Raw genomic sequence first — 57,120 nt, forward strand, 5'->3', positions numbered from 1 at the left:
ACGAACTCCGTGGGTCCGAGGGAAACGTTTTATCTTCGTTTGAATTCTTCCCCGGCGAAAGATTGGAGCGGAGATTTGATTTATCCTCCGGCTTCGACGATTCTTCCGTGAAAGAATTTCAGCGAACCGGCTCTGCGTTTAAGGAATAAAATCCGGAACCGATTCGAAACAAAAATGGATAGCCTGCGGATTCCAAGATTCTAAATTGAATCCCGATGAAGCAGGTTTCCGTAATCATCCCAGTCTTACGATCTGACTCGGGTTGTGAAAAATTATTGGAAGAACTTCCCTCTTTGATCCCGAACGATTGGGAAATCGTCGTATCCGAATCGAACGGAAACGAAAACCGCGCCCAAACGTTAAACGAAGGAGTTCGAAAATCAAAGGGAGAATTTCTTTGGTTTCTTCACGGAGACAGCAGGATCGATTCTTACGGAATTGGAATATTACAAAAATCGATTCTTCATTATCCGGAGAAACTGCATTACTTTAAATTACGTTTTTATCCGAATCGTTTTCTGATGAGAATCAACGCAAACGGAGCCAATCTTCGATCCCGGCTTTTGAATTCTCCGTTCGGCGATCAAGGGCTTTGTATTCGAAGGGAGAATTTTTTCAAGTGCGGTTGCTTTGACGAAACCGCTCCGTACGGCGAGGATCTTTTATTCGTATGGACCGCGCAGGAAAACGGGATTCGATTAAACCGACTCGACGCGTATTTGGAAACGAGCGATCGCAAATATCAGAAGAACGGCTGGCTCAGGATCACTTTGCTTCATCAATATCTTTATTGGAAACTCGCCGTCTCGCATTTTTGGAAATAAATTCTAACCTTGAAATCCGTTTTTCTTATGCGTTCCGTCGCAAAAAGGTTTGTTTGCGGAGCCGCCGCATCGACACAAATAAGCCTCTTGAACCCGATCGATCGTCCTTCCCGTTCCCGAACAGATTTCCAAATTCCCGCTCACTTTCAAAGGTCCGTTGTGAGTCGGTTTGATCGTAACCTTACCGTTTCTGATTTCCAACGGAGAAGAATCCTTGGTCAAAGGTTCGCCCGAAGCGGAAAATTGAATTTCCTTGTGGGTCGAATCGCAAAAGGGTTTGTTTTTGGAAGCTCCGCAACGGCACAACGTTATGCGAAACCCTAAATCGTTTTGACCGGTCAGATCTAAATCCGCGTGAAACGCGAGAGGCCCGTTCTCCCTTATATGAACCGTGTTTACGACGGGAGCTTTTTCGTTTTCGAATTCGTTTTTACTCGTATATCGAATCGCGCCGGACGGACAATTCAACGCGAGATTTTGAATCTCACCGGCGGTCGCTCGATCGGGATAAATCCATTCTCCTTCCACGTTCGGAACAAAAACGTCCGGTCGATTGAGAACGCAATTTCTAGAATGAATGCACTTTTTACCGTCGAATTGAATCGTTATATTCTTACCGGAAACGGTTTCCATATTCTTACTCCTCGTTTGAGAATGAGAAGTATAACCGATATTTAAAATATTCCAATCTGAATGCACGGATTTTGATAGGTTTCTTCCCGACGGTTTTTCGATTTCGCATTATTATTTTATCTTTTTACGCTTCCGGTTTCATTCCGTGGGAAAAATCGTCCGTTAAGATTTCAAAGGCGGCTTTTCGGTTTGCGGTGAGTTTGAAAAAGTTTACATCCTCTTTTCTTTTTACGAACACTTCGGCGCTTGCGATCTTACTGTTCAAACAATGTTTCCAACCTCCGGGCGGATTCCAATACTGAAGACAAGCGAAGTCTTTCGGTTCGGCGAAAATTCTTCCCTGAATCTGAATCTCCGGCGAACGCGCGGAAAAATTCCAATCGAAGTAACCGTATTTCGCCCTTCCGAATCCGGATAAAGGATGATTGAGTTTGTAATCCTTTCCTCGAAAACGAAACACGATCGGAGTGATCGCGGGAGTCCAAAACGGTCCGATCTTCAACTTTGCGGTCGCGAGTTCCAAAAAAGAATCCGATTCTTCCTCGAAACCTACGACTTGTCCCCAAGCGTATCGATCGGTATGTTTGGATCCCCAGTTGTGATTGTGACTTCCGATCCAATTCTCGAGTTTGATTTCCTCCGATCCTACATTCAACTTTCCTGATATACGAACCCAAGGATTTCCCACCAAAACTTTCGCTTTCGGAAATCCGCCCTCGTATAAATTTTCAGGAAACAAAAAAAGCGGAGGACTTCCTCCGGAAATTTTCAGATCCCAGAAAAAATTCTCGGGTCCTTTTTTATTTCCGGCCTTTCCTTTCAGATGAGAATCGGAAAGTTCCGAATCGCCGATTCGAATCGACAAAGGACTCGCATCGAACTGACAGCGGGAAATCGGGAACTCCGATTTGGATACGAAGTGAACGTTCTTATCTCCGTCGAAATAAATCGCCCACAATTCTCCGATCGCTTTTTCCGGATTTCCTTTCGGAGAAAAAATCGTATAACGGATCCAGACCGCCTTACATTCGTTCGGATGATTGGCGCGCACGAACCAACTTTCGTAATGTCCGGTCGGATCGTTCGGTTTAAATCTTGGATGATTGAAATTGGATAGGATTGCGCTCATGGTTTCCTCAAATCGAAATGGTTCCGACTCTTATAAGAGAATCCATTTCCTCCTCAAGTAGAATTCTAACGTTTTTGAGGGATTTTTATAGCTTCGATTTCGATGTAGTTTTTTATCCAAACGTTTCAAGGGAGAATTTTCGCGCTTCAAAATTCCTTCCGAAACTCGATCCAATCCCGATTTGAGCTTGTTCCGAACCGACTCTTCGACTTGAAAGAACAAACCAATGCAAAAGTTCGGGGCGCAGACGTTGTCGTTTTAAAATTATATTCCATTTTTTGAATATAATTTGATTCGATTGAAACTTTTTACTTGATTTCAAATTCGATCGATATAAAATCGAGATCCAAAATGCGCTTTTAAAATTCCTTTTCCTTACTTCGATTATTCTCCACTTATATTCCGATTATATTATGAGTTTTTAAAGCGACGAACTCGTTCGAAAATACATTCCTTTTCGTTTCCTTTTTTATCGAACGCTTGAATTTTACGCCTAATTTTAATTTTTGTTTGACCTTCCTTGAATTTCGGATACGCCTCCAAGAGTTCGGGAGAAATAAAAATGAAAAAAGAGAATTGGAAAATCGCGCTTATAATTTCGGTTTGTTTTACGTTTGCGGATTGTTCCGAAAAGAAAAACGACAACGACGCAATCTTAACGTTGTTAAACGAAGGAGTCGCTTCCGCAAATCTAAACGATCGCAGACCGATCGACGGACAAACGCTGTTGACGTCGACCGCACCCGACGTATTCTTAGTGGGCGCGTCGAAATCAGATATCACGGGACCTTTCGTTCAATCGAGCACCGGTTACAACAGCCCGGGAGATCAAATGTCCGGCTTGGCGATGCGTCTTTTTTCAAGAGCCTTTGTCATCGAACGTCCGGGCGGCAAGGTCGTCGCGATTGTGACGAACGATATGCTTCATATGTATCAAAGCGTGAAGATGGGAGTCGTTCAAAAACTACAAACGGACGGTTACGGTTCCGTATTCAATCAAGAGAACGTGGTTCTTTTCGCGACACACACTCACTCGGCTCCGTCCAACACTTCTTGGTACACTCTATTCAATCTTTTCAACGGAGTCGTGGGCTTCGATAAGGTTCATTACAATATTCTTGTAAACGGAATCACCGATGCGATCAAAACCGCTTACAATCAAAGAAGGGAAGCGAGAATTCGTTTCGCATCCGGAATTCTCGTAGGCGCCGCGCACAACCGTTCTTCCGCCGCGTACGAATGGAACGGAGACAAATCGAATTATTCCAAAAACATAGAAGAGACGATGACTCTTTTGCGTTTCGAAACGACGGACGGGACTCCGATCGGGCTTATCAACTGGTTCGCCGTCCACGGAACTTCCTTGGGAATTTCCAATCGAAGAGCGCACGGCGACAACAAAGGATACGCTTCCCATCTTGTCGAAACGACGATGGGAAATAATTTCGTGGCCGCGTTTCCGCAAGGACCGATGGGAGATTCGAGTCCGAACCAACCCAATCCGACCGATATTACGAAACCCTTTCTCAGACCGAACGACTTGGATCCGAACTTGGACGCTCTGGAGAATCCGATCGTTCACGGAACTCTTCAAGGAAACAAAGCGCTCGAATTGTATAACTCGGCGACGACCGCGATTACGGGTAACGTAGGTTATAGACATTCTCACGTAACCTGGAATCAAAAGATCGGCGTCGATCCCGCGTATATCGGCGCAAACAGTATGCCTTGGGACGGCGCTTCCGGCGCGACAACGTGTGTCGCGACGATCGGAGGAGGTTTTCTCGCAGGCGACGAAGAAGGCGCGCCCGTCGAGTTCGCAAAGGAAGGAGAGATTCGAAACGATTTCGTTTTAGAAAACGGGGTCTGGGTAAAAAAGAATTACAGTCTCACCAACTTAAGCGGAGCCGCGCAGATTTTGGGAGTGCTCTGGCCTCTCGCACAACTCGCGTTAAACTCCACGAAGTATGAAGGTTGCGATAAGGAGAAGTTCACTCTTCTTCCCGTGGGAGAAGTGGATAGTTTTTGGTTTCCGAATCCTCAGGTTCCGTTTGTTCCCGTGATTCTTCCCTTACAAGTGATCACGATCGGTAACACCGCGATTCTTACTTCTCCGTTCGAAATCACGACACAAGCGGGAAGAAGATTGAAGAATAGAATCTCATCCACACTTTCCGGCGCCGGTTATTCGAACGTGATCGTCTCCGCGATGGCAAACGGTTACGCGCAGTATTTAACGACCAGGGAAGAATATTCCGCGCAGAATTTCGAAGGAGGTTTTACCGCATACGGACCTTGGTCGAACGCCGCGCTCCAACAGGAATTCGATCGGATCGCAAAGGACATCGTCGCGGGAAGAAACACAAATCCCGGACCGAATCCTCCCGATCTTTCCAATCAACAGTTCATTCAAACCTGGTTGTCTCAGAACGGAATCGTGAACGACGGCGGAGATTTCGGAAAGGTTTTGGCGGACGTAAAGACTTCGTATAACAAAACCAAGGACGTAGTCAGCGCGAAGTTTCAAGGAACTCATCCTCGAGTGGTTCAAGACAAAAAGTTGTACGGAACGCTTTCTTCCTTTTACGATCCAAGCCGTTATACGTATCTCGAGATCCAAAAGAAAAACGGAAGTCAGTGGACTACGATCGCGACGGACAACGATCCTTATACCGCCTTCGATTGGGTAAGAACCGGAGGGGATCTTTCTCCCACTTCGGAAGTTACGATCACCTGGCTTGTGCGGAATCAAACTCCGGGAACGTATAGAATCGTCTACAACGGACTCGCGAAACAATTCTGGTTGTTCCTTTGGACTTACAAAAAAGTGACCGGTATTTCGAAAGAATTCGTTTTGCAGTAGCGAACGAAAAATCGAAACGTCGACGAAGAACTTTATGATTTTCGAATATAAAATTCTCGTCGACGAAACGTTTCACTGCGGAAGTCGAAAGGTGGGAAGCGAAAGATTAAACCGAACCGCGACGATTCGGATCAAAACCACAAGACAAACGGAGAGACCGGTGTTCCAATCGGAATTCACATTCAAATATCCTAATAAAACGTAAAGGGTGGCTCCGGCCAAACAAGCCGTCGCGTAAATTTCCTTACGAAAGATCAAAGGAACCTCGTTGATCAAAGTATCGCGGATCACTCCGCCGAAAATCGCGGAGATCATCCCCAAGATCACGGATCCGAACGGATTGACTCCCGTTGCCAAAGAAATTTTCGTTCCGATCACCGTGTAAATTCCGATTCCGATCGAATCAAAAACGAAAAGTTCCCGTTTCAGTTTGGGCCAATAGTTCGCGAACAGAAGTGTGATTACGAAACCGATCAAGATCGCCCAAAGGACGTTTTCATCCCGAACCCAAGCGACCGGATAATTTCCGAGTGTGATGTCTCGAAGAGTTCCGCCGCCGATCGCCGTAATAAAACCCGTAAAAAACGCGCTGAAGATATCGTGATGATGACTTTTCTTTTCGGCGGCGGCCAAAGCACCCGAAAGAGCGAAAAATCCTACCCCGATCAATTCTATGTAATACGATAAGTCCATTCTTAAAGAAGACGAATCAACTCCGAAAGCGAATTCAAATCTCCTTCCTCTTTTTTTAGATACGATCTCCATCCGAGAGATTTGGGAACGGCCACGTCCAAGTCGTATTTATCTCCGCAGTACACCAAAGATTTTCCGGGAAGATCGACGAGACGCATCGCTTCTTCGAAAATTTTCGGAGAAGGTTTTTCATATCCGAACTCCGCGCTTACGATCACTGGATTCAAATGTTCTAATATACCTTTCGCTTCCAAAAGCGCACGCAGACGATGATCCCAATTGGAAATCACTCCGAGTCCCCAATTCTCCTTCTTACAAAAATCCTTGAGCTCCCAAAAGCCCGGATCCACGTTCCAAAGTTCCGGATCGGCAAATCTATGATAGATGATGGGAAAGGCCGTTTCAAGCGAAACACGATCGGGAATTCTTTCCAAAAAATCGGAAAGCAAATCCTTCCACCAACCCGGCGTTCCTCCGGGATGAAACTGATATTTGTCCCTGTGTTCCGGCGGCGAATTCTCGTGCATCTTATGCCAGGATTCGGAGAAAGCCTTTCTATAAATCTCTCCCGCGTTTTTCTCTTCTTTCAATCCCGCTTCCAAAAGAATTTCGAGATAGGTTTCGCCCGCGGATTTTTTTAAATGAAGAATCGTGTCGCCCACGTCGAGGAATAGATATTTATCATAACTCACGGACTTAGTTTTGAACGCCCCTTCGTTTTTGCATCAAGGTTTCGAAAAGAATTCGGATTCAAAAATGACTTGTAAGTCGCGTTTTAGAATTCATGCTCTGTTGTTATGCCAGGTTCAAATTTTTCGATCGGAATCTTTATCTTTCCCGGTGTGACTCAACTCGACTTCACCGGACCTTTCGAGGTGTTCTCGAGAATCCCGAACGCGAAGGTTTTTTTATTCGCCCAAACGAAAGGACCGATCACTACAGAATCGGGAATGAAATTTCTTCCCGATTACGATTTTGCTACTTGTCCCGATCTTGATATTCTTCTCGTTCCGGGCGGTTCGGGTACGACTCTTCTGATGGAAGAATTCGAAGTTTTGGATTTTCTAAAATCGAAAGCGGAGAATTCCAAATTCATCACTTCGGTTTGTACGGGTTCCTTGGTTCTTGCGGCCGCCGGTCTTTTGGACGGTTACAAGGCGACGACTCATTGGCTTTCTTTGGATGTCTTAAAATTATTTCCGGTTCAGATTTCGGGAGAACGTTTCGTGAGAGACCGCAACCGAATCACCGGCGGCGGAGTTACTGCGGGAATCGACTTTGCTCTTTTTCTCACCGCGGAATTTTTCGGTACGGAACTCGCCGAGGAAATCCAATTGATGATCGAATACAACCCCGCACCTCCGTTCACTTCGGGTCATCCCACGACCGCGACCTCTCATCTTGTGGAAAAGGTAAAGGTCAGTCGGGAAACCGCCCAGAATCGCAGAAAGGCCGCCGCCATCCGCGTTTTAGAAGCAAGAACTAAAAATTAAGGGAGAATGTAGGATCTCCTACGTTCTCTCCGCAAAGATCCCCGAGATTTCCGAGAAACCACCGACCTTCCGGAAATTTGTGGGAACTCTTACAAATTCCGCCCAGGCACACGGTCATTCCTCCCCCAATTGCTCAATCCCCGACTTTTCTCGTTGCGATTTTCTACTTGACTTTGGTTACAAATTTCATATTTTGTTACTTGTAACCAAAGGAGAATCAGATGAAGCAAAGAAAACTAGGAAATCAAGGTCCTCTCGTTTCGGAAATCGGACTGGGTTGTATGGGAATGTCGGACTTCTACGGGACCAAGGAAACCCGGGACAGGGCCGAAAGTCTCCGTACGATTCACGCCGCTCTCGACGCGGGAATCAATCTTCTCAACACCGGCGACTTTTACGGAATCGGTCACAACGAACTTTTGATCGCAGAAGCGTTAAAAACCGTTTCGAACAAACCTCTGATCAGCGTGAAGTTCGGCGCGATGAGAACTCCGCAAGGCGGATTCACCGGATACGACGCAAGACCGAACGCGGTGAAGAATTTTGCGGCGTATTCTTTGACAAGACTCGGAGTGGAAGCGATCGACATCTATCAACCCTCGCGCGTCGATCCAACCGTTCCGATCGAAGACACGGTGGGCGCGATCAAAGAACTTATCGAAGAAGGAAAGGTGCGTTATCTCGGTTTGTCCGAAGCGAATCCGGAGAACATAAGACGCGCGCATAAAATTCATCCTGTGACCGCTCTCGAAATCGAATACTCGCTCGCGACAAGATTGATCGAAAAGGAGATTCTTTCGACGGCGCGGGAACTCGGAATCGGAATCGTCGCTTACGGAGTTTTATCCAGAGGACTTCTTTCCGGAAAAATTTCGGGCGCGTTGGAAACGGGAGATTTTAGATCCCATTCTCCCCGCTTTATGGGAAAAAACCTTGAATCCAATTTGGAGCAAGTCAATGTGCTTCAAGAACTCGCAAAGGAAAAAAACTGCAGTCCCGCACAACTCGCCATCGCTTGGGTGCTTCGTCAAGGAAACGATATCGTTCCTTTGATCGGCTCCACAAGAACGAGTAGCTTGAAAGAAAACTTAGGAGCGATCTCCATCGAACTTTCCAAGGAAGAATTAAAAAGAATCTCCGATTCTTTTCCGGACGGTTCGTTTCAAGGAGAACGTTATCCGGCCTTTCAGATGCAGACCGTAGCCAAATGAATTATGCCCAGAACAGGCTTAACGCCGGAAGAACTTTATAACAAGGCGCTCGATTCTACGGAAGAAGAAATCCGAAAGAACGGAGTCGAGCGTCTTAAGCTGACGGACATCGCAAGGGAACTCAAGGTAAGTCACGCCGCTTTGTATAAATTCTTTTCGGACAAACAGTCCCTTCTGGACGAGGTTTCCAAAAGATGGTTGGATCGAATCGACCGCGAGCTGGAAAAAATTTCCAAGAAGGACGCGCCCGTCGAGGCGATTCTTTCCGAATGGTTCATGACCTTGCATTTGATGAAACGCGAAAAAGTCTTATCGGATCCGAGACTTTTCAACGCGTTCAATCTTTCCGCGGAAAAAACGAGACCCTTCGTGGTTTCCCATCTCACTCACATGGACGTGTTGCTTACCGAACTGGTCGATAAGGGAATTTCCTCGGGAATCTTTTTTTGTTCGAACGCAAAGGAAGGCGCGAGAATTCTTTTTGAAGGAACTGCTTCGTTCCACCATCCGCGTTTGGTTTTGGAATCGATCGACCAAGATCGCAGAGAAGCGTTAAACGCGCTTCTAAGAACACTGATCGCCGGATTGAAAACGAAAAACCCCTGAGCCTTTGCAGGCCCGACCTGATACTTACGTACTCCGGAATATTCTTATTTTCTAATGTTTCGAATGATGAATCAGGTGAGGTTCGTCCAAATCCTTCCAGAGCGCGGCGTTGCCGATCGTGATCGATGCCTCGTGGATTTCCTTTAGGAACTCCGCTTCCTTTTCCGGATTTTTTTTCTTATCCTTAGAATCCAAGGATTCCTTTACGCTCGCGAGAATCTTATCCAAAAGAAAACTGATCGGCTTGTCCCAGATCGCGGAAGTGGTTACGATCACCATTCTTCTGTGAGGAATCACATACACGAACTGACTTCCTTTTCCGTTCGCCATAAACGTTTTTTTACCTTCGAACTGATGCGTCCAAAGTTGATAACCGTAGTGCTGTCCGGCTCCGGGTTGGAGCGCTTGTTTGATCCATTCGGGTTTGAGAATTTTTTTGCCCCTATAATTTCCGTTGTCCAAGTATAAGATCCCGAGCTTCAACATATCCACGGGCTTGAGTCTCAAACCGAATCCGGCCGTTTGTCTTCCCGATGGAGAAGTGTACCATTCGTAACCCTTGAAGTCGAGCCAAGAGAACAAAGTCTTCTCCGCAAAATGAAGAAGGGTCGTACCCGCTTTGTTTTCCAAAACGGCCGCAGCCAGTTGAGAATCTCCGTTGCTATAATCGAACTTCGTTCCGGGTTTATCCTTCACTTCGGGTAACAACGCGATGACGAGCGGATCTTCGGCCGTTCTGATATCGTCTCTTTCGGGGAACTCGGACCAACGCATTCCCGACGCCATGTGGAGAACGTCTCTGAGCTTGAGGGATTCCTTACCTTCGATCAAAGGAAAGGGAAGATTGCCGAGAGAACGCAAAGAGTTCATTACGGGTTCGTCCACGTTTTTGAGAATTCCTTCGAAGTTTAAGATGCCGAGTAACGTGGACGTTACGGTTTTTGTAACCGAATAAACGCTGTGATTGTGATTGCGGGTCACACCTCCCGCATAACGTTCCATGACGAGTTTTCCGTCTTTAAAAATCAATAGGGAACGAACCTCGATTCCTTCTTCACGAATCGATTTTGATAAACGAAGTAAGGGCGCGGAATCCAAACCGGCTTCTTCGGGAAGTGCGATCGCAAATCCTTCGAACGGAGTACGATCGAGCTGTTTCGGTGCAAAAGAACGAACCGTACTTTTTAAAGCGACTTCTCCCTCGTGACCGACGGAGGCGCAGGAAAGAATCAATCCGATCCAAATTAGAAAAAGCCAAATTCTCATACTATCACTCACTCTTTTTTTCAACACGTTCTAATCGATTCTTTTTCTTTCGTGCCGCCATTTTTTGAAATTTATTGAACGATCAAGAAATTCAACAAATTGCACGTTTACTTAGCGATCTTCTAACCCGGAATTTGATTGGCTTTTTTCTCCGCATTTGAGAGAATTTAGAAAGACCTTCTTATGAACTCCAAGTTCGTTCTTCATTCTTTTTTGATCTGTCTTTTGACGATCTCGATCGTAAACGTAAACTGTTTGGTGCGAGTCGATTGGGACAATCCGAATCAGAAGCCCGTTAAAAAGGCCCCTTCTCCCGATGCGTTTCCCACGGCCGAAGACGCCAACCTAACGCAGGTCGAACGAGCGCGATTGATCCGAGAAGGAAAAAGAATCGGCCTTTCACCCGAAGGACTCGAACTCGTTCACGGTCAGAGCTCCGGTTATTCTTACGAGAACGCGTGCACGCAACTTTTAGCGAAGTGTCAGACGAATTGTATGGAAGAATGGTATCCGTTCACTTCGATCTTTCTTCCGGTGATCGGCTACAGAAGCGCCAAACAAAGACAGTGTATGGATCGTTGTAATCAATTCTGCAAACTTCCGAGCAGAATACTTTCCGGCGAAACGAGCACCACACCCACGACTCCCGGCCCGCAATCTCAATGAGAATTTTCTAATTTAGAATTCGGTTTCGGAACAAGACGCAAAAATCATTTCGCTTTAACGGTTAAAAACTTCTTGCCAATCCGTGGAAACCGCCGAATCTTTTCCTCCGGAGAAAATATGTCCAGTTCAAACGAGATTATCGTATTTACAACTCTGAGCGATCGGGATCTTGCTGAAATTCAGATTTCCGAGATGTTGCAGGAAGGAATCATCATTTCGGGAACGATTTTTCCCGAAGTTACCCTGATGTATCAATGGGATGGAAAGATCGCGATGGATACCGAAAACAAAATCATGATCAAAGCGAGATCCGATCAGTATCCGAAAATCGAGGAATACATCATGAAACATCATCCGTATCTCGCACCCGAGGTGATTAAGTTGGACGTAAGTTTCGGTTCGGATAACTACCGTAAGTTTATCAAGGCCAAAATCGAAAAGGCGGGATAAGTCCTTATTCCGCGTCCTTTCCAAGTCGGTTTAATACCGGAGAATTTTTCCTCAATCTCCGGCGCCGGAAATATTCTTCAGAACTCTTCCCAAAATTTCCGGGTCCATCAAAAGTGCAAACGCGATTCCGCATAACGCACCCCAAAGATGGGCGTCGTGATTGATTCCGTCCGCCGCTCCGCTTCTCGAGGAGAAATAGGTGTATGCGAGATACAAGACCGCGTAGATCGCGCCGGGAATCGGAATCGGTATAAACATCATATACAAGGACATATTCGGATAAAAAAGAATGGTCGCGAACAAAACGCCGCAGACTCCGCCGGAAGCGCCTAACGTGGCGTAGAGGGGATTGTCCAGATTCTTTCTCCAGGAAATGACGCTCGTGATCAGAATCGTTCCAAGATAAAAAAGAACGAATTTGATCGGACCCACGGTGATTTCCAAATTTCTGCCGAAAGAATAAAACGAAACCATATTGAAGATGAGATGCATCCAATCCGCGTGGATAAAACCGGACGTAAGAAGAGTGTAATAGTTCTTATTTCTTTCCAAACGATACGGGGTAAGAATGAACTTACCGAGTTTTTCTTCGGATGCGAAACACCAAACGCTCATACCGAACGTGACGAGACAGATGAGTATTGTGACCAAGATAAATTCCTTTCTTTTTAGTTTTCGGCCGACGCGTCGCCCGTTTGGATCGACATCATTTTATCCCGAAGGATGGCGGCCCTTTCAAAATCGAGATCTTTGGCGGCTTTGAGCATTTCTTCGCGGAGTTTGTCCTTCAATTCTTCCTTGTTCGGGAACTTCTTGGAATTGAATTTCTTTTCCACGTCTTCGAGGATCAGATCCTCCGAAGTCTGTTCCTTTTCCTCTCTTTCGATGATATCGGCGACTTCCTTTTTGATCGTAAGAGGAGTGATTCCGAATTTCAGGTTGTGTTCTTCCTGAATCTTTCTACGGCGCATCGTTTCGTCGATGGCCTTGGTCATGGAATCGGTCGTCTTATCCGCGTAAAGAATCGCGGTTCCGTTTACGTTACGAGCCGCGCGGCCTATCGTCTGTATGAGAGATTTATAATTTCTTAAAAACCCTTCTTTGTCCGCGTCGAGGATCGCGACCAAAGAAACCTCCGGAATATCAAGACCTTCCCGCAAAAGATTGATCCCGATCAAAACGTCGTAGATTCCCTTTCTCAAATCGCGGATGATCGCGACACGATCCAAGGTTTCCACCTCCGAATGAAGATACGCGACCTTCAATCCGATCTCTTCGTAGTAGTCGGTTAAATCTTCCGACATCTTTTTCGTAAGAGTCGTCACGAGCACGCGCTCACCGGCGTCGATTCTCTTGCGAATTTCAACGAGCAAATCTTCGATCTGATTTTTCGTAGGACGCACTTCCACGATCGGATCCAAAAGCCCCGTAGGACGGATGATCTGTTCCACGATCTTCGTGCTTTTTTCGAACTCGTATTCGGCGGGAGTAGCGGAAACATACAGAGTTTTCGGAGTCAAAGATTCGAACTCTTGAAAGTTGAGAGGTCTGTTGTCGAGCGCGCTCGGCAGACGAAAGCCGAAGTCGACTAACGTTTGTTTGCGGGCCTTGTCTCCCGCGAACATTCCTCCGATCTGAGGAATGGTAACGTGGGACTCGTCTACGATCAGTAAAAATTCTCCCTGAAAATAATCGATGAGACATGCGGGGCGTTCTCCGGCCTTTCTTCCCGTGAGATGTCTGGAATAGTTTTCGATTCCGTTGCAGTAACCCATCTCCTGAAGCATTTCCAGATCGTAATTCGTTCTGGAGGTGATTCTTTCGGCTTCGAGAAGTTTGTTGTTCTTTCTAAAAAAGTCAGCCTGCGCTTCGACTTCGGCGCGTATATTCTCCACCGCTTCCTTGACCTTCGGACCGGAAGTGATGAAGTGTTTGGCCGGATATATATAAGCTTTTTCTAATTTAAGAATCGTTTGTGCGGTCACGGGATTGATCCTGCTGATCGAATCGATCTCGTCCCCGAAAAATTCGATCCGGATTCCGTCGGTGTGATACGCGGGATAAATTTCGATCGAATCCCCGCGCACGCGGAAGTTTCCTCTCGAAAAATCTATGTCGTTCCGGTTGTATTGGATATGAAGAAGTTTGCGAATGACCGCGTCCCTTTCGACCGTGTCCCCTACTTTTAATGCGACAACGGAATTCGTATATTCTTCCGGAGAACCCAAACCGTAGATACAAGAAACGGAACTGACGATGACTACGTCCTCTCTTTCCAACAGGGAAGAAGTCGCGCGTAACCGAAGTTTGTCGATCTCCTCGTTGATGGAACTGTCCTTTTCGATAAACGTATCCGAGGAAGGAACGTAGGCTTCGGGTTGGTAATAATCGTAATAGGAAACGAAATACTCGACCGCGTTTTCGGGAAAGAATTCCTTAAATTCTCGGAAGAGCTGCGCCGCCAAAGTTTTGTTATGCGACAAGACCAGGGTGGGAAGCCCGAGATTCTGAATCACCTGGGCCATCGTAAAGGTTTTACCCGAGCCCGTGACTCCCACAAGAGTCACCTTGTCCTCTCCCTTTTGAAAGGAACCGGCGATGCTTTCGATCGCCTTAACCTGATCCCCTGCGGGTTGGTAAGCGGAATGAATTTTAAAAACGGATGCCATCTTAACTAAGACAGTTTTTTCTTGGCGTTGAACTGAGCCTGTTTTCTATCTTCGAGAATTTCAAGATCGAGTTCGTCAAAAAGTTTCTGCATGACCATCATACCGCGCATCAGCGTGGCTGTGGAGGAGAATTTTCCCCTCTCGATATCCTGTTCCAGATTCAGTTCCTTGAGATTGTTTACGATTTTGATAAAAAGAGTCTGATTGCGATCGATGGAATATTCGACTTCGACCTCGGTTCCGTCCCCGTATTTCACCGCGTTTTCCACGGCTTCGAGAGCGCCGATACAAAGATCGATCACGATCTCTTCGGGAGTTCCCTGACTTTTCAGAAAAAATTCGAGACGACTGCGGACATACTGCATCGGTTGATACGCGATCTTGCCGAGCAGAACATAACTGTCCTTAGCCGGAAATTTTTTTCCTTGGATTTGATCGGGATGAATGTGAAATTCTTTCGCGTTGAACTTGCTTCGTTTTACAAAACCGGACTCGACGAAGTTTTCCAGAATGTCCGCTACAATCGAATTCTCGACGTCGGGTTCGTCCTTGAACTTGCGGAGAGTTTCCATACGAATCCAAGCGAAAAAATCGTTCACCGTTCCGGTCAACCCCTGAGAAAGCATCGACTGAATCTGCTTTTCGATTTCTTCTCTGGAGAGGTGGAAGCTCATACTTTATCCATTTAGATGCAGAATTCTGAAAGTGTAAATCCGTTTTTACCAGGACCTGATTTGGCGCATCGCTTCGTAAGAAATCACGGCGACTGAATTGCTCAAATTCAAACAACGGGAAGAATCTTCCATCGGAATTTTTAATATCTTTTCCTCATTCCACGAAATTTTCATTTCCGCTGGAACTCCCGATGTTTCATTTCCGAACAAAAAAGCGTCTCCTTCCTTGTATTGCACGCCGGTATAAGAACGTTTGCCGTGAATCGAAACCAAATACAGATCCGTTCCTTCGGGAAGAACCGCTTTATAATCTTCTAAAGAAGAATGAAGTGAAATTTTAACCTTATCCCAATAATCCAATCCCGCTCTGCGTGCGGCCTTTTCCGAAAGATCGAATGACGCTTGTCCTACGATGTGAAGCTCCGCTCCCAGAGCCACACAAAGCCGCGCGATGTTTCCGGTGTTCGGAGGAATCTCGGGTCTGTAGAGTCCTATATGCAAAGACATGGAATCATTTTTTCTTGTTCTTGTTTAAGGAATTCTGAAGGATCGCTCCGAAAGAACTCGTGGAACCGCTCGTATCGGAACTCAAGTAACTGCTGTAGTCCATTCTCTCTTGAATCTCTTTCGCTTTTTGAATCGAAAGAGAAATCTGTTTTCTTTCCGGATTCACTTCCATTATAAAAACGTCAATTACGTCGCCCGTTTTAAAACTCTGATTGAGAGGAACTCGATTCGGAATTCCGGTTTCTCTTCCGGGAACAAGACCGTTGAAATGATCGTCTAACTTTACGAAAAGACCGAACGGTTTTAAGGAATCGATCGTTCCCTTAACGATGTCTCCTTCCTTAAACGGAACCGTCTGCGCCCAAGGATCCTTTAGAAAATCCTTAACCGTTAATGCGAACTTCTGATTTTCCCAATCGATACGAAGAACTCTCGCGCGAAGAGTTTGACCGACTTGAAATTCCTTGTCGAGCTCGGGATTCTTTTTGAAAGTCGCTTCGCTGATCGGAATGAGAGCGGAAAGGCCGCCGTCCATTTCCACGATTAAACCGAAGTTCTGAATCGTTTTGACCTTGCAGGTAACGAACATTCCTTCTTTGAGTTCTTGTTTGAGAACTCCGAGTTTCGCTTCCTTCGTTTTGTCCGAAATTTTCTTTTGGGAAACGATGAGTTTTCCTCTGCTTCCGATGTCTTGGATGAGAAACTTAAGACGTTTTCCCGCGAGACCCGATTTTTTAAGTTCGGGATCGATTTGAGAGAATGGACAAAACGCGGTAAATTCTCCGATCTTCACTTCGGCTCCGGATTCTCCTTCGCTGATAAACTGACCGAGAACGGGGATCTCCGCTTTTTTAGCGATTTCTAATAGATCTTTGTTTAGGGAATCTCCGCTCAAACAAGTCGTAAAGTGAATGTCTCCGTGATCTTCCTTGAGAAAATACGCTTCGATCTCGTCGCCGGGATTGGGAAGACCGGCTTCGACAAATTCGTCCGAAGAAATGATGCCCGGAGTTTTTGCTTCCTTAGTCGTAACGAAAACGAAATCCTTTTTAGCGGAGTTTACGATCGCAGTGACTCTGGTTCCCGCTTCCATCGCTTTTTTCTTTTTAAAGGAAGCATCCAACATTTTCTCGAAGAGTTCTTTTTCCGATTCTTTCATTTGTTTTTCCCTCTCTTTTTTTGACTGGAAGCCGGTTCTTTTTTTTCGGACGGATATGAAATTTCTCCCGCGATGACTTTGCGAAGAGATTTCAAATTCTTTAAATCGACGAGCGGATCTTCCGTATAAACATTTATGAACGCTGGTTTGCCTTCGCGGATCTTTCCTTCGTGAGGAGCTTCTATAAAACCGCAGGTGGATTCGGTCGCGATCAAAATCGTCTCCGCATTACCGAGAACCTTGGAAAGAATTTCCATTTCCTTCCATCCGCCGATTCCGGGATGAACGTGAAGATAACCCGTGCCCGAAGCGAGAAGCATTCCTTGACTCAGATTTTTTTGTCTGTTTAAAAACGCAAGATAGGATTTGTATTCCTTTTCCGCATTTGCGCGATCCTCTTCCTGAATCTGGGAAAGTTTACCGGCGAACTCGGGTTCGGGCGCGATGTTCTTCGCGAAGTAAGGACTCCATTCTTTCATCGCGTTTAAGTCGGTTTCCCATTCCGGAGTCGCGGCGATCTTTTGATAATAATAAACGGAGAACATAGGACCCCAGTTTAAATTGCGGAACACTCCGGAAGAAATTCTTCCCGCGATCGTATCGGGAACGGGATGATACAAAGTAGGAATTCCCGCGTTGATTCCTTCGAGAATGCTGAACTCGTCTCCAAAGGCGGATAACGCTAGTTTGATTCCTTCGGCGTCCGCGGTCTTTTTCAACTGATACAAGAACGGACCGTCGAACGCAAACGATTCTCCTTCTTGATAACGATAAAAAAGATGAACGGGAGAAGCCGGTCTTTTTTTGATTTGAGAAATCGCCTGTTGCGAAGAACGAATCACGTTATAACCGGGGAGGTTTCCTAAATTCTTCGTTTCGGAACTTTCCGCGATCCAAGGCGCGTCCGTCTTTTTTACCCAAGGAGAATTTTTGCCGGAACGTTGTGCGTCCTTTAAAAGTGTTTCGACCCAAGACGGATCTCCGACGGAAAGAATTCCGGTGAAACCGTGAGCCAAAAAGGATTGAAGAGAAAGATAAACTCCCGCGCGATCCTTTTGACCTCCGAGAGAATCCGTGGAAAGAGTTACGTTTGCGTCACAAAAACCCGGAAGCGCATACGAAACTTTTCCCGAGAAAGAATTTATTTTTTTGATCGAAACGATCCTGCCGTTTTCGATTCGGATCTCCGAAGGTTCGGAATATTCTTTTTTTCCGGGAAGAAGATAACGCACCGCGTTTAAGGTGATCGACTCGGAATGCGCCGACGCGGAACTAAACAATAACATCAGAGAAAAAACAGAAGGCTTAAAAAGAATGCGGACTCCGATTCTTTTCCGTTTCAAACCTGAAAGATGCTTCTTTTTTCCCGTTCTTAAAATGACTCTCTTGACAAACAAAACAGATTCCGAAATGTTCATGGATGATGGGGCAGGAAATCCGAGATATATCCGACAATATCCGGCTAACGATCGAGAACGGAAAAATCCTGTCTCTGAAAACCCACAGGATGACTCATTCTGTCGAAGAGCATATCCAAGAGGCAGTCGGACTGATTCTGGATAAGGTAACTCATCCTACTCTGGTTCCTACGGTTTATACTATAATAAAAGAGTTGGCAATCAACGCCTGCAAAGCAAACCAAAAAAGGATTTTTTTCGAAGAAAAAGGTCTGGATCTAAACAACGCTTCCGATTACGAAAAAGGAGTTCGAGAATATAAGAGTATTTTCAGCGAAGCGATGTCCGAACGTTACGGACAAAAAGCGAAGAAGGAAGGATACTATTGTCTGATCAGCTTTCATTATTCTTTTGACGGAATCAGAATCGAAGTCGTCAACAACGCGCCCGTCACTCAACAGGAAGAAAAATCTCTCCGCGAAAAATTGGAAAAAGGAATGCGCTACAACGACATCGCGCAATTCTATCTGGACAACGCGGACAATACGGAAGGCGCCGGAATCGGATTGGCTCTCATCTTAATCATGCTCAAGGGAGAAGGAATCGATCCTTCCTATTTCAGAATCATCATTCGAGAAGACGTAACCATCGCAAGACTCGAGATCCCGCTCACTCCGGACTTTCAAAGCATTCGAAAACTGAATCATAAGAATTAAATGCGACTTCCCCTCTCCGTTTGTATCATAACACTCAACGAAGAAGACAATTTAGAACGTTGTCTGAAACCTTTGGACTTCGTTTCCGAAATCATCGTGGTCGACTCCGGTTCGAAGGATAAAACCGTAGAGATCGCCAAAAAATACAAAGCAAAAGTTCACAAAAGAAAGTTCGACGACTACGTAAGCCAAAAGAACTTCGCGCTTTCCTTGGTGAAAAACGAATGGGTTCTTACGCTCGATGCCGACGAGGAAGTTTCACCCGATTTAAAAACGGAAATTCTTTCCCTTTTTCAAAACGGACTTCCGAGCGCGGACGGATATTCCACTCCCCGCTTGACTTGGTATTTGGGAAAATGGATTCGTCACGGAGGTTGGTATCCCAATCGACGCATCCGTCTTTTTCACCGTTCCAAAGGAAAGTTCGGCGGCGGGCTCGTTCACGAAACGATCCAGCTTCAAGGTATATGCAATAAGCTGAATTCTCCCGTTTATCATTATTCTTATAAGAACATAGGAGATCACATCCGTTATATCAACGCCTATTCCGAGTTAGGCGCCCAGGAAAAATTCCGCGCCGGCAAAACGAGCGGACTTTTCCACGCGTTTATGGAAGGTTTTTACAAAGCGTTTTGGATGTATTTTATCCGTTTCGGATTTTTGGACGGCAAACAGGGATTCGTTTTGGCGGTGTTCGGGTTCTATTATAATTTTCTAAAGTATATCAAGTTGTACGAGTTGAATTCGAAAGATAAAAAACACCGTTGAACGAAAGCAAAACGATCGTCAAACGAGGATTCTTACGTTATGCGGAGATTAGCGCGGACTCGAAGGTCCGCACGAAAACTCGATCGCGCTCCCTTATACGGGGAAACGCTTAATCTCTTCTTTCTTTGTTGTGATTGATGCGGTTCATGATGTAAAGAGCGAGTAAACCGCCCAATAAAACCGCGAGAAGATTCACGTTGGAGATCTGATAGATTCCGAACTTAGGCGAAATCAACCAAAGAACCACCGAACGGATAAAATCCTGAAGCAGAGAAAGGATAATCAAAGATCCGAGAAGCGCAACGATCAACGCTCCCCAAAAACCTCCGAGAAGATCCTTACGTTTGTAGTAGTAATAATACCAAGAAAGACCGCCGGAAATTCCCGCTACGAATAAAACATCGAGAATGGTGGTCCACCACGGTGAGCCTGAAAAAGAAGCAAGCGGCGTCAAAAAGAGTTGTGCGCTCAGTCCGTGTAAAAAAGAATCAGGTAAATTCAGTAGGCTCATTCCAATACAGCATTTTCGGGAATTGTCTTTTAGTCGACTCATTTTACGGTTCACTCCCTAACTTACAAGTTTTGGGGCCAAAAAGTCGAAGGTTTCGAGCCGCTTGCTCTCATTTATAAGAAACCAATTTGGAATTCTCAGTTTGAAAAACGAAACAAAACTGTCCTCTCAAACTTTTGGTATCACGGGATTTCCCCTTTCTCATTCTCTTTCGCCTCTCATACACAATTCGCTCTATAAGGACAAAGGTATAGACGCGGAGTATCTCGTGTTCGAAACGCCGGAACTGAACGCGGAAAAAATTAGGGAGTTACGAAATTCGGGAGTTCTCGGTCTTTCGGTGACCATTCCTCACAAGGAAAAAGCGTTTTCCCTCGCCGACCGATCCGACGAAGCCTCGAGAATCATGAAAGCCTCGAACACACTTTTGATCGGGACCGGCTCGATTAACGCGTATAATACGGACGGAGAAGGAGCCTATCGATCCATCTTAGAATGGTCTCCGACGTCGTTTAACAAAGGAAAAACCGTCATTCTCGGAAGCGGCGGAAGCGCGAGAGGAATCGCATACAGCCTTGCGGCCTCGGGAAAAATCCGCGAACTGATTCTCTGTTCCAGAAACGAAACCACCGGACGGGAAATCTGTTCCTTGATCTCGGAAAACTCGAACGTAATTACGAAACACGTAAGTCCCGATTCTCTTTTTGAAATCCGGGAAGAAATCTCCTTAGTCATCCACACGACTCCGCTCGGAATGAAAGGACAATCGCCGGGTCCGTTTTTAACGGAAGAATTTTTTAATCCGAACACGACCCTTTTCGATATCGTCTACAACCCGTTGGAAACCCCTCTCGTAAAGGCCGCGCGGAAAAAAGGAAGTACGATCATCCCCGGATCGGAAATGCTTTTGTATCAGGCGATGAAACAGTTCGAACTATTCACCGGTGTTTCGCCTAACGCGGAAGATATAATCAAAACGAGAGAACGTTTGTCACAAGCATTAGCCAATCGATGAACTCAACATCCGATTTTTTCGACTTCATATCCGGTCTTTCCAATTTGGAAAAAACCAGAAACTTCAACGTCTTTACCGGATATTCTTTGGAACCGTTCGCAAACGTTCTGAAAAAATACGGATTCGATTCAAGGAAAGAATCTTCCCTCTGCAGAATCTCCGTTGTGGGAACGAACGCAAAGGGTTCGATCACTCATTTTTTGGGAGAATACTTCCGCCTTTCCGGTTTTAAAACGGGACTTTATACTTCTCCGCATTTGATATCTCCTTTGGAAAGAATTCGAATCGGCGATCCGACAAACCCTTTCCGCAAAGCGACCGAGAAAGAATTGAACGAATTGTTAAACGAATGGAAAATTCTCGGCGCGGAAACCGACCTGAAAACGTTTTCCTTTTTCGAACTTTTCACCTGCGCTTCGTCCCGTTTTTTCGAAAGGGAATCCGTCGAAATCCAGATCTACGAAGCCGGACTCGGAGGAAGACTGGACGCGACCAAACTCTGCGATCCGGACATCGTCGTATTGGGAAGCATCGGACTCGATCACAAGGAAATATTAGGAAATACTAAAGAAGAAATATTAAAGGAAAAACTCGGAATCTGCACACCGAATACGAAAGCGGTTTTTGCGATCGAACAAACGGAACCGCATTTAAACGATCAAATCCGATCCTGGTGCGGACAAAAAGGAATCGCTTGTTTTATCTTTCCGCAAACTCCGAGCGACGCGAGCTATCTCGTCCGAAACAATGAATTTTCGTTTCGAGTGTTTCAGAATATTCTAAATTTAGAATGGACCTCGAAGATCCGCGCGCGTTTCGAAACGTTTTTGAAAAACGAAAACGTTTCCGATGATCCCGGCTCCGATGCTTCCGTTTTCGCATCCGATTCGTCCGATTCACCGAGCGACCGAAACGACTGGAAGAAATCCAAGGAACCGAAACGACCGGATTTTCGATTCTACGAAAAAGACATTTCTCTTCCTCCGGGAAGATTGAGCGTGTTACAAGATTCTCCCTTATTGGTTTTTGATCCGGCCCACAATCCCGACGCGTTTTCGGAAACTCTAAAAAGTCTGAATTCGATTTATCCGAAGGATCGTTTTTTTGTGTTAGCCGGAGTTTTAAAGGATAAGGACGGAAACGGAATTCTGGAAATTCTCAGAGCCGCGAAGAAAAATTCCAAGATTCTCGACTTTCGGTTTTTAAAGGACGACGGTTTTGCGCTTCCCTCCAATTGCCATGCGGAAGAATCGATGGATCACGAAGAACTATTTGCAAATCTTAGTATATTCAAAAAATCGAATCAGCCCAGCCTCGTGCTCGGAAGTTTTCGTTTGTTTCCGATCGTAAGCGAGTTCCTAGGCAAAAACGAAATCGGCTGAAAAAAGAAAACGTTCGTCGAATCGACGATGAATCGATTTTTTAAAATCTTAAATTGAACTGAGCGAACGAATCGATCTCGATCATCTGACCGGGAATCGCATACGGATTGTTCACGCGTTTCGGCGCGACTCCAACGTCCAAGGTTTCCTCGTCCAGACCGAGCCAATAAAACGTAGCCGCCAAGATCAACATCGCCGCCATCCCGTACACCATCACACCGCCCGTCAAACCCTGATGTCGTCCGAAGTTCCCCGCGAGCTTTTGATATTTACCCGCGTCGTGATTGGTTTCTCGGATGATTCTTTCCTGATAAAGATACATTCCCACGAACGTATCTTGAGAAACCACGTTGGCCGCGAAAAAAAGATTGGTAAGACTTACCTGACTCTGCGCGCGATCGTACAACGCGTTCGCTTTCAGATTGAAATAATAATAACCCGCATAAAACAAAAGGGTTCCGTACAAGGAATAGATCGAAAAGTCGTTGTAGGAATGATCGAGAAAAACGTTTTGTTTATTCTTGTAATAACTTACGCTGTCTCCCGGTTTTAAAATCAGATCCAATTTTGTTTCTTCGTCTTTTTTGATCTCCACGCCCTTCAACAAATCGACGTGACCTTCCATCGAAACGCGAAGACGGTTGTAACCCGTTTTGACCTTCACGTTGTTCAAAGGAGTTTTGCCCAAAAATTCGGAACCGAGATATACGTTGGCTCCTTCCGGATTGGAGGTCACGGAGATCAATCCGTCGCGAGGAGTTTTGGAAAGAATCGTTTCGAAACTTCCTCCGTCTTGAACGCTGACTTTTTGTTCCTGACTTTGAAAACCGTCCATATAATATTTGATGACGTGGCTTCCGGGAAGAATGTCCGATCTTTGCAAAGGGGTTTTACCGAGAAACTGCCCGTCCAAAAAAACCAGAACGCCGTCCATGGTTCCCGATTTAAAGGAGAATGAAACCGTGTTCTTTCCGATCAGTTCCTTTTTGATCTCGGCGATCAATCCGTCCAATTCCTGATAAGAGCGTCTAACGCTAGTCTTGGCTTTGAATTCTTTTCTCGAAGCGTCCTTGGAGGATCTCAAAACGAGTTTGAGTTCCATCTGCGATTCGCTTTTCTTTTCGTAAGTTCCCGCGAGATGATAAAAACATCCGGCCTTTTTTCCGGATAAAAACAAAGTGCTGTCTTCGGGCGGAATTTCCTCGGAGATATATTCCGTTTTTAAGGTAAGAAATCGGGGATCTCTTTCGGGCGAAGTTTCCTTTGCGTTCTTCACCTGCTCGAGTATGTCGCCGTCCCATTCTCCCTTTTTTAATCTTTCTCTTCCGGTGGGTTTTCCGAACGCGTGTTGAACGCTTTTCGGAATCACGTCGGGATCGAAGATCTGAAAAAGTCCTTTGAGTCCGGAGAATAAAACCCCGCCGTAGCCCTTGCTCAAATAATCCAGATTCGGGTCCGCGTTTTGGTTTTTCAAAGGAAACACGCAGAGTTTTCTTTCGGTTTCGAACGTGATTCTTTCCCGCATTCCACCTTCCGGAAAACGATAATAGTCGTCGATTCCCTGCGCGACGAGTCCAATATTCAAAATCGATAATATTAAAATAAATGCGGATAATCTAATCATCTTTTTTTCACGTTCAATGCGGTGACCAAACCTACGATTCCCAAAATAGGCATCACCAAAGCCAACGGAGCGGAATACGCGTAATCCCTCGCAAAGGAAATCTGTTCCCCGAGTCCGGGACCGAACCAATCTGAGCCCGCGCTCGCTCCGAGATAACTAAAAAGCGCCAGCGTCATTACAACTCCGGGTAACCCTGTAGTAAACAGAACTTTCAAGACAGGAAGGGCCGCCGGAAAAATATGATTTCGAAACACGTTCGCTCTCGAAGCTCCGAAAAAAACCGAGGACAAAACGAAACCGCTTCCGTCCGTTTCTCGAATTTTACTCTGAAGGGTTTCATACGAAAAGGCCCAGTCTCCCAAAAGAATCGCGATCACCAAAACGCTCGGCCCTTGTCCCAAAGCGTGCACCGTGAGCAACGCGATCAACAAAGAAGGAACGGAAACGAACACGGAAGAGATCGGAGTAAAAAACCATCTTCCCGTAAACGGAAGCGAATATTGAAACAGACAGATCATAGAACTGAACACGAGCGTAAGAATCCGGGAAGGTAAAGAAAACAAAAGCGTGGAAACGGTTCCGTAGGAAAAAAGACCGTAGACGTCGCGGCCCAAACGATCGCAACCGAAAGGATGATTCCAAGCGACCGAACAAAAACTGTCCTCGAGAAAAACTTCGGTGGGAGGATTTTTCCAAAGAATCCCCGCCAAGGCCAAACCCACGAAAAAAATTCGAAACAAATTGTTAAGCGACATTAGGAAAGGCTCTCCTTACCGGTGAGATTTTCCTGAAAACGAAGGGAAACCCTGCTGAAGATATAAAACGTAAGACCGCTGTAAAAAAGAAGGGCGCTCAAAAGTTCGGAATCCATCGTCTGGATCGCATAATACATCGACTTTCCGATTCCCGGAAAGAAAAAGATTTCCTCCACGATCATCGCGCCCGAAAGAAGCGAACTGAAGTCCAAAAGGATCAAAACCGCGAGCAGGGGAAGAATCTTGAGTAAAATATGATTCCATAATATTCTATTTTTGGAATACCCTCTGGCGCGCAGAACTTTTGTATACGGAGATTTCAACTCGATTTCGGCGAGGCTCAAAGCGAACTGATAGATTCTCGCCCAAACCCTGGAACCGAGAGCGATCCCGGGAAGAATCACGTAAAAAGAATTCCAAGGTTCGTAACCTCCGGGAGGAAGCCATTCGAGTTGAACGAAAAAAATCAAAAGCAAAACCACGCCGACTACGAAGACCGGCGTCGACAAGATCAGATTGCTCAAAAACAAAAAAAATCTTTTGAAAATACCTTCTTCCTTTTTGGAACCCGCCAATGCGAAAAGAATCGCAAACAAACTTCCCCAGCCCACGGAGAAAACCGCGAGATGCAACGTGGGAAGAACCCGGGAAGAAATATGTTTCCAAACCGATTCTCCCGAAGCGGTTTTAGCGGATTGAAACGTTACGATCCCTTTGACGAAGGAAAAAATCTGGGAAGAAAACGTTTTCCGTTCGAGAAAGGATTCTTCCTTGGAAAAGGAGGAATCGGCGTAGAGATATTCCCTGTTTAAGGAACGAAGATGACCGAATAGAACCGAGAAAAAAATTAATGCGACAAGAAATAGAAAGAACCTGGAGACTTCCCCCTGCACGATTAAACGTTCCGAGAAAAAGCTTTTTGGATTTCCTCGAAGGACCCGGAGCGGATGAGTTTTTCCCTGTCTTCTTTTACGTTTAAGGCCTTTGCGATTTGAGCGAGGGTTTTGATATGTTCTTGGAATTTTGTTTTAGGAACGATGAGAAGAATGAAGATATGAACCGGTTGATGATCGATCGAATCGAAATCGATTCCGTTCGGATTGAGACCCATCACACATTTGAGTTCGTCGACGAGATTGACCGAACAGTGAGGGATCGCGACCCCGCTTCCGATTCCGGTGGACATCGACTTTTCGCGGGCGAGAAGAGATTCTAAGATTTCTTCCTTGTTTTCGGCGTCGATCTGATGTGTGTCTACGGCCTTTTGCAGAAGTCTGGAGATCACTTCCTCTTTGGTGCCGGATTCCAAATTGAATATAACGGTTTCAGGATGAAGAAGAGTCAATAGTTGATTCATACGAGCGCCTCTGACTCTTTGCGAATTTCGACTTTACGTTTACGTTTGTTACAATACGCGATCATCATTCTAACCACAATTCGAATCACTCTAATTGTCCGAAATTATCGACTCTGCTTCCCAGAAATATACGGATCAGGCTGGCTTCAATGAAAAAATAGAAAACGGAAAAGCCGAAAAGCGGTAAAGAAAAACCGACTAAAACCTGAATGACATAAAACAGCGCCGCGGTCGCCAAAACTCCGATCAAAGAATAGATCCAAGCCGTATATAAGTTCCTTCCCGGCGCGGCGAAAAGAACCGCAAACGAGACCCAAGTGGACAAAAGAACGGGAGAATATTCCATCGCAAGGTTTCCCGTTCCTAAAACCAAACCCGCTCCGAAGATCAACGGAATCTGAAACGCGTTCGGTCTTTTTAAAAAGACGGGGATTAAGAATAGAATTGCATAAGCGCCCATCGTTTCTAAAGAAGAAAATCTCCAAGGAGAATAACCTTCTTGCGAAAAGGAAAGAATGCTGTAAAGATCCGAGATGGATTCGTCCCGAAACGACAAACTCGGTTTACCCGCAAGTCCCGAAAAAATATCCACCGCGGGAAGCATAAGATACAAAACCAAAAAGATCAAAAGTTGAATCAACGAAAGAGGAACCTGAATCCGAAGACGGTTCTCCAAGGGAGAATATAAAAAGACGCCCGCGATTCCCGCAAGAATCGCCCACACAACCGTACCCGGATGGATCGGCAAAAGAAGAACGAAGATCCCCGTATGAACGACCCACTTCAAAGGATAAACGGAACGTTTAACGATCGTAAATTGATAAACGAAGCAGGTCGCGAGAACGATCGCATAACAAATCCATAATGGAATCGTTCCGAACAAAACGATCCCCGCGAGCGAAAAGATTCCCAAAAGAAGATCCGGAAAAAAAGGATCGGACTTACGGAAAAAACCGGCTCTTGTAACGAGAAGATAATCAGACATTCGATTTCTCCTTTTGTTCCGATTTTACGGTTTCGATCTTATCTCTCAAAGAGATTCCCGAAGGACAAAGAAACGTGCAGATCCCGCAGGAGATACAGGCGTTGGAAAAGAATTGTCCCTGCCCCGTTACAAGGGAGATCGGATTGCATTCGAGAGGACAGTTATAAGTACATTCTCCGCATTCGGTGCAGGGAAGTTCCTTTTGTTCCCGGATTTTACCGGCAACGAAAAGAATCGAATGATGTTTGTAGATGTCCAAAAAGTATTCTTCCGAGGAGGAATGATATTCTCCTCCGTCGAAAAAGGAATTGAACGTGAAGTTCGGATATTCCTTCTTTTTTTCGAGAAGAAGAAAACTTAAGCTCTGACCGTCGCGAAACTTGATCGGAGATTCTTCCTTTTTGAGTCCGCCGTTTTTGCCCACATAGTAGATGCTGATATGTCTTTCGATAAACGGGATTTTTTTGAACAGAGCGCGGTATAGATGATAGAGAGTTTCCGGTCCGAGATAAAGAATATTCTCTTTTTGGAATGTTTTTTCGGAAAGGGCTTTTTTTACGAAGTATTGCGGAAAACCTGCCGGATATTCGTATTTCCGAAACGGAACCGGATTTAAAACGTAGTCCTTAACGTTCGTCCCGGGAAACCAGGCTTTTAAATATTCTAAAAATTGAATATGCAATTCTTTGCATTCTTCCAAAAGAATCTTTTGAAAGTCGACCGATTGCGTTTTTGTATATGGAGAAAGAACGATCAAAGAGGATTTAAAAATCTTAAAAAGAGAGGATAACGTCGTATCCGCGAAGTCGAGCGATACGAGCCCGAGTTCGTCCATTCTTTCCAAGGCTTGTTCGAGTTTTAAGGAAGAATCGATCTGAGTTTCGCCCGATAACTGAAAACTTCCGTCCTGAACGATTCGGATCTTCGTAGAATGTTCGCCTTGGATCAAACTCGCGATCCCGTCCACGGGAGATAAAAGTGTTCCGACGGATTGTCTGAGAAGAGGTTCGCCCGCGCGTACACGAGTGGGGAATTCTTTTAAATACAATGCTCCCGGTTCGGGAAATAATGTGAAGGGTTCTTCCAGGACGGTCTTACGGGAAAATTTTCCGTGGACCAATCCTGGTTTGAGAGTAAAAGCGGAGGGCTTCAAAACTCTTTAGGTGAGAGTTTTCACCATGTAGATTTCGTCTTTGATCGGGAGTTCTTTCTTAAGATTTTTGATATAAGGAAGAATTTCACCCATCGGCTCATAGAATTCACAGTTCACTTGCATACGGCGAGCAACGGTGAAATATTTATAGAGCTTTTCTTCTCCGGATCTTTTGGACCATTTTTTCTTGGTACATTTTACGCGGAGAATGTATTTGTCTGCCTCGGATTCATACTGTCTTACGGTTACGCAGTGCAGGCAATTAGCGCAGTAAACTTTCTCACTCATCGGGGTTCCTATAAAAGTAGCGGTATTTTGTCAATTTTTCAGAAAAAAGTGCAAAGTCAAGCAGAAGCGCCGGGCTTTCGAGCGAGGCAGGGAGAATCTCTTCTCTCTACCCTTCTCTAGTTAGACCGGTATTATGCCTGAGCGGGAAGTTCTTCCGTGGATTCTTGTTTGGAAGCTCCGAGTTTCCAGAGAGCTTCTTTCAAAGATAAATATCCGACGTAGAAGAATCCGAGTGCGTAGATTGCTAAGAATCCTACGATCTGCGGTTTTCCAAGAGCAAACGAAAGAACCACGGTTCCAAGGCAGTAAATTCCCATGAGGAACTCGAGAACCACGTGGAAATCCAAGGGAACGGTGTATTTCAGTCTTTCTTTCAAAACGTCCGTGCTCTTTTCGATTTTGAGTTTCGGAGTGCGTTTGAAGGAAGATTGAATTCCGAGAATCGCTTCGAGCCACGCTCTTGTGTTTACGATCGCGATTCCGGTTCCGATCATGATGAGAATCGGCAGATAAACCATTCTTCTCTTCCAATCTTTGTGAAGAGTTTTCTGAGAATACGCGTAGAAAATCATCGGTCCCACGGAGCCGACGGAAAGAATCGCGGCGGTTCCCATCAGAATCTCGATCGGAAGATCGTAGAAGCTGAATCCGGACCAGTAGTCCATCAAAAGAAGCGGAGCACTGAAAAGAATATTGATCACCATCAAAGGGTGAACCGAATAATTGATCAAGTGAACGATCGCCTCGGACTTGATTCTCCAAGGAAGATCCGCACGGAGAATTCTCGGGAGCAATTTAACCGCGGTTTGGATCGATCCCTTGCACCAACGGAATTGTTGGGATTTGTAAGCGGAAATCATCGCAGGGATCTCAGCCTTACATTCAATATCTTTAAAATAACGGAATTTCCAGCCTTTCATTTCGGCGCGGTAAGAAAGATCGAAGTCTTCGGTAAGAGTATCGTGCTCCCATCCGCCGGAGTCGGTGATACAATCTTTTCTCCAGATTCCCGCGGTCCCGTTGAAGTTCATCCAAAGATGGGAACCGTTTCTCGCAACCTGCTCGATCATAAAGTGACCGTCGATTCCGAAGGATTGCGCTTTTGTAAGAACGTTATAGTCCGCGTTTACGTGTCCCCAGCGAACCTGAACCATTCCAATATTAGAATCTTCGAAATAAGGAACGGTTTTGATTAGGAAGTCCGGATCCGGCATAAAATCGGCGTCGAAAATGGCGATGTACTGACCGCGTGCCACTTTCATTCCCGCTTCGAGAGCTCCGGCCTTATAACCGGTGCGCTCCGCTCCGGATCTATGTAAATGATGAATGTCGAACCCGAGAGATTTGTAGTGAGCGATGAGTTTTCTGGATTTTTCGACCGTTTCGTCCGTGGAATCGTCCAAGAGTTGGATTTCGAGTTTATCTTTTGGATATTTCAGTGCGACAGTGGTTTCCAACAAGCGATCTACTACGTAGAACTCGTTGAAAATCGGAAGCTGAACCGTAACTACGGGTAAATTCGGGTCGGCGATGTCGAGAATCTTGTCCGGTTCGGATTCGCAATATGCATGGTTCTTTTTGTAGAGATATACCATTACGTAGGTATGAATCCCGAAGAAAAAGAGAGCGACGATGTCGATCCCATAAATGGCTAGAAACAGTACAGTTACGACGGTCAGCATAATGATAGCCAGAAAAAATTTTGCACGTTAAAAGTCAAAGGTTTTGCGCCGCATAAATTTTTTAGTTTTTAGAATTGGCTCGTGTATTTTTTACCGGAGAGCCTAATGTAGGAACTCCTGCGGCCGATACTTTTCAATGGATGGACAACAACCTCCCTGGTTGTGTTCCTCCACTGCGAATTTTCATTTTGAAACGGACGGGGGGACGAAAGTAACACCGTCCCCTTTTTTTGTACATATCGAGCGATTCAAAAGAGCGAGATAACCAAAAGGCAGTGGAACGTCGAACTCAATGTTTCTCCCTACGGGTCGAAACATAAGGTTGGTTCTCAGCGTAGCTGAGATAGTAGTCCATTGCGCCCACTTTTTCGTGGTAGTTCCCACAAATTTCCAACGGAAACGTCGCAGATGGTTCGTGATTTATCGATGAGTGGTAGTTCCCACATCGATTTGGAATTCTATATGATTCTAAAGTTCGGACGAAATGTAGGATCTCATACGAATCCTGATTGAACCTACGCAGCTTGGAAGTCCACAAAATCCCCGCGCAAGGGATCGATGCGGGATCCAAGCGGAGAGCCCGGTGGTGGGGCGTTTCCGCATGAGACAGAATTTTCTTGTAAAAACCCGTGATCGCGGGAACTCTTGCGGAAATGAATCCTACTCTCGTTGGCCTTTCCGTTGCATTCTTGTCCGTCCTGATAGCGATTCTTTTGGAAGGAGCGCATTTCCTTTCGTTCTTAAAAATTTCGGCGCTTCTTTTGATCATCGGGGGAACCGCGGGTGCGACCTTCGCCAGCTTTTCGTTGGAACAAATCAAAGACCTCATTCTCAACCTACAAACCGCAGTTTTTCCAAGACGAAAACTTCCTCTCGGAGAACTCTTTTTGGATTTCGCGGAGCGCGCTCGTAAGAACGGACTTCTTTCTCTCGAAGACAATCTCAAGTCGATCCAAGATCCGTTTTTGCAAAGAGGAATTCAACTCATCGTGGACGGAACCGATCCGAGGGCCGTGGAAGAAATTCTTTTCGAATCCGCGATCGCGATGGAAGACAAAGAAGCGAACTCGGCGAAGATTTTGGAAACCGCCGGAGGTTTTTCTCCAACGGTGGGAATCATCGGGACCGTCATGGGCCTTGTCGGAGTTCTCGAAAACTTAGGCGCCGGAACGCGCGCGCTCGGAGAAGGAATCGCAACCGCGTTTATCGCGACCTTCTACGGAATCGCATTCGCAAACCTTCTATTCTTCCCTCTTGCAAACCGGATCAAATCCTGGTCCAAAGAAGAATCCGATCGCAGACAAGCCATCATCCGAGGTGTGATCGCGCTTCAAAGCGGGGACAACCGTCGTATTCTGATGGAAAGAATGACTCCGTTTATCGGCGGTTGAGGTTCGACTTTCACGATTTCGGATTAAAAATTTCTTTCCTTTCTCCCGCTTCGGGAATTGATTCTTCCTTCATGTCTTCTTCTTTACAAAAGGTCCTCGGGCCGTTTCATCTCTGGGGAATTTCCGTCGGTCTCGTCATTTCGGGCGATTACTTCGATTGGAATCTCGGTTGGGCGCACACGAACTTTTGGGAATTTTTGGCCGCGGTGACCTTGATCGCGATTTTTTATTCCTGCTTTTCCCTTTGTTTTACGGAACTTGCGGTTTCGATTCCGCACGCGGGAGGTCCTTCCGCTTACGCGCACGTCGCCTTAGGTCCGTTAGGCGGTCTTTTCGCCGGTTTTTTCACGCTTACGGAATTCGTTCTCGCTCCTCCCGCGATCGCGTCCGCGCTCGGCGGTTACTTTCATTTTTTGATTCCTGCCGTCGGAGCCGAGATTGCGTCTAACGTGTTTTTTATTCTTCTGATCGGAATCAACCTATTGGGAATCAAACAAACCGCGAGATTCGAATTGTTCGTAACCCTTACCGCGGTATTCGGTCTTCTTTTTTATTTCGGATTTATCTTTCCCCATTTCGATTCGGGCAAACTTACTGCGGATTTTACATTCAATTTTTGGAATCTGTTTCCCGCTCTGCCCTACGCGATTTGGTTCTTTCTCGCGGTGGAAGGTGTGGCCATGGCCGCCGAAGAAGTGAAGGATCCTTCCAAGGATATTCCTCTCGGTTATCTTTCCGGAATCGGCACCTTGGTTCTTTTGGCCTTCGGGGTTTTGTTCGGAACTGCGGGGGTTGTTTCCACGGGAGAAGTTTCCAAATTGGATTATCCTCTTTCGTTTACATTAGGAAATCTTTATGGACCTTCGTCTTCGATCGTTCTTATTTTCACCTTTATCGGTTTGTTCGGTTTGATCGCGTCCTTGCTCGGAATCATTCTCGGTTATTCGAGGCAGATCTACGCGCTCGCCAAAGAAGGTTTTTTACCGAGAATTCTTTCCGGGCTGAATTCGAAAACCAAAGCTCCGAGTCTTGCGATTCTCGCGGGCGGGGTCGTCGGGCTCGTTTCGCTTCAGTTCGGAAATACGGGAGAACTCATCACCTTATCCGCGTTCGGCGCCTGTGGAATGTATTGTATCAGTATGATTTCCTTTTTTGTATTGAGAATCAAAAATCCGAACCAGAAAAAACCGTATCAGGTTCCATTCTATCCAATTTTACCGATCGTCGCGATCACGCTCGGGTTCGTCTGTTTTATCACATTAGCGATCTATAATGCGTTTTTGTTTTCGATCCTGGGCGCCGGTCTTGTTTTTTCGTTTCTGATTTATTGGAGCAACAACGGATTCGATCTCAAAAGGGTTCCCCATTCTTCCCTTTCACCCGATGAGGAAGAAAGCTCTTTATCCAGAGGGGATACGGATTTTTAAATCGATCCGAGTTGCGCCCAACGACGCGAAAATATTCTACTTCCACGGAAACGATTTGTGTTTTCACGATCGTAGGAACGATCTGATTCCGTTCTCTTTTCGATTATCTCACAAAAAGAAAAAATTTAAACCGAAATCATTTCGAGAGAACTTCAATTCTATTTATAAAAGAAGTCGGTATTCTATAATATCCGATCTTTTTTTTATCGAATTTCAAATTCTTTCCTCGGCATTCGTTTGCAAAACGATATGGGCGGTGTTATAATTCCGCCGCTATGAACCATTCTTCCACTTCAAAATTCATTCGTTTGTTTACTTTACTTACGATCCTTTGTGTTTGCGCTACGGATTGTAAAAAGGAAAACAACGATTCATCCAATCTTTTCGCTTTAGCGGCTTTGTACGCCGGAGCTTCGTCCAGATCGGTTTCTTACGGAGGAACCAAAAGTCCGGGCGATGTTATGACCGGAGACATGGTAAAAACAAATTATGGAAGTTTTTCGTTTACCAACCTAACGACCAACGAAAAAATTTCAGGACAAGTTACCACGTATACTTCAAGTCCGTTTATCGCGTTGATGTCGGCGCCTTCCTATTCGCAAGGAGGTTTTGCGATTCCGATCGAAGGAGTCGGATTGCTCGCGACTCCGATCAGCGGTTATTCCAACGCGGGCGGCGCTCCCGTTACGCCCATGCGCGCGGAAGTTTACACGGAAAAAAGTTCGAACTGTTCCGATGTCGCGGGAACCTTCAACACGATCCAAGCGATGTTCGGAACCTTAGGCGGATCGTTTCAAGGAGGATACGGAACTCTTACGATCACCGGAACCAATCAGAAATTCGTCTCGGGAACGATCACCACTTTGGGTGGAGCCGGAACCGCCGTGAATCTCAACAACGGAATCTGTACGGACGGAAAAGTCGTTTGGCCGACGGGCGAAACCGCGTTCGTCTCTTCGACGGGCGTTTTGATTTTGGATATGGGTACGGATAAAGGAGGTTTCTTCGGTTTAGCGCAAGATTCTTCCTTAAACGGAAACACGGTTCTCAACGGAAAAACGTTTCTCGGTTTCGACAATCTTCGAGGAGCCAATGCGGCCACGGTGGATTCTTTTGTAAGCGCAAAGTTCGTTTGTTCGAGCGGAGTTTGTACCGGAGTCAACATAGACGCTCGGACCTTATCCGCTCAAAACGGAGGAAACTCCTCCACGAACGTTCCTTCGTTTACGAACGGAATTTCGGCGACAACGACGTTCGGCACCGCAGGCGGCGGAATGCCTCTGGCGACGAACGACAACATCGTTTTGATCGCGCGCAAGGTGAACAACAAAATCACCTTCGCGATGTTAGGTTGTTCCACGGGAGGTTGTACGTCCGCGTCTTCCCGACATTTCGGACTTTACGCCGAGTATTGAGTTTTATCCGCCTACCCCGCGCGCGTCCGGGGTAGGTTCATCATTTTAGAATATTCTATTTTTTTAAAATTCTCGGCCGAATCAAACGATGTCCACGTTCAATTCCGCGAGAATGTCTTGGAGTTCCCGTTTGTCGCGGACTTCGATCAGACGATCCTCTCCGTATTCGTCGGCTTCGAGACGAACTGCGAAATAACCCGCGTTGTCCTCTCCGCGCAACGAACTCACGTCCAAGTTGATCAAATCCAAATCCTCTTCCAAAATCGGGGACAAAAGAAAGTATTGATTTTCGTCGATCTCCAAGGCTTCCGCGATGATAAACGAATGCGGATTCCCGTCCTCGTCCAAAAGCTGAACGCTTTCCCGACCTTGTTCTTCGTGTTCCCTGGATTCTTCGTCGTGCGAAAGATCGTTCACGATTGACCGCCTTGCGTTCGGCCGCTTTCGGAATCCGAATCGAACTCGAAGGGAAGTTTATTCTTTTTTGCGAAATTACATTCTTTGCATGCGGGAACGAGGTTGGCCTTTATGGACTTTCCTCCCTTTGCGAGAGGAATGAGATGATCCATCGTCAATTCTTCGGGCGGGAATTTTCTACCGCAGTAATGACAAACGCCCGCGCCCTTTTTCTTTTTCCACCACGGAGTTTTTTTGAGATCCTTTGCGATCCTTCTTTGTTTTGCGAGTTCTTCCTCGCTGATCCAGACGATTGGTTCTTCTTCGGGTTCCATTCGAAAATTCTAATCTTTGTACGCGGCCCAATCGGAACCGGGTCCGCTGACGGAAAGTTTCAGGGTTTCGCTACGATTGATCGCCTGAATTCCCTCTTCCAAACCGGAAGCGGTGAGAAGAATCGTATCTCCCTGGGAAAGAATTTCTCCTTCCACCTCCGCCTTCCCCTGCAACACGATCAAAATTTGGAACACGGAATCCAGATATACATTCGGAATTTGGAATGTTTTTCCGTTTCCGGAAACTTCCAAGGTTTCCATCAGAAACTTATCGTTTGCCGTTAGACGAAACCGCTTGCCGTCGCCCCAAGTTTTCGGCTCGGGTTTCATGACGTCGGCTTCGGAAGGACCGGAATAATCCAAAACGTCGAGCGCCTTTTGAAGATGTAATTCCCTCGGTCTTCCGTAGTCGTAAACCCTGTAAGTGGAATCCGAAGATTGTTGCACTTCCATCAAAAGAATTCCGGCGCCGATCGCGTGGATTCTTCCCGGATTCAAAAGAAAGGAATCCCCTTCCTTTACGGGAATTTGTCTTAAAACTTCTTCGGCCTTATTTTGTTCCACGAGGGATTTGAATTCTTCCCTGCTCGTTGCATTCAAAAAACCGCATACGAGTTTGGAGCCGGGTTCCGCTTGCAGAACGGTCCACGCTTCTTTTTTTCCCGCGCTTTGCGGATCGTATTTTTCGGCGTATGCATCGTCGGGGTGAACTTGAACGGAAAGTTTTTCTTTGGCGTCTATGATTTTGATTAAAAGAGGAAAGGGTTTATCTCGGAACGGTTTGCCCAGGATCGCGTCTGTGTTTTCCCGATATGCGGCGCGGAAATTTTTTCCTGCGAGAGGTCCGTTGTTGATTATGGAAACGTCGTCTCCGTAATCCGAAATTTCCCAGGATTCTCCGATGTTTCCGTCCGGTATGTTTCTTCCGAGGAAGTCTCCGAGTTTTCTACCGCCCCAAATTCTATCCTTATAAATCGGATTTAATCGGATCACCTTCTGCATAGGACCTATTTTTTCCCTCCGTCCAGAAGTTCAATTTTTACTTTGAGACGGTTTTTCTTAAAATGAACGAATCCTTCGGGTTTGAGTCCGGAAAGATCCAGTTCGTAGATTTTACCGGGAAGAAGTTTCCCCGCTTCGGCCTCGAGATTGAGATTTCGAAAACTTTTATACGTTCCCTTTCCGCCGCAGGAATCGCAGAACACGTTCGAACCCCTGCAATCGGGACAAAGAACGCGCACAACCAGGGGAATTTTCGCGGACAACGGAGAATTCAACTCTTCCATAGTTAAGAGAATTCTAATATCGTAATATATGCCGGAGTATTTTTTGCGTTCCTTATTTCTCATTCCAGCGCGCAACAACCCGCGTTTCGCGAGTTCGACTGCCTGACCCGCGTATAAAATTCTCGAGGCGGGAATCTGTTTTACTTTTACGGGAGAATGCGGATCGTTCTTCCCTTCGATCGCGGACTTGAACTTAAAAAGAATTTCGGGATGTCTGGAAAGATATTGAAGATCGTATTCTTTTCTCCGAGTCGGATGTGTGAGAATCTGATACGATTGTGCGAACTTTTGAAAAAGATCGGAGGAACCGGTTTCTCTGTTATCGGGATGGAATATCTTCGCCAATTCCCGATAACGCGATTTTACCCTTTCGACGGAAGCCAAGGGAGAAAGTCCTAGATTCTTATAATGATCCGGGAAATTATTTTTTGACCCCGGATCGTTCATATAAGAATTCTACTCCTTTGGAAGATTCTCCTGATAAGGTCCGCCGTTTTCCACTTCTCTAAGGGTGGTTTCCACGTCTTCCGCGGTGGTTTTGATGTTTCCTTCCACATACTTATCGATTCGACGGATGATTTCCAGTAGGTTGGTTCTATAAATCCGGACAAGTTTTACCCTTTGCGCGGGTTCACGGATCGTTGCCACATTATAAACGACTTCCTTCGTGCCGGAATCCGTTTTTTTTCTCACCACCAATTCGATGGAATCCGGTGATTCGGAACTGAGTTTATCGTTTCTAAGAATGCTGATTTCCTCATACTGAGGACGCATTTTGGAAATTAATGATTTCCTACTCCAAAACACGATCGATTCCAATTTTAAAGCCGCGCTTTGTTCCTTAGCTCCGGAAACTTTCAAAACGAATCTCAAATCGAGCATGTAACGATTTCTACTTTGAGGAATTTGATCCTCATACGCGGGAATAAACTGACTGTAAAGATTGTCTTGGATCTGTTTTCTTCGGTTTAAAAATGCAAGGCGACTTTCGATTCGCTTATGAAACTCCGCAATGTCCTTTCCCAAAAGTTCCAGGTCCTTAATTTGTCCCTGTTCATAAGGTAGGATTTTCACTTTACCATCCGGTTCGAACTCTTGGCCCGAAATACCGGCAAAGGCGGAAATCATAATCAGGAAATAAAATAATTTGGCTTTCATTGTATAATTTTCCAGACCCGTCCTTTAATAGTTTCGGTGGTTCTGGGATTTTCCCCATAATTTTATCAAAAATAGATTGAACTTATCGTCAAATTCTGGGAAAAGGGAAGGAAAGGAACGGTATGGAAATCAATCATAGAAAATCGGGAGAAACCAACATCGTAAGTCTTTCGGGTAGTCTCGATATCTATACCTCAATCGATCTCAAAACATTCTTCGAAACTAATATCAATAAAGATAATAAAAACGTAGTTGTAAATCTTGAAAAGCTCAACTACATCGATTCTTCCGGAATCGGAATGCTCATCAAGCAGTTGAACTACGTGCAAGACCTAAACGGTTCTTTTTTTATCGCGAACATGAAACCCGCGATCGAAAAAGTTTTCAAAGTCGCCGGTCTTACTTCCTATTTCAAAACCATCAGCCCCGCAGAATTCAGTTCTAACTTTCCGTAAAACCCGCGTTCTTTCGATAAACACTCAAACCGAAGCGCGATCGAACGTCCCGAAGAACAAAGACGCGTTTTCGATCCGCAAGCCTTCGCGTCGTTTGGCGGGTTCCGGTTGCGGACGCGATTTACGCGGCAAGGATTACTCCTACTCTGCAAGAATCGTTTTATCAGAGTTATTGCGGACGATAGTTGTATAAAACGTCCCAGATTCCCCAAAAACGACCGAGTTCCCCGGCGTTCGGTAGGAGACGGAAATCCATTCTCCCTTCGATCAACTCGCCCGGATCGACTCGAAACCGAACGGGAAATTGGGAAGAATAATCCCCCCCTCCCGGAAATCGAACCGTGGTTTTCAAAACGCCGTTCATATAAATTCTAAGTTCCCTCGGTTTTAATCCCTTGGGTCTTTCGGTGAAAGTAAACTGCGTTAGATCCATTTGAATATACAGAGGTTCGTTGCGGGACGGATCCGCGGTAAGATAAAACCTAAGTCCTTCTTCGGGAATCATTCTACAAAGTCCGTCCTGCAATCGGCCCGTTCCGGCGCCTGGAGCCCAGTCCGGCCTGTCCCTTTCCAACTGCATTCCGTTGTGAATCGCCCAAGTGGAAAGCTCGGAATACGTTCTAAAATCTTCGGTATGAAGAGGCGCTCCGTCTTCTCCCTGATGATCGAAGTTGATGAATTTTTTAAATTTCGGATTTTCTTCCGATTGGAGAAACCCCGTACTGGTAAAAGTAAAACAGAACAAAACGAGTATGAATCGGTGCAAAACCATCTACTCTTAGTATCGACAGGACCGGGAAGAATTTGATCACAATCCATACACTTGACCAAGCCGGAAAAACAATTCATTCTCCCTGCGTCGTGACTTTGGGCAATTTTGACGGAATTCATCTGGGTCATCAGGCTCTTTTGGATCGTGTTTTGAAGGTTTCCAAAGAAACCGGACTCGCTTCCTGCGTGGTTACCTACGATCCGAACCCCGCGATCGTCCTCGGAAAAAATCCGGACATGAAAAGTCTCATGACCCTTGCGGACAAGGAAGAATGGATCCGCAAACAAGGAATCGACTTTCTGGTTGTTCTTCCGTTTCACAAAGAATTGGCGGAGATGAGCGCGGAATCCTTTTTGGAGGAGATTCTTCTCAAACAACTCAAGGCAAAAAACATCATCATCGGTTTCAATCATTGTTTCGGCAAGGGAAGAAGGGGAAACTTCGAACTCCTGCAAGAATATTCCGAAAAGCTAAAATACTCCGTGGAAAAAGTGGACCCGGTCTTTTTGGAAGAAGTAAAACTTTCCAGTTCTTATGTGAGAGGATTGATCTCCGAAGGAAACGTAAAGGAAGCGACTCGTTGTCTCAACCGCTCTTATTCCGTTTCGGGAATCGTCGTCGGAGGCCACAAAAGAGGAAGACAGATCGGATTTCCTACGGCAAACGTTAAAACGAACTCGGACATTCTTCTTCCCGGAATCGGGGTTTATGCCGGTTTTACCGTGGTCGAGGGAATCGAATATCCTTCGATGATCAACATAGGACGCAATCCTACCTTCGGAGAAAACGCGGTCACTCTGGAATCCAACATCTTCGATTTTCAAAAAGAGATCTACGATCAAACCGTACGAGTGATTTTTACGGAAAGAATTCGGGACGAGGTTAAATTTTCAGGAGTGGAAAGTTTGATCGCTCAGCTGAAAGAAGACGAAATTTCTGCGAGAAACATTCTCAAAAGCGCCGCTACGAAATAAAAAAGTTTTTCCGATTCTCGATCCGTTCACGATCAGCTCGTAACGGCGATCCGCCCTCAAAACGCGTTCCAAAAAATAAAAAACGACCGAACGTTTCGCGCGCCCCAAAAAACCTATGCTTGATCCAATTTATTATTATTTTTGAATATTTTATTTTTAGAATATTCTTAAATAAAAATATTTTTGAATTTGAGCGATTGGCGCAGTCGATCCTTGTGTCTGCTTGTTCGGCCTTTTCTAATTTTAGCGACCGATTTGCTCGCGGGAATTTCTGCTTTACGATTTTTCTCGTCCTTTTGTTCTCCGTCGCAATGATAGAATTCCGATTCCAAGATTCTTAACAAATTGCAAAATGGATTTTACCGTTTTCTTATTTTTTGCATAGGATAGCGGATAACGTATCCGTTATCCTGATTGAATACACAAAACATCCGGTCATTCTGAAATCAGATTTTCTCAGGAGACCGAAATGATTTCAAACTTAGGAATAAAACCCCGACTTTTTTATCCGGGTATTCTCATCGTTCTTGCTTCGTTTTTCGATTCGACGCTTTGGGCCGTGGACGGACTGACTCGAAACGCGATCAACGCAAGATACGAAGCGCTCGCAGGCACCAACACCGCGTTAGGCGGTTCTCCGATCGATGTCGCATTAAATCCGGCGAATCTTTCCCTGACAAAAGGGAAAAAACTGGAGTTCGGTCTCGGTAATTCCACGATCTACAACCGTTATCAGGATCAGTTCCTGGATTCCAATCCGAACTACGCGTATACGAACGATAAAAAAAGCCAAGTGAACGCTCCCGCTCCTTACATCGCGTTGAAACTTCCGGTTACGGATAACGTGGATTACGGAGTCGCGTTGTATATCCCGGGAGGAGCGATCGGCGGCGTGGATAAGATCACGAGAAACACTCCGACCGGACAATCCCTAAACGATTGGGCCGGAGTCAACATCCCCGGACCGATCGGAGATTCCAAACAGATCAAGGAAACCAACAGCAATCAATTCGCGGTGGTAAAACTCGTAAACGGTCTTTCCGTTCGTTTGGGGAATCTTTCCTTGGGCGCGAGTTTGGAAGCGGTTTACGGAACGCAAAAACTCAATCAAAAATACTACGATATAACCGGAACCGTGGAAGTTCCCGGACAAGGTTACTATTACGAAAGCAGTAAAAAAGCGTTTTCGATCGGCGGGGTTTTGGGCGCGAACTACGCGTTCACGGAAAGATTCAGAGTCGGTTATTCGTATCAGGCGCATTCTTCCGTTCCTTTAAACGGACATTACTCGATCGGTTTGAACAATCCGTATTATTACAGAAAGACCGGAGTTTCCTACGAGTTCGATCTTCCGGAAAAACATTCATTAGGTTTTTCTTATGGACCGGAGAACATAAAGATCGCGGTCGATTTGATCTACACGAACTACGGTTCTTATCTGAAAAAGGCGAATCAAAAACTGGAGGATCCTTGGCTTCCCACTCCGTTCGGAAATTTGGCGGACGCGGACGCGCATCTCAACTTCCGAAATCAGGGCGGGGTTCTCGTGGGATTCGAACATAAACTTTCCGATTCCTGGGTTTACAGACTCGGATATTCGTACAATTCTCTCGCGATCAAAAGCAACGGACTCGGCGGAACGACCGGAGGATTCTTTTCGGTCTATCACGTCTTCGCAGGAGGTTTTAGTTATCTCTTCGACAAATGGAGTTTGGATCTGGGAGTCAGTTACAACGGTCCGAAAAATCACGTGAGCGGAGCCAAAGGAACCGATTGGGATTTTTCGCACTCGATCAAAACCGGCCCCACTTCGTTTAACAACGCGGGTTATTCTTACGGCGCGGAATCGACGATTCTCGCGGTCAACATCGGAGCGACCCGCCGCTTCGACTAAAAGATGGAATTCTCCCCCGATCGTTTCTTTGAAAAATCAGGGGAGAATTTTCGCGTCTTTCTTTACGAACGAGATAAGGCCCGAATCCGAGCGACGATTTCGTCTTCATTAGAATTTCATGAATTCTTTGTCGGCGTTGCAAATCTTTCCGAAAGAATTTAAGAAATAAATATTTTATAGTTTCAAATTCATCGTCAAAACGAATACTGGGGTCGGGCCCGATTCTCGAATTCGTTCTTGCTGTATGAACTATTACCTATTTTTTCCAATGGCGGCTCTTTTTGCGAATACGGTGTTCATCGCATTCGTTTACGCGAGAAGAACAGGCAACCCGATCATCCGTTCTTATCTTTTTTATTTAATCGGACTCGACGCCTGGCTTTTCACTTACGCTTTCAGTTGGTCCTATCCTCCCGAGTCTTGGATGACTTGGGCTTTTAAAATTCTTTCCGCAACTTGGCTTCCGGTCGGAGCGCTTTATCTCGAATTCATATACGCGTTTTTAAACAGGGTCCCCGGAGTTTTCCTTTGGTTTTTTCGAATCGGAATTCCAATCTCGTATCTACTGACTCTTTCCACCGATTGGGTGATTCAAGGGAGCGTCCGTTATTATTGGGGTTATGAAAACGAACCCGGTCCTTTGTATCTTGTGGTCATTCTTTCTTTCGTCGCGCTTCCGGGTTTTATAGGTTTGGGAATTTTAATCCGATCCTTTTTTGTTTCCCGCAAGGATCAGAAAAAACAAATCGGCTTGGCGATCCTCGGTTCCATGTCCGCGATGTTTCTGAGTTTTTATTCCGAAATCATCCAAGTCGACGATCAAGGGAGAATCTTATCCGTTCCTCTCACTCCGATCGCGGTCGTAATCCAATCCTGTCTTATCTTTTTCGCGATCACGAGATACGGCTTCCTGAGAATCAACATCGAAGGTCTCGCCGTGGAATTGTTCCGCGACATACACGACGGAATGATTCTCGTCAAACAGGATCGTTCGCTTTATTTTATGAACGAATCCGCGATGAAAATATTAGGAATTTCGAATACTCTTCCTTCTCATTTTTATCCTTCCGACTTTTTAAGGGGTTATATAGAAAGCCCCAATCATCTTTCGAGGGAATACCAGCCGATCTTCAACCGAAACTGCAGAGGCGTCGAACTGACGAGATCGAACATAGAATTGGCCGGTAGCGAAACCGGTTATCTTTTTATCCTGCGCGATATCAGCGAAAAGATAGAATCGAGAGAAAAGATAGAAAGTATTTATTCCGCTTTGAGCAAGGACTTGGAGATCGCAAAGATCGCGCAGACTTCCGCGATTTCCACGAAGTTTCCGGAAAGTTCCCGCTATAAGTTCCATTCTCATTTTCAACCGTTCGAACTTGTGGGAGGGGATTTTTTACGCGCGCTTCAACGTTCGGACGGAAAACTGGATATTTTTTTCGCGGACGTTTCGGGTCACGGGATCTCTTCCGCGATGGTCGCCGGGATGCTTTCGATTTCGTTTCAGTTGGTCATCGAAACGAAGCCCTCTCCGAAAACGGCCCTTGAAAAGATCCAAACCTTGCTTTTAAACGCGGTTTTAAACCATCATATCTCGGCGATTTATCTTTCCTACGATCCGAATACAAAAATATTAGAATATTCTTATGCAGGTCATCATCCAATCCTGATCTTCCGGGACGGGGAGATCATTCCTTTGGAAGGCGCGGGAAGAATCCTTTTGATCACCGCGGAAACGGAACTTCACAACTACGAATTTCAAATGAAAAAGGGGGATATTCTATTCTTATATTCGGATTGTCTTTTCGAAGTCCGAAACAACGAAGGGGAGATTTTAGGTTACGAGAATTTTATGCTCAAGATCCGGGAAATTCCGGTCCACACCCCTTCCAACATTTTGAAAACGTCCATCGACCAAGCCTTGACCTTCGGAAAAGGAAAACTTACGGACGATCTGGCCGTTTTGATTTTGGAGATTTTTTAACCGATGAATCTCTACGTTCTCATTCCTTTTTCCGCGTTGCTCATCAACGGTTCCCTGTTTGCGTATGTAAGCGCGCTCAAGGGAAAATCGAGAACCGTTTCCTTGTATCAAAGATTTTCGGTTCTACTTTCCGTCTGGCATATCGCGCTCATTCTTTATTGGTCCTTTCTTCCCGGGAATTGGCCCGTGATCGTTTTCAAAGTTTCTTCCTTCGCTTGGATCTTTATCGGTTGTCTGTTTTTCGAGTTCGCCGTTCAGTTCACCGGATCGAATTATAGATTTCTAATATACTTTTTCCGAGGACTTTCCCTCGTTTCTTTTCTCGTCACGATCAGCACCGATCTCGTGATTGCGGGAAGTTCACGCGCGTATTGGGGAGATATGATCGTGGGCGGGCCCTTGTATCTTCCCGTTTCTACGTTCGTGATCGGAATTCCCACGTTAACCGCTTCTTTGATTTTGATTCAAAGCGGAATTCGTTCCAACAATCTCCTTTTAAAAAAACAATCGAGGCTCGTCGCATACGGAACGATCTTCACGTATCTTTTGAGTTACAGCACGACCCTTCTTCCCCGTTATTGGAATTCTTCCCTTACGTTTCCTCCGATCAGCGGAAGCGCGGCTTTGATCCAATCGATCTGTATCTTCATAGCGATTCAGAAATATGGATTTATGGATCTCAAACTCGAACATATCGCTCTGCGGCTTTATTCCGAAATTCGGGAAGGTGTGATTCTTCTTTCTTCGAAAGGCATTCTTCTTTTTATCAATCTTTCCGCGAGGAAAATGCTTCGTCTTCCGGAGAACATCGGAACCGGAATAAATTTCGATCTTTGCGGTTATCTCGAAGGATTTCCTTCCGATTCCTTTTTTGAAAGAAAGGAGTTTATAAATCTCAGCGTTCAAACGGAAGAACAACCTCACCTATCGCACGAAGATTTCTTACACGTCCCCGAAAACAAGTACTTGGAAGTCTCCTCCTCTCCGATTCCGCTTTCCGGCAAAAACGGAGGAAGGGTTTATATTCTCAGGGACATCACCGAAAAAAAGGAATCGCTCGAGAAAATTAGAAAATTATTATATAGATTGGATCTGGATCTCGATCTCGCGCGGGACATCCAGGAAATGATCACTACCCGGGACTTTCCGGATTCTCCCGATTATAAAATCCATTCCCACTTTCAACCTTACGTCAAGGTCGGCGGGGATATTCTAAACGTAATCAAGGAGAAGGACGACAGTCTTCATATTCTTTTCGGAGACGTTTCCGGGCACGGAATTTCGGCTGCGATGGTTGCGGCCATGACCTCCATCGCGTTCGGAGCCTCGACCAAAAGAAGCAAACTCACCGATCACAATCTTCTTTTTATCCATCAACTTTTGAAGGATACGATCACGCTTCACTTTCTTTCCTCGGTTTATATGAGATACGTCCCCTCCATTCGAAGATTGGAATATAGTTACGGAGGACATCATCCGGGTTTGTTGATCCGAAACGGGGTCTGTTCCTTTATCGAAGGTTCGGGCGGAATTCTTTTTGCGATCGCGTCTCCGAAAATCCAAAGGTACGAGCTCGATCTTCAAAAAGGGGACAGGGTTCTTTTTTATTCGGACGGTTTGTTCGAGGTGAAAAACAGGGAAGGAAACATTCTCGGCAGAAATCAGTTTCTGGAAGCGGTCAAATCTTTGGTCGTGGACGATACGAACTCGATGATTCGATCGATTCTCTCCTACTCCGGTTCTTTCGGAGAAGGAGAGATGTCCGACGACGTCACGATCTTTTGTCTGGAAGTATTTTAGAATATTCTAATTTACGCGATTTTCTCGCGGATCAATTTCAAGAACGGAAGAAACTCGTCCAAGGTTCCGGGCAATTCGTATTCTATGGAATCCCCGGCGCGGATGATGTCCTTTTCTTCCAATGCGACCGCGATCCCGGCAAGGATCTCGTTCAATTCTCCCGTCTTTTCCTCGAAGCCGACTCCGTCGATCGAGATTCCCGCGAGATCCAGATCCGGTTTTCGGAGCTTCAAAGTGATAAACGAAGTCAGAAGAACGTTGATCTGTGAAATGGATTGGGTCAACAGCTCGGTCGCAACCTCGTCCTTTCCGGATTGATAAGCCTCGTTCACTTTTACGAAACCTTCTTTGAGTCCGCCTATGTTTCCGATAAACGTGTCGAGAATTTCCTTCAAAGTGGGAAGATCCAAATCCAACACTTGTGTTCTCGCGATCAGATCCATGATGAAAAGTTTCAAGTCTCTCAGATGTTCCAAAAAAGCTTCGATGGTTTCGGTGTTGTCCAGACTTCCGCAGTTCGAAGAGATCTCGGATACGATCTGTGAAACCGTGTTACCGGTTCCCATCGGTTTAATCTGATCGAGTTTAAGATGCAGCAGATTCGAAGCGGAATTCAAAACGGTTTGAATCCATCTGACTCCGTCGCTCAGTTCGGAAGATTCTTTTTCGGTAAGAGAATCCCTTCCGAACAAAGTGGAACCGACCTTGTCCACGTACAAATCCAATTCGGTGAGAGTGGAAACGAGAAAGTCCATCTCTTCGCCCACGAAAAACTCCATCTTGTTCGCGGACTCGATTCCTTGTTCGTTCATGCTGGACGCTTGAAATTCGATTCCGTCGACGGTGCAACCGAGAAGATATTTTCCTTTCGATTCAACCCACTTGTTGATTTCGCCGAAAACTTCGCCCAACTTCTTTTCGTTTTCAAGAGAACTATCTAAGAGATGTTCGTTGATGTAGATTTCCATTTCTATCTCCTGTTTTACTCGTTTCTCGCGCCTTTGAGGTTGTTGTTCAAGTAGGCGCCCACCGCTTTGTTCTTACCGACGCCCTGTTCCATATAAAGAAACTTGGACTTCAGTTTTTTCTCGTAACTCACGAGATGATTTTCGTATTCCTTGATCTTCTTGTTGTTATCGGTGACCTGCTCTTCCAGCATCTTCACCTTTCCGGCCACAAGTCCGCCTGCGTATTGAGTATAAGGTTTCACGTGTTCGAGAAGATCCACCGCTACCCCGGTGTCCATTCTCGCGTCCGAGTTCGTGTCGATCGCGAAAAGATTACGAACCGCGTCCGGGTTTTCCGCGAGTTTTGTTTTCAGTTTTTCCTCGTCGAGAATCAAAAACCCGTCCTGAATATCGGCCCATTTGCTGCCGACGTTTCCGGTGCTGATTCCGATGTCGCTTAACATTCTTACGGAACTTTCACCGCTGACGGGATAAGAGGAACTCGCGACGGTTTTCATACCCGCGATCAAACGAAGAACGGTATGTTCTCCCGATAAAAGACCGGTTTTGGTTTTTCCTTCCCAAAAACTTTGTCCGATTTCTCCGCCTTCTTCCTTTCCGTCGCGAACCGTCGCGTTCTTATCCACGGCGGTCGATTCTTTAGAAAACTTTAATACCGTGTTGTAAGCGGCGATGAACTCTTTAATCATCTCGATCCCTTTATCGGAATCCGTTTTGATGTCGATGTTCACCGGGGCTTCGGTTTTTTTGTGGAGATTCAGGGAAACTCCGTCGAGCACGTCCGTAAGTCCTTCGTTTTTGGGGCGATTGACTTCGATCCCGTCCACTAAAAAGACCGCGTCCTTCGCTTCCGCGATTTCCTTGGCGGGTTTAGCGCCGCGAAATTCCCCCGGAATCACTATATGAAAAGAATCTAATATTACGGTTTTACCGCTCGAGTTCGCGAAAAGAATCTTATGAGCCTTTTGTCCCGTTGGAAAATTCTTGAGATTCAACACGACCTTTCCGTTTTGTTTGGAAGCGGTTTCAAAGATCATCTTTTCTTTGTCGTTTTCTTTATAAAGAATTCCTAATTCTAATTTGTCTTCCTGAGCGAATTCAACGGAAGTAACGAGTTCGATTCTCGTGTTCTTCTTCAACTCCGTGGTGGGAATTCCGAATTGAAACGAACCGACGCTCGCGATTTCCATCCACTTCTTACCGTTCTCTTCTTTAAAAACGGGTTTTGCATCCGCGGGAACACCGTACTTTTCCGGTTGAAAAACGAGAATCTGATCCTGTTCGGGAAGAAGACTCAATTCTTTCGGAGGATCGGCAGGTTCGCTCGCGCCCACTAAGTTCGCGGCTTGCAGAACTCCATTAGAATCTTCGAATTTAAGTTTGCGATCCTTACCGGACAATCCCGCCGTAAGAGTAAGAACGTAATTGTCTCCGTCCACTTTAACGAGTCCAGTATTGACAAGACCGGCCGCGCCGACCTTGATCGCGGCCGCGAGATCCCGGATCGTTCCGCCCGAGAATTCGATTTCCTTTTCGCTGTCGCCGGAAAAGATTTTGAATCTTCCCGCAGGGATTTGTTTGTTCGCGTCCGTTTTATCTCCGGAGATTTGATGATACGTTGCGAGTTCTTTGATTTCGATTTTGCGTTTGCCCGCGCTCGCCGAACGAGACGCGTCTCCGCTGACAACACCTTCCGGTTCGGATATGATATTCTTCATCGCGAACGGAGCGGTAAAAGATATAAGTGCTCTTGTTTTATTCTGTAAGTCGGTCGTGACTACTTTGAGGTCGCTCCACGCTTTTGACTGAGCTTTGTTAAACGAATTCTGTTGCTCAAGTCGGCGGATCGGTTTGGCTTCCAATTCCACCAATTTCTTTACGATCAAATTTGTATCTTGTCCGGAGCTAAGTCCTGGAATCGTAAATGCGGGCATCTTGTCCTCCTACATTCTTAATCGGTCGAATCGGAAAAAAGATAAGGGAAAATGAAAAAATTCGATGTCGGAAAAACCGATTGCCGATCCTAAATGTCCGTGGATTTTAGTTCCGATTTTCGTAGGGAGAAATGAATGTTATCGCCTGTTTTGGGAGAATTTTTGGGGACCTTCGTATTGATTCTTTTGGGAAACGGCGTAGTCGCCGGTGTTTTGCTGGAAAGAAGCAAATCTAAGGACGGCGGTTGGATCGTGATCACAGCCGGTTGGGCCTTTGCAGTAATGATCGGAGTTTTTGTTTCGAACGCGTTCGGAAGTTCGGACGCACATTTAAACCCCGCGGTAACACTTGCATTTGCAATTAAGTCGGGAGATTTATCCAAGTTGATTTCCTATGTTCCCGCTCAAATCGGCGGCGCGTTTTTAGGAGCCGTATTCAATTATCTGCATTATCTTCCGCACTGGAAGGAAACAAAAGATCCGGGAAAAATTCTCGCGGTGTTTTCCACCGAGCCCGCGATTTCGCATGTCGCTTCCAACTTCTTCAGCGAATTCTTGGGAACGTTTCTTCTGATCTTGGGAATCGTTTCGATTTTCTCGCCCGCTATGCAGGGTTTAAGCGCGCATTTCGGCACGTTCTTGGTGGGAATTCTCGTCTGGAGCATCGGTCTTTCCATGGGAGGAACCACAGGTTACGCGATCAATCCCGCGAGGGATTTAGGTCCGAGACTCGCGCATTTTATTTTGCCGATCGCGGGAAAAGGTTCTTCGAATTGGAAATACGCGTGGCTTCCGGTGATCGCTCCGTTAAGCGGCGCGGCTTGCGCCGGATTGCTTTTGGGTTTCCTGAAAGTTTAAGGGAGAATGTTCCGTTTTTCTAATATGTTCCGAATTCCGCGTTGCGAAACATACGATCGCAACGCGAACGGTTCGAACTCTAAAATCATGATTTACGGATTTATCGGATTCCCGAAATGATGAAATTGATATGCGAAATCAGATTGTCGCTTTAATTTTTATACTATTTCTTTCCTTGGGTTTATTCGCCGAGCCGGGCGATCTAAAGGGAGAATGCAAACCGAAAGAATGGATCTGCGTTCTTACCAGAAACGACAACAACAAGATCGAATTCTACGTTCAGAACAGAAGTCCTTCGGGAGAATTCCCCTTTTCGCTTTATTTTAATTTTTCGGATCTTGAAAATTACCGGCCCGACGTAACATTACCTTTTCCTTATGTTTCCAAGGGAAGTGCGGAACCCCAAAAAGTTTTTACCCTAAATCTGATCAATAATGATAAGGACCGTTCCTATAGTTCGAGTATTTACGTAAGAGCCGGAGATTTTAACGCGCCAAAAAACAAAAACGTTATCTATCGTTTACCGTTCGAATCTGCTTCCCGAATCGGACAAGGTTACAACGGAAAGTTCACCCATAACGGACAGTTTCCGTACGCGTTGGACTTTACCCTTCCCGAAGGAAGCGCGGTTGTGGCGGCGAGAGAAGGTATTGTAATTACGACCGAGGATAAATACAAATTAGGTGGAACGACTCCGTATTATAAGGATAAGGCGAACTTCATCCAGATTCTTCATAAGGACGGAAGTATCGCGGAATACGCGCACTTAAAATACAAGGGCGTTTTGGTTCAAGTCGGACAAACTGTGAGAACCGGAGAAAAAATCGGATTGTCCGGCAACACCGGATTCAGTAGCGCTCCTCATCTGCACTTTCACGTTTTCAAACCCACAAGCGACTTTCAAATCTTGGACTCCTTTCCGACCGCGTTCGAAACCGACGAAGGAGTGTTAGACGAACTCAAAGAGGGGGTCGTATATTGGAATCCTTCGGTTATGTTGCCTGCCGGAAAAGTATTCTTTGAAGAAGATTTAAAGATTTGTTCCGATATTCTTCAGAAAAAACCGGTCAACTGCGAGGAAAGTTTCAATGCTCAGAAACGACCAATCTTAATTTTAGAAATTAGAAAACCGAGAAAATACGATCTACAAGTGGAAGTTTGTAGTCCGGATTCGATTTGCAAAAGAATCGATTGGGCTCTACAACCGGATCGTATTTTTTCCGTTCTATCATTTGATTGGAGCCTTTTTCCGCAACAATCCGGAAAGTATAGGATCCAAGTCATCAACGATATAGAAATCATCAAGACTTGGATCGTGGAACGTTAGAATATTAAAGATTCTTAAACTGTCGCCAAGGAAGAATAACGGATCACAAGATCCTCTTTCGACTTACGCACCTTGGGCGCGTTAACCAAATGATCCTTGTCCGCGTCTCGATAACCGAGCGCGAGAATGGAAGTTGATCTCAAACCTTTTTCCTTTAGACCGAGAAGCTCGTCCAAAGCCGCCGCGTTAAAACCTTCCATTGGAGTCGCGTCCACGCCTTCGACTGCGGCCGCCACGATTCCGGTTCCAAAAGCGATGTAGGTCTGTCTCGCTGCCCAGTTAAAACTCGTTTCGCTGGTTTGAGACTTCAGCCAACCGAGCATGGAGTTTTTAAAACCTTGCAAAGAATCAGTTCCGATGTTTCTCGTATTTGCAATTAATTGAATATAATTTTCAATCTTATCTTCGGTGATTCCGTCCCAAGCGGTAAAAACCAAAAGATGGGAAGATTCCGTAATCTGCGGTTGATTATTTGCGACGGGAAGAATTTTACGTTTGAGTTCTTCGTCTTCGATGACAAGAACGTTGTAAGGTTGTAGTCCGAAACCCGAGGCGGTGAGGCGAATCGATTCTAAGATTCTTTCCACTTTTTCGGGAGGCAATTTCTCGCCGGTCATTCTTTTGGTCGCGTAGCGCCAGTTCATTTTCTCCAGTAAATCCATGATTCACTCTCCTAGATCGTATCCCGATTCTTTGTTTTTTTGGGTTTCGGGATTCAAGATGTTCACTTGTTATAAACACCTTAACAAGATAGACGGATAAAAGGAAAAGGAAAAAAACAAAAAATCAGTGGGAGAGAGACATTTTTTTTTGGCATTCTCCGCGCACTTGATGCATTACATCGGCTAAGGAGAATTCTCCCAACTTAGCCTCGAGCGCGGCTTGGGCCTGGGCAAAAATACATTCGAGCGTCGGGACAATTCCCATTCCGATGGTACAGTCCTGTTTCGGATGGTCGTGAACGTTGAATAAACATTCGGAGGCCTCGATCGCCCTGTAGATATCGGAAAGTAGGATCTCCGTTGCCGGTTTTGCCAGAGAAGCTCCGGGAACACCCTGTCTTGTAAAAACTAAACCGGCCTTTCTCAATTTTCCGATCAGAGTTCTTACGATTGCGGGATTGGTTCCTACCGATTCTGCGATCGTGTCGGAGGTTGTATCTCCCCCTTTTACGTCTTCGAGAAAAGTTAGAATGTGAATTGCAACGGCGTAACGACTGGGAATGGCCAAGATTTTGTTCCTTTACTCAGTATTCAATGGTTTAGACGGGTCTCTGCCAAGAAGAATTCGGGTTTTTCTTTCGAATAATATCGGTTTTCATCTAAGATTTTCTTTTTAAAAATTGAGAATCAGTTTTTAAGATAAACTCTTCGGTTTCCAAAGGGATGTAGGAACTACCACAATTCTCGATCAGTGCGAAATCCCGAAGCGGACCAAAAAATGTGGGAACTCTTACAAACTCCGAAAAATAACCGAACCCCGAGTTTTCTCCCGTCCAAAAATTAGAAGGGAAGTACAAACCTGTCATCGAAATCTCCCTTAGAATCATTGACTCCCGGTAAAGCAGGTTTAAACAGGAATAGAATCCACCGACAACTCCCAAACGGGTTTTTGAATCAGCGGATTCCGAGAATTTTCAGGATATCCAAGTGTCAAAACCAAAAGTACAGGAACAAACTCCTACGACAACGGGCCAAAACGGTTCCACCAACGGGAATCATACCGAAATCAACCTAACGAACCCGAACATATTTTTTGATCGGGAACTTTCCTGGGTGGATTTCAACCGACGCGTGTTGGAAGAAGCGAACGATCCTGAAAATCCTCTTTTGGAAAGATTGAAATTCTTAAGCATCACCGAAACGAACTTGGACGAATTCTACATGGTGCGCGTAGCCGGACTCCGCAATCTCGTAAAGGAAGGAAACGACGAAAGAAGTTTAAACGGGGACAGCGCGTCCGAAATTCTTTCCGACTTATCGGATAAAGTCCGGGCTTTCGTCCGCGAAGAATACGAAACCTTGGCGACTACATTAGAAGAATTGAAAGTAGCCGGAATACATCTGATTCTCAATCCGGAAGAATTGACGATCGACGAAATCAAACAGATCCAAACGTATTATAAGGAAGACGTGTCGCCGATCTTAACCCCTCTTGCAATCGACACGGCCCATCCGTTTCCGCATATTCTCAACAAGTCGCTGAACCTCGCGATGGTATTGAGCACCGAAGACGAAAAGACCGGAGGAAAAAAAGATCTGTTCGCGGTCGTACAAGTGCCTTCGGTTCTTCCTCGGTTTTTACAACTGAAAAGCAAGGGAGACGAACGAAGATTCTTTCCTTTGGAAGAGATCATCAAACTGCACGTAGACGATCTTTTTTACGGAATGACCGTAAAGGAAATTTATCCGTTCCGAATCGTAAGGGACGCGGACATTTCCATCGACGAAGAAAAATCCGTTAAGGATTTGCTCATCACGATGAAGGACGAATTGAGAAACCGAATCTGGGGCGACGCCGTTCGGATGGATATTCATCAGGGAACTTCTCCCTTTATCAAAAACACGTTACGCGAGCTTTTGGAACTTCAGGATCACGAAGTGTTTGACGTCGCTTCCATTTTGAACATCAGCGACGCGATGTTTTTTTACGGACTCGATCATACTTCCAAACTCAAATACCCTTTCTTTCAACAGAAGACCACTTTGAAGTTCGATACTCCGGAAAAGATTTTCGAAGCGATTAAAAAGAAAGACAGACTTTTGCATCACCCGTATCAATCCTTTTCCGCGATCGAAGACTTGCTCCGAATTTCCTCGGAAGATCCGAAGGTTCTCGGAATCAAGATGACGTTGTATCGTACGAGCGGGGATTCTCCGATCATTCAATATCTGGGACAAGCGGCGGAGAATGGAAAACAAGTGACCGTTCTCGTGGAACTCAAAGCTCGTTTCGACGAGGAAAGAAACATCAAATGGGCGCAGAAACTCGAAGCGCGGGGCGTTCACGTGGTTTACGGCGTTGTCGGATTAAAAATTCACTGCAAGATGCTTTTGGTGGTCCGCAAAGAGGACGACCACATGGTGCGTTATGTGCATCTTGGAACGGGAAACTACAACTCGACCACTTCGAAGTATTACACCGATCTCAGTTTTTTCACGGTAAACAAACAGATCACCGAGGACGTGGCGACGATCTTCAACACGATCACGAGTTACGCGAAGATGCCGACTCTGAATCTTCTTTCGGCTTCTCCTCACAATCTGAAATCGACGTTTCTTACTCTGATCGATAAGGAAAGAGAGAACGCTCTCGCCGGAAAACCCGCGAGAATCATTTTCAAGATGAACTCCCTCGTAGATCCGCATATTATTCTTTCCTTATATAAGGCGAGCCAGGCGGGCGTTCAGGTGGATCTGATCATCCGGGGAATCTGTTGTCTCAAACCCGGCTTGAAAGGGATTTCCGAAAACATCACCGTTCTTTCGATCGTGGGAAGATTTTTGGAACACACGAGAATCTATTACTTTCATTCGGGAGGAGCCGAATCGGTTTTTCTCGCATCCGCGGATTGTATGCCCAGAAACTTCGAAAGAAGAATCGAGGTTTTGTTCCCGATCATAGAAGGTAAGAATAAGGACAGAATCAAAAAGATTCTGGACGTTCAACTCAGGGACAACGTAAAGGCTCGTTTTTTGCACCCAGACGGACATTACAAAAAAAGAATATTAGAAAAAGACGAAAAACTCGTCGATTCTCAGATCGAAAGAATGAGTTTCACGGAATAAAAATTTTCAAACGAACATGACTACAACCTCGACAATCAACAAAACGGAACTCAAATCCCTCATCGGACCCGGAAAGATCTTTTTTAGAAACGATCCGGATTTCGACGAAGCCACCTTTCTTTCCTTCGGAACCGATAGGACCAAGGTTTACAAACCGGATTTCGACATTCTCGCGTTTCCGACGACCACGGAAGAAGTTGCAAAAATCGTAAAGTACGCCTACGAAAACGAAATCTCGATCGTTCCTTCCGGCGGTAGAACCGGATATGCGGGCGGAGCGATCGCAAAAAATCAGGAACTCGTTCTTTCACTCGTAAAGATGGACAAGGTCCTGGACTTCGATCCTTTTTTCGGAAGTATCAAGGTGCAAGCCGGGATGATCACAAAAAATCTCCACAAGGAAGCGGAAGAAAGAAATTTCTACTTTCCAGTGGACTTCGCTTCGACCGGCTCTTCGCATATCGGCGGAAACATCGCGACGAACGCGGGCGGAGTGAGGGTCGTTCACTACGGATTGATTCGTCAGTGGGTTCTGGGTCTTACCGTCGTTACCGGAACCGGTGAAATCTTGGAATTCAACGGCGAGGTTTTGAAAAACAACACGGGTTACGATCTCAAACAGCTTTTTATCGGCTCCGAAGGAACGTTAGGCGTCATTACCGAAGCGACCTTAAAACTCACGACCAAACCTCTGGACAACCGAGTGTTGCTCGTTGCGGTTCCCGACTTTGCGTCCATTCTTTCCTTGTTCAAGGAAACACATCAGGTAAAAGTTCCTTTACTCGCGTTCGAATTCTTCACCGAATATTGTTTAGGAAAAGTGAAAGCACATCTCGGAGTTTCCGATCCGTTTCAAACTCCGAGTCCGTATTACGTTTTGATGGAATTCGAAATCGCGGAAGAATCGGACGATGAAAAATTGTTCGGCTTCTTGGAAACGATCACCGAAAAAGGTCTGATCAGCGACGGAAGTCTCGCACAAAACTCGAGACAATCAGAAACCTTCTGGAAATACCGCGAAGGAATCAGCGAAAGTATTTCCATCGAATACACGGTTCACAAAAACGACATCTCCCTTCCTTTGAGAAACATGGAACCGTTTCTCGTAGACATGGAAGCGTTGTTAAACGGAAAATATCCGGGTTTTGAAATCGCGCTTTTCGGTCACGTGGGAGACGGAAATCTTCACCTAAACATCGTTAAACCGAAGGATCTTTCCAACGAGGAATTCTTCAAGAAGTGCAAGGACGTAGATCCGGATATGTTTCGTTTATTACAAAAATATCATGGATCGATCAGCGCCGAACACGGAATCGGACTTTTAAAAAAGGACTTTCTCCATTTTTCAAGAACGCAGGGTGAGATTCTCCTGATGAAGGAAATCAAAAAGTCCATGGATCCTAAAAACATCATGAACCCGGGCAAAGTGTTCTGATGATTTCGACAAACGGTTCCGGCGGTAAAAAACCGAGCAAGAGAAAGAAGAAGATACAATCCGAACACCGGATTGTTATGCGAAGTCTTACTCTGGACGATTACGCCGACGTCAAGGAGATCATGGACATCGTCTTCCCGGAGTTCGACGGGGCTTGGAAGAAGAATCAGTTCGAATCCCAGATCACGAAATTTCCGGAAGGTCAGATTTGTATCGAGGACAACGGTAAGGTTGTCGGCGCGGCCATCAGCCAGATCATCAAATGGGCGGATTACGGCGACAATCATACCTACGAAGAAATCGTTGGAAAGGGCGATCTTAAAAATCACAACGAAAACGGAGACTCTCTTTATGGAGTCGATATCTTCGTTCACCCCGAGTATCGCGGACTTCGTCTCGGTCGAAGACTTTACGACGCAAGAAAGGAACTCTGCGAGAAACTGAATCTCAAAAGAATCGTTGTCGGCGCTTGGATGCCCGGTTACGAAAACTACGAAGACAATATGACGCCCGCGCAATACATCGAAAAGGTGAGAGACAAGGAGATCTACGATCCCGTTCTTTCCTTTCAGCTCGCCAACGGGTTTCACGTTCGTAAACTCAAACGCGGATATTTCGGAAACACGAAGGGCTTCAGCTCTTACGCGGTTCTATTAGAATGGTTGAATATATACTACGAAAAAGAAGAGACCGCGCTCATCGGCGGTCAAAAAACCGTGGTCCGCGTGGGCGTGGTTCAGATGCAGATGCGTCCCGTAACAGGCATCGAAGAACTAATGCGCCAGGTGGAATTTTTCGTGGATACGGTCGCGGGTTACAACGTCGACTTCGTATTATTTCCCGAATTTTTTAATGCGTCTTTGCTCGCGAGATACAACGATCGAAGTCCTTCCGACGCGATGCGCGCGCTTTCCAGCCACACGGACAGCATCATCGAAAAGATGGTCGAGCTTGCTGTTTCATACAACGTGAATATCATCTCGGGAAGTATGCCCGAATACAGAGACAACACTCTTCACAACGTTTCGTATCTTTGCAGAAGGGACG

55 protein-coding genes (2 of these 55 running past the window's edge) are annotated in these 57,120 nt (G+C 45.7%); 25 read left to right on the forward strand and 30 right to left on the reverse strand.

Translation table 11 applies throughout. From position 1 onward, the window contains the following. On the forward strand, positions 1–111 hold the final stretch of the coding sequence (sph, locus tag LEP1GSC052_RS13385) for a sphingomyelin phosphodiesterase (protein ID WP_020986124.1). Its footprint begins 1,572 nt before the window's first position; the window shows 111 of its 1,683 coding nt (coding positions 1,573–1,683); its start codon lies off the left edge, out of view; it ends in the stop codon at positions 109–111. A 104-nt stretch (positions 112–215) separates the two neighbouring features. Continuing rightward, positions 216–824 carry a glycosyltransferase gene (locus LEP1GSC052_RS13390; protein WP_135608292.1) on the forward strand — a complete coding sequence of 203 codons (609 nt, stop codon included), beginning with the start codon at positions 216–218 and terminating at the stop codon, positions 822–824. 3 nt (positions 825–827) lie between these two features. Here LEP1GSC052_RS13390 and LEP1GSC052_RS13395 read toward each other — a convergent pair whose 3' ends face one another. Together LEP1GSC052_RS13395 and LEP1GSC052_RS13400 are read right to left on the reverse strand one after the other, a co-directional pair. Further along, positions 828–1,457, reverse strand: coding sequence for a CDGSH iron-sulfur domain-containing protein (locus tag LEP1GSC052_RS13395; RefSeq protein ID WP_010573741.1), 630 nt, complete (start codon positions 1,455–1,457; stop codon positions 828–830). A 124-nt stretch (positions 1,458–1,581) separates the two neighbouring features. Continuing rightward, a complete protein-coding gene (locus LEP1GSC052_RS13400; protein ID WP_010573740.1) occupies positions 1,582–2,586 on the reverse strand; it encodes a hypothetical protein in 1,005 nt (334 codons plus the stop codon). A gap of 562 nt (positions 2,587–3,148) precedes the next feature. On the opposite strand from LEP1GSC052_RS13400, the gene LEP1GSC052_RS13410 reads away from it, so the two are divergent. After that, the gene (locus tag LEP1GSC052_RS13410) at positions 3,149–5,449 is read left to right on the forward strand and encodes a neutral/alkaline non-lysosomal ceramidase N-terminal domain-containing protein (RefSeq protein WP_010573738.1); all 2,301 of its coding nucleotides are present in this window, start codon (positions 3,149–3,151) and stop codon (positions 5,447–5,449) included. A gap of 72 nt (positions 5,450–5,521) precedes the next feature. Here LEP1GSC052_RS13410 and LEP1GSC052_RS13415 read toward each other — a convergent pair whose 3' ends face one another. Then, positions 5,522–6,142, reverse strand: a complete 621-nt coding sequence (locus LEP1GSC052_RS13415; RefSeq protein ID WP_010573737.1) for a trimeric intracellular cation channel family protein — start codon at positions 6,140–6,142, stop codon at positions 5,522–5,524. 2 nt (positions 6,143–6,144) lie between these two features. Continuing rightward, on the reverse strand, positions 6,145–6,834 hold the full coding sequence (locus LEP1GSC052_RS13420) for an HAD-IA family hydrolase (protein WP_010573736.1): 690 nt from the start codon (positions 6,832–6,834) through the stop codon (positions 6,145–6,147). Positions 6,835–6,939: 105 nt separating this feature from the next. On the opposite strand from LEP1GSC052_RS13420, the gene LEP1GSC052_RS13425 reads away from it, so the two are divergent. The 3 genes from LEP1GSC052_RS13425 to LEP1GSC052_RS13435 all read left to right on the forward strand — a co-directional run bounded on the left by LEP1GSC052_RS13425 (position 6,940) and on the right by LEP1GSC052_RS13435 (position 9,452). Further along, the gene (locus tag LEP1GSC052_RS13425; RefSeq protein WP_010573735.1) at positions 6,940–7,635 is read left to right on the forward strand and encodes a DJ-1/PfpI family protein; all 696 of its coding nucleotides are present in this window, start codon (positions 6,940–6,942) and stop codon (positions 7,633–7,635) included. 221 nt (positions 7,636–7,856) lie between these two features. Further along, a complete protein-coding gene (locus LEP1GSC052_RS13430) occupies positions 7,857–8,846 on the forward strand; it encodes an aldo/keto reductase (protein WP_010573734.1) in 990 nt (329 codons plus the stop codon). Positions 8,847–8,849: 3 nt separating this feature from the next. Further along, positions 8,850–9,452, forward strand: coding sequence for a TetR/AcrR family transcriptional regulator (locus LEP1GSC052_RS13435; protein ID WP_010573733.1), 603 nt, complete (start codon positions 8,850–8,852; stop codon positions 9,450–9,452). A 51-nt stretch (positions 9,453–9,503) separates the two neighbouring features. Here LEP1GSC052_RS13435 and LEP1GSC052_RS13440 read toward each other — a convergent pair whose 3' ends face one another. Beyond that, positions 9,504–10,718: a serine hydrolase domain-containing protein gene (locus LEP1GSC052_RS13440; RefSeq protein ID WP_010573732.1), complete on the reverse strand. Its 1,215-nt coding sequence runs from the start codon at positions 10,716–10,718 to the stop codon at positions 9,504–9,506. Between the two features lie 183 nt (positions 10,719–10,901). Between LEP1GSC052_RS13440 and LEP1GSC052_RS13445 the strand changes: the two genes are divergently transcribed. Together LEP1GSC052_RS13445 and cutA are read left to right on the forward strand one after the other, a co-directional pair. Further along, positions 10,902–11,384 (forward strand): LIC_10730 family protein, encoded by a 483-nt coding sequence (locus tag LEP1GSC052_RS13445; RefSeq protein WP_010573731.1) that lies wholly within the window; start codon positions 10,902–10,904, stop codon positions 11,382–11,384. 117 nt (positions 11,385–11,501) lie between these two features. Further along, complete coding sequence (gene cutA, locus LEP1GSC052_RS13450) at positions 11,502–11,834, forward strand: divalent-cation tolerance protein CutA (protein WP_010573730.1); 333 nt, start codon at positions 11,502–11,504, stop codon at positions 11,832–11,834. Between the two features lie 51 nt (positions 11,835–11,885). On the opposite strand, the gene LEP1GSC052_RS13455 is transcribed toward cutA, so the two are convergent. Genes LEP1GSC052_RS13455 through LEP1GSC052_RS13480 form a run of 6 tightly spaced genes read right to left on the reverse strand, consistent with a single transcriptional unit; the run spans position 11,886 to position 18,261 of the window. Further along, positions 11,886–12,485, reverse strand: a complete 600-nt coding sequence (locus LEP1GSC052_RS13455; RefSeq protein ID WP_010573729.1) for a rhomboid family intramembrane serine protease — start codon at positions 12,483–12,485, stop codon at positions 11,886–11,888. 17 nt (positions 12,486–12,502) lie between these two features. Beyond that, on the reverse strand, positions 12,503–14,503 hold the full coding sequence (gene uvrB / locus LEP1GSC052_RS13460; RefSeq protein ID WP_010573728.1) for an excinuclease ABC subunit UvrB: 2,001 nt from the start codon (positions 14,501–14,503) through the stop codon (positions 12,503–12,505). A gap of 5 nt (positions 14,504–14,508) precedes the next feature. Beyond that, complete coding sequence (locus tag LEP1GSC052_RS13465; RefSeq protein WP_020985645.1) at positions 14,509–15,177, reverse strand: ATP-binding protein; 669 nt, start codon at positions 15,175–15,177, stop codon at positions 14,509–14,511. 45 nt (positions 15,178–15,222) lie between these two features. Beyond that, the gene (locus tag LEP1GSC052_RS13470) at positions 15,223–15,684 is read right to left on the reverse strand and encodes a tRNA (cytidine(34)-2'-O)-methyltransferase (protein WP_010573726.1); all 462 of its coding nucleotides are present in this window, start codon (positions 15,682–15,684) and stop codon (positions 15,223–15,225) included. A 4-nt stretch (positions 15,685–15,688) separates the two neighbouring features. Beyond that, on the reverse strand, positions 15,689–16,843 hold the full coding sequence (locus tag LEP1GSC052_RS13475; RefSeq protein ID WP_010573725.1) for a S1 RNA-binding domain-containing protein: 1,155 nt from the start codon (positions 16,841–16,843) through the stop codon (positions 15,689–15,691). Continuing rightward, entirely contained in the window at positions 16,840–18,261 is a 1,422-nt protein-coding gene (locus LEP1GSC052_RS13480; RefSeq protein WP_010573724.1) for a hypothetical protein, read from the reverse strand. The genes LEP1GSC052_RS13475 and LEP1GSC052_RS13480 overlap by 4 nt, the downstream gene beginning before the upstream one ends. A 2-nt stretch (positions 18,262–18,263) precedes the next feature. Here LEP1GSC052_RS13480 and LEP1GSC052_RS13485 point away from each other — a divergent pair, with 2 nt between their 5' ends. Together LEP1GSC052_RS13485 and LEP1GSC052_RS13490 are read left to right on the forward strand one after the other, a co-directional pair. Further along, a complete protein-coding gene (locus LEP1GSC052_RS13485; protein ID WP_020985533.1) occupies positions 18,264–18,956 on the forward strand; it encodes a hypothetical protein in 693 nt (230 codons plus the stop codon). Beyond that, positions 18,957–19,724 (forward strand): glycosyltransferase family 2 protein, encoded by a 768-nt coding sequence (locus LEP1GSC052_RS13490; RefSeq protein WP_010573722.1) that lies wholly within the window; start codon positions 18,957–18,959, stop codon positions 19,722–19,724. Between the two features lie 109 nt (positions 19,725–19,833). On the opposite strand, the gene LEP1GSC052_RS13495 is transcribed toward LEP1GSC052_RS13490, so the two are convergent. Then, positions 19,834–20,226: a hypothetical protein gene (locus LEP1GSC052_RS13495; protein WP_100738993.1), complete on the reverse strand. Its 393-nt coding sequence runs from the start codon at positions 20,224–20,226 to the stop codon at positions 19,834–19,836. A gap of 151 nt (positions 20,227–20,377) precedes the next feature. Here LEP1GSC052_RS13495 and aroE point away from each other — a divergent pair, with 151 nt between their 5' ends. Together aroE and LEP1GSC052_RS13505 are read left to right on the forward strand one after the other, a co-directional pair. Next, entirely contained in the window at positions 20,378–21,250 is an 873-nt protein-coding gene (gene aroE, locus LEP1GSC052_RS13500; RefSeq protein ID WP_020986231.1) for a shikimate dehydrogenase, read from the forward strand. Then, positions 21,247–22,632, forward strand: coding sequence for a glutamate ligase domain-containing protein (locus LEP1GSC052_RS13505; protein ID WP_020986113.1), 1,386 nt, complete (start codon positions 21,247–21,249; stop codon positions 22,630–22,632). Before aroE ends, LEP1GSC052_RS13505 begins: the two co-directional genes overlap by 4 nt. A gap of 40 nt (positions 22,633–22,672) precedes the next feature. Here LEP1GSC052_RS13505 and LEP1GSC052_RS13510 read toward each other — a convergent pair whose 3' ends face one another. The 8 genes from LEP1GSC052_RS13510 to LEP1GSC052_RS13545 form a co-directional block, all read right to left on the reverse strand. Further along, positions 22,673–24,256, reverse strand: a complete 1,584-nt coding sequence (locus LEP1GSC052_RS13510) for a PEGA domain-containing protein (protein ID WP_010573719.1) — start codon at positions 24,254–24,256, stop codon at positions 22,673–22,675. Continuing rightward, positions 24,253–25,011, reverse strand: coding sequence for an ABC transporter permease subunit (locus LEP1GSC052_RS13515; RefSeq protein WP_010573718.1), 759 nt, complete (start codon positions 25,009–25,011; stop codon positions 24,253–24,255). Before LEP1GSC052_RS13515 ends, LEP1GSC052_RS13510 begins: the two co-directional genes overlap by 4 nt. Further along, entirely contained in the window at positions 25,011–25,904 is an 894-nt protein-coding gene (locus tag LEP1GSC052_RS13520) for an ABC transporter permease subunit (protein WP_010573717.1), read from the reverse strand. Before LEP1GSC052_RS13520 ends, LEP1GSC052_RS13515 begins: the two co-directional genes overlap by 1 nt. Positions 25,905–25,906: 2 nt before the next feature. Continuing rightward, positions 25,907–26,368 (reverse strand): PTS sugar transporter subunit IIA, encoded by a 462-nt coding sequence (locus tag LEP1GSC052_RS13525; protein WP_010573716.1) that lies wholly within the window; start codon positions 26,366–26,368, stop codon positions 25,907–25,909. 85 nt (positions 26,369–26,453) lie between these two features. Further along, entirely contained in the window at positions 26,454–27,353 is a 900-nt protein-coding gene (locus tag LEP1GSC052_RS13530) for a hypothetical protein (protein ID WP_010573715.1), read from the reverse strand. After that, positions 27,346–28,506 carry a hypothetical protein gene (locus LEP1GSC052_RS13535; protein ID WP_020985952.1) on the reverse strand — a complete coding sequence of 387 codons (1,161 nt, stop codon included), beginning with the start codon at positions 28,504–28,506 and terminating at the stop codon, positions 27,346–27,348. The genes LEP1GSC052_RS13530 and LEP1GSC052_RS13535 overlap by 8 nt, the downstream gene beginning before the upstream one ends. A 6-nt stretch (positions 28,507–28,512) precedes the next feature. Further along, positions 28,513–28,794 (reverse strand): hypothetical protein, encoded by a 282-nt coding sequence (locus LEP1GSC052_RS13540; protein WP_004459036.1) that lies wholly within the window; start codon positions 28,792–28,794, stop codon positions 28,513–28,515. A 131-nt stretch (positions 28,795–28,925) separates the two neighbouring features. Beyond that, positions 28,926–30,476: a cellulose synthase family protein gene (locus LEP1GSC052_RS13545; RefSeq protein WP_010573713.1), complete on the reverse strand. Its 1,551-nt coding sequence runs from the start codon at positions 30,474–30,476 to the stop codon at positions 28,926–28,928. 653 nt (positions 30,477–31,129) lie between these two features. Between LEP1GSC052_RS13545 and LEP1GSC052_RS13550 the strand changes: the two genes are divergently transcribed. From LEP1GSC052_RS13550 to LEP1GSC052_RS13565, 3 genes are all read left to right on the forward strand, one after another. Next, entirely contained in the window at positions 31,130–31,867 is a 738-nt protein-coding gene (locus LEP1GSC052_RS13550) for a motility protein A (RefSeq protein ID WP_040913570.1), read from the forward strand. 71 nt (positions 31,868–31,938) lie between these two features. Beyond that, positions 31,939–33,294 (forward strand): ethanolamine permease, encoded by a 1,356-nt coding sequence (gene eat / locus LEP1GSC052_RS13555; RefSeq protein ID WP_156892123.1) that lies wholly within the window; start codon positions 31,939–31,941, stop codon positions 33,292–33,294. Between the two features lie 275 nt (positions 33,295–33,569). Further along, a complete protein-coding gene (locus tag LEP1GSC052_RS13565) occupies positions 33,570–34,709 on the forward strand; it encodes a hypothetical protein (RefSeq protein ID WP_010573709.1) in 1,140 nt (379 codons plus the stop codon). An 81-nt stretch (positions 34,710–34,790) separates the two neighbouring features. Here the strand turns inward: LEP1GSC052_RS13565 and LEP1GSC052_RS13570 are convergent, their stop codons facing one another. From LEP1GSC052_RS13570 to LEP1GSC052_RS13590, 5 genes are read right to left on the reverse strand one after another with little or no spacing between them, the layout of a single operon-like run. After that, positions 34,791–35,126: a DUF1292 domain-containing protein gene (locus LEP1GSC052_RS13570; protein WP_020985867.1), complete on the reverse strand. Its 336-nt coding sequence runs from the start codon at positions 35,124–35,126 to the stop codon at positions 34,791–34,793. Further along, positions 35,123–35,440 carry an HNH endonuclease gene (locus LEP1GSC052_RS13575; protein ID WP_020985649.1) on the reverse strand — a complete coding sequence of 106 codons (318 nt, stop codon included), beginning with the start codon at positions 35,438–35,440 and terminating at the stop codon, positions 35,123–35,125. The genes LEP1GSC052_RS13570 and LEP1GSC052_RS13575 overlap by 4 nt, the downstream gene beginning before the upstream one ends. Before the next feature lie 9 nt (positions 35,441–35,449). After that, positions 35,450–36,442, reverse strand: a complete 993-nt coding sequence (locus LEP1GSC052_RS13580; protein WP_010573707.1) for a type I phosphomannose isomerase catalytic subunit — start codon at positions 36,440–36,442, stop codon at positions 35,450–35,452. Between the two features lie 5 nt (positions 36,443–36,447). Then, complete coding sequence (locus LEP1GSC052_RS13585) at positions 36,448–37,173, reverse strand: J domain-containing protein (RefSeq protein ID WP_010573706.1); 726 nt, start codon at positions 37,171–37,173, stop codon at positions 36,448–36,450. Positions 37,174–37,182: 9 nt separating this feature from the next. Continuing rightward, a complete protein-coding gene (locus LEP1GSC052_RS13590; RefSeq protein WP_020986043.1) occupies positions 37,183–37,884 on the reverse strand; it encodes an LIC_12936 family protein in 702 nt (233 codons plus the stop codon). A 122-nt stretch (positions 37,885–38,006) separates the two neighbouring features. On the opposite strand from LEP1GSC052_RS13590, the gene LEP1GSC052_RS13595 reads away from it, so the two are divergent. After that, positions 38,007–38,339: an STAS domain-containing protein gene (locus tag LEP1GSC052_RS13595; RefSeq protein ID WP_010573705.1), complete on the forward strand. Its 333-nt coding sequence runs from the start codon at positions 38,007–38,009 to the stop codon at positions 38,337–38,339. Positions 38,340–38,508: 169 nt separating this feature from the next. On the opposite strand, the gene LEP1GSC052_RS13600 is transcribed toward LEP1GSC052_RS13595, so the two are convergent. Further along, entirely contained in the window at positions 38,509–39,111 is a 603-nt protein-coding gene (locus LEP1GSC052_RS13600) for an LIC10729 family protein (protein WP_010573704.1), read from the reverse strand. Positions 39,112–39,143: 32 nt separating this feature from the next. Here LEP1GSC052_RS13600 and LEP1GSC052_RS13605 point away from each other — a divergent pair, with 32 nt between their 5' ends. The 4 genes from LEP1GSC052_RS13605 (at position 39,144) to LEP1GSC052_RS13620 (ending at position 45,763) form a co-directional block, all read left to right on the forward strand. Beyond that, complete coding sequence (locus LEP1GSC052_RS13605; protein ID WP_010573703.1) at positions 39,144–40,085, forward strand: bifunctional riboflavin kinase/FAD synthetase; 942 nt, start codon at positions 39,144–39,146, stop codon at positions 40,083–40,085. Between the two features lie 469 nt (positions 40,086–40,554). Continuing rightward, complete coding sequence (locus tag LEP1GSC052_RS13610) at positions 40,555–41,979, forward strand: OmpP1/FadL family transporter (protein WP_020986030.1); 1,425 nt, start codon at positions 40,555–40,557, stop codon at positions 41,977–41,979. A 244-nt stretch (positions 41,980–42,223) separates the two neighbouring features. Then, positions 42,224–43,963 carry a SpoIIE family protein phosphatase gene (locus LEP1GSC052_RS13615; protein WP_040913029.1) on the forward strand — a complete coding sequence of 580 codons (1,740 nt, stop codon included), beginning with the start codon at positions 42,224–42,226 and terminating at the stop codon, positions 43,961–43,963. A 3-nt stretch (positions 43,964–43,966) separates the two neighbouring features. Next, the gene (locus LEP1GSC052_RS13620; protein WP_020986650.1) at positions 43,967–45,763 is read left to right on the forward strand and encodes a SpoIIE family protein phosphatase; all 1,797 of its coding nucleotides are present in this window, start codon (positions 43,967–43,969) and stop codon (positions 45,761–45,763) included. A gap of 11 nt (positions 45,764–45,774) precedes the next feature. Here the strand turns inward: LEP1GSC052_RS13620 and LEP1GSC052_RS13625 are convergent, their stop codons facing one another. Then, complete coding sequence (locus tag LEP1GSC052_RS13625) at positions 45,775–46,731, reverse strand: hypothetical protein (RefSeq protein ID WP_010573698.1); 957 nt, start codon at positions 46,729–46,731, stop codon at positions 45,775–45,777. A 14-nt stretch (positions 46,732–46,745) separates the two neighbouring features. Continuing rightward, positions 46,746–48,665 (reverse strand): flagellar filament capping protein FliD, encoded by a 1,920-nt coding sequence (gene fliD, locus LEP1GSC052_RS13630; protein ID WP_020985940.1) that lies wholly within the window; start codon positions 48,663–48,665, stop codon positions 46,746–46,748. Positions 48,666–48,800: 135 nt separating this feature from the next. Between fliD and LEP1GSC052_RS13635 the strand changes: the two genes are divergently transcribed. Then, a complete protein-coding gene (locus LEP1GSC052_RS13635) occupies positions 48,801–49,523 on the forward strand; it encodes an MIP/aquaporin family protein (protein ID WP_010573697.1) in 723 nt (240 codons plus the stop codon). Between the two features lie 130 nt (positions 49,524–49,653). Then, on the forward strand, positions 49,654–50,850 hold the full coding sequence (locus LEP1GSC052_RS13640; RefSeq protein ID WP_010573696.1) for a M23 family metallopeptidase: 1,197 nt from the start codon (positions 49,654–49,656) through the stop codon (positions 50,848–50,850). A gap of 14 nt (positions 50,851–50,864) precedes the next feature. On the opposite strand, the gene LEP1GSC052_RS13645 is transcribed toward LEP1GSC052_RS13640, so the two are convergent. Continuing rightward, complete coding sequence (locus tag LEP1GSC052_RS13645) at positions 50,865–51,512, reverse strand: NAD(P)H-dependent oxidoreductase (protein ID WP_010573695.1); 648 nt, start codon at positions 51,510–51,512, stop codon at positions 50,865–50,867. A gap of 124 nt (positions 51,513–51,636) precedes the next feature. After that, complete coding sequence (locus LEP1GSC052_RS13650) at positions 51,637–52,080, reverse strand: Rrf2 family transcriptional regulator (RefSeq protein WP_010573694.1); 444 nt, start codon at positions 52,078–52,080, stop codon at positions 51,637–51,639. 419 nt (positions 52,081–52,499) lie between these two features. On the opposite strand from LEP1GSC052_RS13650, the gene ppk1 reads away from it, so the two are divergent. The 3 genes in view from ppk1 to LEP1GSC052_RS13670 are tightly spaced (at most 16 nt apart) and all read left to right on the forward strand, a layout consistent with a single transcriptional unit that may run on beyond the window. Beyond that, a complete protein-coding gene (gene ppk1, locus LEP1GSC052_RS13660; protein WP_010573692.1) occupies positions 52,500–54,638 on the forward strand; it encodes a polyphosphate kinase 1 in 2,139 nt (712 codons plus the stop codon). A 16-nt stretch (positions 54,639–54,654) separates the two neighbouring features. Next, on the forward strand, positions 54,655–56,073 hold the full coding sequence (locus LEP1GSC052_RS13665; RefSeq protein ID WP_010573691.1) for an FAD-binding oxidoreductase: 1,419 nt from the start codon (positions 54,655–54,657) through the stop codon (positions 56,071–56,073). Further along, positions 56,073–57,120: the 5' portion of a bifunctional GNAT family N-acetyltransferase/carbon-nitrogen hydrolase family protein gene (locus LEP1GSC052_RS13670; RefSeq protein ID WP_010573690.1), read on the forward strand. The gene runs 536 nt beyond the window's last position; the window shows 1,048 of its 1,584 coding nt (coding positions 1–1,048); its start codon is at positions 56,073–56,075; the stop codon falls past the right edge of the window. The genes LEP1GSC052_RS13665 and LEP1GSC052_RS13670 overlap by 1 nt, the downstream gene beginning before the upstream one ends.

This window comes from Leptospira kmetyi serovar Malaysia str. Bejo-Iso9 (genome assembly GCF_000243735.2).
GTDB lineage: Bacteria > Spirochaetota > Leptospiria > Leptospirales > Leptospiraceae > Leptospira > Leptospira kmetyi.

What these genes read in the sequence shown, in the direction of transcription:
- LEP1GSC052_RS13530 (WP_010573715.1), bottom strand. Translation starts at nt 27,353, where the DNA reads ATGTCTGATTATCTTCTCGTTACAAGAGCCGGTTTTTTCCGTAAGTCC.
- LEP1GSC052_RS13440 (WP_010573732.1), bottom strand. Translation starts at nt 10,718, where the DNA reads ATGAGAATTTGGCTTTTTCTAATTTGGATCGGATTGATTCTTTCCTGC.
- uvrB (WP_010573728.1), bottom strand. Translation starts at nt 14,503, where the DNA reads ATGGCATCCGTTTTTAAAATTCATTCCGCTTACCAACCCGCAGGGGAT.
- LEP1GSC052_RS13525 (WP_010573716.1), bottom strand. Translation starts at nt 26,368, where the DNA reads ATGAATCAACTATTGACTCTTCTTCATCCTGAAACCGTTATATTCAAT.
- LEP1GSC052_RS13470 (WP_010573726.1), bottom strand. Translation starts at nt 15,684, where the DNA reads ATGTCTTTGCATATAGGACTCTACAGACCCGAGATTCCTCCGAACACC.
- LEP1GSC052_RS13425 (WP_010573735.1), top strand. Translation starts at nt 6,940, where the DNA reads ATGCCAGGTTCAAATTTTTCGATCGGAATCTTTATCTTTCCCGGTGTG.
- LEP1GSC052_RS13390 (WP_135608292.1), top strand. Translation starts at nt 216, where the DNA reads ATGAAGCAGGTTTCCGTAATCATCCCAGTCTTACGATCTGACTCGGGT.
- LEP1GSC052_RS13415 (WP_010573737.1), bottom strand. Translation starts at nt 6,142, where the DNA reads ATGGACTTATCGTATTACATAGAATTGATCGGGGTAGGATTTTTCGCT.
- LEP1GSC052_RS13395 (WP_010573741.1), bottom strand. Translation starts at nt 1,457, where the DNA reads ATGGAAACCGTTTCCGGTAAGAATATAACGATTCAATTCGACGGTAAA.
- LEP1GSC052_RS13480 (WP_010573724.1), bottom strand. Translation starts at nt 18,261, where the DNA reads ATGAACATTTCGGAATCTGTTTTGTTTGTCAAGAGAGTCATTTTAAGA.
- LEP1GSC052_RS13510 (WP_010573719.1), bottom strand. Translation starts at nt 24,256, where the DNA reads ATGATTAGATTATCCGCATTTATTTTAATATTATCGATTTTGAATATT.
- LEP1GSC052_RS13610 (WP_020986030.1), top strand. Translation starts at nt 40,555, where the DNA reads ATGATTTCAAACTTAGGAATAAAACCCCGACTTTTTTATCCGGGTATT.
- LEP1GSC052_RS13550 (WP_040913570.1), top strand. Translation starts at nt 31,130, where the DNA reads ATGAATCCTACTCTCGTTGGCCTTTCCGTTGCATTCTTGTCCGTCCTG.
- LEP1GSC052_RS13515 (WP_010573718.1), bottom strand. Translation starts at nt 25,011, where the DNA reads ATGTCGCTTAACAATTTGTTTCGAATTTTTTTCGTGGGTTTGGCCTTG.
- LEP1GSC052_RS13585 (WP_010573706.1), bottom strand. Translation starts at nt 37,173, where the DNA reads ATGAACGATCCGGGGTCAAAAAATAATTTCCCGGATCATTATAAGAAT.
- LEP1GSC052_RS13635 (WP_010573697.1), top strand. Translation starts at nt 48,801, where the DNA reads ATGTTATCGCCTGTTTTGGGAGAATTTTTGGGGACCTTCGTATTGATT.
- LEP1GSC052_RS13490 (WP_010573722.1), top strand. Translation starts at nt 18,957, where the DNA reads ATGCGACTTCCCCTCTCCGTTTGTATCATAACACTCAACGAAGAAGAC.
- LEP1GSC052_RS13640 (WP_010573696.1), top strand. Translation starts at nt 49,654, where the DNA reads ATGCGAAATCAGATTGTCGCTTTAATTTTTATACTATTTCTTTCCTTG.
- LEP1GSC052_RS13540 (WP_004459036.1), bottom strand. Translation starts at nt 28,794, where the DNA reads ATGAGTGAGAAAGTTTACTGCGCTAATTGCCTGCACTGCGTAACCGTA.
- LEP1GSC052_RS13645 (WP_010573695.1), bottom strand. Translation starts at nt 51,512, where the DNA reads ATGGATTTACTGGAGAAAATGAACTGGCGCTACGCGACCAAAAGAATG.
- fliD (WP_020985940.1), bottom strand. Translation starts at nt 48,665, where the DNA reads ATGCCCGCATTTACGATTCCAGGACTTAGCTCCGGACAAGATACAAAT.
- LEP1GSC052_RS13465 (WP_020985645.1), bottom strand. Translation starts at nt 15,177, where the DNA reads ATGAGCTTCCACCTCTCCAGAGAAGAAATCGAAAAGCAGATTCAGTCG.
- LEP1GSC052_RS13580 (WP_010573707.1), bottom strand. Translation starts at nt 36,442, where the DNA reads ATGCAGAAGGTGATCCGATTAAATCCGATTTATAAGGATAGAATTTGG.
- LEP1GSC052_RS13485 (WP_020985533.1), top strand. Translation starts at nt 18,264, where the DNA reads ATGATGGGGCAGGAAATCCGAGATATATCCGACAATATCCGGCTAACG.
- LEP1GSC052_RS13625 (WP_010573698.1), bottom strand. Translation starts at nt 46,731, where the DNA reads ATGGAAATCTACATCAACGAACATCTCTTAGATAGTTCTCTTGAAAAC.
- LEP1GSC052_RS13565 (WP_010573709.1), top strand. Translation starts at nt 33,570, where the DNA reads ATGAACCATTCTTCCACTTCAAAATTCATTCGTTTGTTTACTTTACTT.
- LEP1GSC052_RS13665 (WP_010573691.1), top strand. Translation starts at nt 54,655, where the DNA reads ATGACTACAACCTCGACAATCAACAAAACGGAACTCAAATCCCTCATC.
- LEP1GSC052_RS13575 (WP_020985649.1), bottom strand. Translation starts at nt 35,440, where the DNA reads ATGGAACCCGAAGAAGAACCAATCGTCTGGATCAGCGAGGAAGAACTC.
- LEP1GSC052_RS13475 (WP_010573725.1), bottom strand. Translation starts at nt 16,843, where the DNA reads ATGAAAGAATCGGAAAAAGAACTCTTCGAGAAAATGTTGGATGCTTCC.
- LEP1GSC052_RS13505 (WP_020986113.1), top strand. Translation starts at nt 21,247, where the DNA reads ATGAACTCAACATCCGATTTTTTCGACTTCATATCCGGTCTTTCCAAT.
- LEP1GSC052_RS13445 (WP_010573731.1), top strand. Translation starts at nt 10,902, where the DNA reads ATGAACTCCAAGTTCGTTCTTCATTCTTTTTTGATCTGTCTTTTGACG.
- LEP1GSC052_RS13435 (WP_010573733.1), top strand. Translation starts at nt 8,850, where the DNA reads ATGCCCAGAACAGGCTTAACGCCGGAAGAACTTTATAACAAGGCGCTC.
- LEP1GSC052_RS13590 (WP_020986043.1), bottom strand. Translation starts at nt 37,884, where the DNA reads ATGAAAGCCAAATTATTTTATTTCCTGATTATGATTTCCGCCTTTGCC.
- LEP1GSC052_RS13595 (WP_010573705.1), top strand. Translation starts at nt 38,007, where the DNA reads ATGGAAATCAATCATAGAAAATCGGGAGAAACCAACATCGTAAGTCTT.
- LEP1GSC052_RS13615 (WP_040913029.1), top strand. Translation starts at nt 42,224, where the DNA reads ATGAACTATTACCTATTTTTTCCAATGGCGGCTCTTTTTGCGAATACG.
- LEP1GSC052_RS13430 (WP_010573734.1), top strand. Translation starts at nt 7,857, where the DNA reads ATGAAGCAAAGAAAACTAGGAAATCAAGGTCCTCTCGTTTCGGAAATC.
- LEP1GSC052_RS13545 (WP_010573713.1), bottom strand. Translation starts at nt 30,476, where the DNA reads ATGCTGACCGTCGTAACTGTACTGTTTCTAGCCATTTATGGGATCGAC.
- LEP1GSC052_RS13620 (WP_020986650.1), top strand. Translation starts at nt 43,967, where the DNA reads ATGAATCTCTACGTTCTCATTCCTTTTTCCGCGTTGCTCATCAACGGT.
- eat (WP_156892123.1), top strand. Translation starts at nt 31,939, where the DNA reads ATGTCTTCTTCTTTACAAAAGGTCCTCGGGCCGTTTCATCTCTGGGGA.
- LEP1GSC052_RS13600 (WP_010573704.1), bottom strand. Translation starts at nt 39,111, where the DNA reads ATGGTTTTGCACCGATTCATACTCGTTTTGTTCTGTTTTACTTTTACC.
- cutA (WP_010573730.1), top strand. Translation starts at nt 11,502, where the DNA reads ATGTCCAGTTCAAACGAGATTATCGTATTTACAACTCTGAGCGATCGG.
- LEP1GSC052_RS13410 (WP_010573738.1), top strand. Translation starts at nt 3,149, where the DNA reads ATGAAAAAAGAGAATTGGAAAATCGCGCTTATAATTTCGGTTTGTTTT.
- LEP1GSC052_RS13400 (WP_010573740.1), bottom strand. Translation starts at nt 2,586, where the DNA reads ATGAGCGCAATCCTATCCAATTTCAATCATCCAAGATTTAAACCGAAC.